Annotated in this window: 46 protein-coding genes, 1 tRNA gene and 1 riboswitch (1 of these 48 running past the window's edge); of the genes, 19 read left to right on the forward strand and 28 right to left on the reverse strand. The window is 60.7% G+C overall.

Annotated elements, in window-relative coordinates:
• Positions 1-51: 51 nt before the first annotated feature.
• From JMF86_RS03445 to JMF86_RS03460, 4 genes are all read right to left on the reverse strand, one after another.
• Positions 52-864: a mechanosensitive ion channel family protein gene (locus JMF86_RS03445; RefSeq protein WP_201316722.1), complete on the reverse strand. Its 813-nt coding sequence runs from the start codon at positions 862-864 to the stop codon at positions 52-54.
• A 199-nt stretch (positions 865-1,063) separates the two neighbouring features.
• A complete protein-coding gene (locus tag JMF86_RS03450) occupies positions 1,064-2,491 on the reverse strand; it encodes a mannose-1-phosphate guanylyltransferase/mannose-6-phosphate isomerase (RefSeq protein ID WP_201316723.1) in 1,428 nt (475 codons plus the stop codon).
• Between the two features lie 94 nt (positions 2,492-2,585).
• Positions 2,586-4,610, reverse strand: coding sequence for a capsular biosynthesis protein (locus JMF86_RS03455; RefSeq protein WP_201316724.1), 2,025 nt, complete (start codon positions 4,608-4,610; stop codon positions 2,586-2,588).
• 3 nt (positions 4,611-4,613) lie between these two features.
• The gene (locus JMF86_RS03460) at positions 4,614-5,765 is read right to left on the reverse strand and encodes a glycosyltransferase family 1 protein (RefSeq protein ID WP_201316725.1); all 1,152 of its coding nucleotides are present in this window, start codon (positions 5,763-5,765) and stop codon (positions 4,614-4,616) included.
• Positions 5,766-5,974: 209 nt separating this feature from the next.
• Between JMF86_RS03460 and JMF86_RS03465 the strand changes: the two genes are divergently transcribed.
• The 7 genes from JMF86_RS03465 (at position 5,975) to JMF86_RS03495 (ending at position 15,870) form a co-directional block, all read left to right on the forward strand.
• Positions 5,975-7,147 (forward strand): polysaccharide biosynthesis/export family protein, encoded by a 1,173-nt coding sequence (locus JMF86_RS03465; protein ID WP_374039633.1) that lies wholly within the window; start codon positions 5,975-5,977, stop codon positions 7,145-7,147.
• Positions 7,148-7,345: 198 nt separating this feature from the next.
• Positions 7,346-9,739, forward strand: a complete 2,394-nt coding sequence (locus tag JMF86_RS03470; RefSeq protein ID WP_201316727.1) for an FkbM family methyltransferase — start codon at positions 7,346-7,348, stop codon at positions 9,737-9,739.
• A complete protein-coding gene (locus JMF86_RS03475) occupies positions 9,736-10,974 on the forward strand; it encodes a glycosyltransferase family 1 protein (protein WP_201316728.1) in 1,239 nt (412 codons plus the stop codon). The genes JMF86_RS03470 and JMF86_RS03475 overlap by 4 nt, the downstream gene beginning before the upstream one ends.
• 81 nt (positions 10,975-11,055) lie before the next feature.
• Positions 11,056-12,735 (forward strand): glycosyltransferase family 1 protein, encoded by a 1,680-nt coding sequence (locus JMF86_RS03480; protein WP_201316729.1) that lies wholly within the window; start codon positions 11,056-11,058, stop codon positions 12,733-12,735.
• Between the two features lie 73 nt (positions 12,736-12,808).
• Positions 12,809-13,846 (forward strand): GDP-mannose 4,6-dehydratase, encoded by a 1,038-nt coding sequence (gene gmd / locus JMF86_RS03485; RefSeq protein WP_201316759.1) that lies wholly within the window; start codon positions 12,809-12,811, stop codon positions 13,844-13,846.
• 3 nt (positions 13,847-13,849) lie between these two features.
• Positions 13,850-14,746 carry a GDP-mannose 4,6-dehydratase gene (locus tag JMF86_RS03490; protein ID WP_201316730.1) on the forward strand — a complete coding sequence of 299 codons (897 nt, stop codon included), beginning with the start codon at positions 13,850-13,852 and terminating at the stop codon, positions 14,744-14,746.
• Positions 14,743-15,870 (forward strand): glycosyltransferase family 1 protein, encoded by a 1,128-nt coding sequence (locus JMF86_RS03495; protein WP_201316731.1) that lies wholly within the window; start codon positions 14,743-14,745, stop codon positions 15,868-15,870. The genes JMF86_RS03490 and JMF86_RS03495 overlap by 4 nt, the downstream gene beginning before the upstream one ends.
• A 1-nt stretch (position 15,871) precedes the next feature.
• Here the strand turns inward: JMF86_RS03495 and JMF86_RS03500 are convergent, their stop codons facing one another.
• From JMF86_RS03500 to JMF86_RS03515, 4 genes are read right to left on the reverse strand one after another with little or no spacing between them, the layout of a single operon-like run.
• Positions 15,872-17,131: a glycosyltransferase family 1 protein gene (locus tag JMF86_RS03500; RefSeq protein ID WP_201316732.1), complete on the reverse strand. Its 1,260-nt coding sequence runs from the start codon at positions 17,129-17,131 to the stop codon at positions 15,872-15,874.
• 26 nt (positions 17,132-17,157) lie between these two features.
• Positions 17,158-17,811 carry an ABC transporter ATP-binding protein gene (locus JMF86_RS03505; protein ID WP_201316733.1) on the reverse strand — a complete coding sequence of 218 codons (654 nt, stop codon included), beginning with the start codon at positions 17,809-17,811 and terminating at the stop codon, positions 17,158-17,160.
• Positions 17,808-18,602: an ABC transporter permease gene (locus tag JMF86_RS03510; protein WP_201316734.1), complete on the reverse strand. Its 795-nt coding sequence runs from the start codon at positions 18,600-18,602 to the stop codon at positions 17,808-17,810. The genes JMF86_RS03505 and JMF86_RS03510 overlap by 4 nt, the downstream gene beginning before the upstream one ends.
• 9 nt (positions 18,603-18,611) lie before the next feature.
• Positions 18,612-19,766 (reverse strand): hypothetical protein, encoded by a 1,155-nt coding sequence (locus JMF86_RS03515; RefSeq protein WP_201316735.1) that lies wholly within the window; start codon positions 19,764-19,766, stop codon positions 18,612-18,614.
• Positions 19,767-20,244: 478 nt separating this feature from the next.
• On the opposite strand from JMF86_RS03515, the gene JMF86_RS03520 reads away from it, so the two are divergent.
• The 7 genes from JMF86_RS03520 to JMF86_RS03550 all read left to right on the forward strand — a co-directional run bounded on the left by JMF86_RS03520 (position 20,245) and on the right by JMF86_RS03550 (position 34,409).
• Positions 20,245-21,450: a capsule biosynthesis protein gene (locus JMF86_RS03520; RefSeq protein WP_201316736.1), complete on the forward strand. Its 1,206-nt coding sequence runs from the start codon at positions 20,245-20,247 to the stop codon at positions 21,448-21,450.
• Entirely contained in the window at positions 21,443-22,234 is a 792-nt protein-coding gene (locus JMF86_RS03525; RefSeq protein WP_201316737.1) for an SDR family oxidoreductase, read from the forward strand. The genes JMF86_RS03520 and JMF86_RS03525 overlap by 8 nt, the downstream gene beginning before the upstream one ends.
• Complete coding sequence (locus JMF86_RS03530; RefSeq protein ID WP_201316738.1) at positions 22,231-23,763, forward strand: LTA synthase family protein; 1,533 nt, start codon at positions 22,231-22,233, stop codon at positions 23,761-23,763. The genes JMF86_RS03525 and JMF86_RS03530 overlap by 4 nt, the downstream gene beginning before the upstream one ends.
• 3 nt (positions 23,764-23,766) lie before the next feature.
• Positions 23,767-31,416, forward strand: coding sequence for a type I polyketide synthase (locus tag JMF86_RS03535; protein ID WP_201316739.1), 7,650 nt, complete (start codon positions 23,767-23,769; stop codon positions 31,414-31,416).
• A complete protein-coding gene (locus tag JMF86_RS03540) occupies positions 31,413-32,330 on the forward strand; it encodes a UDP-3-O-acyl N-acetylglycosamine deacetylase (protein ID WP_201316740.1) in 918 nt (305 codons plus the stop codon). Before JMF86_RS03535 ends, JMF86_RS03540 begins: the two co-directional genes overlap by 4 nt.
• Before the next feature lie 64 nt (positions 32,331-32,394).
• Positions 32,395-33,714 (forward strand): aminotransferase class I/II-fold pyridoxal phosphate-dependent enzyme, encoded by a 1,320-nt coding sequence (locus JMF86_RS03545; RefSeq protein WP_201316741.1) that lies wholly within the window; start codon positions 32,395-32,397, stop codon positions 33,712-33,714.
• Between the two features lie 20 nt (positions 33,715-33,734).
• Complete coding sequence (locus JMF86_RS03550; protein WP_201316742.1) at positions 33,735-34,409, forward strand: GNAT family N-acetyltransferase; 675 nt, start codon at positions 33,735-33,737, stop codon at positions 34,407-34,409.
• A 92-nt stretch (positions 34,410-34,501) separates the two neighbouring features.
• Here the strand turns inward: JMF86_RS03550 and JMF86_RS03555 are convergent, their stop codons facing one another.
• Positions 34,502-36,115 carry a hypothetical protein gene (locus JMF86_RS03555; protein WP_201316743.1) on the reverse strand — a complete coding sequence of 538 codons (1,614 nt, stop codon included), beginning with the start codon at positions 36,113-36,115 and terminating at the stop codon, positions 34,502-34,504.
• 329 nt (positions 36,116-36,444) lie between these two features.
• Between JMF86_RS03555 and JMF86_RS03560 the strand changes: the two genes are divergently transcribed.
• Positions 36,445-38,454 (forward strand): Wzt carbohydrate-binding domain-containing protein, encoded by a 2,010-nt coding sequence (locus JMF86_RS03560; RefSeq protein ID WP_201316744.1) that lies wholly within the window; start codon positions 36,445-36,447, stop codon positions 38,452-38,454.
• Positions 38,455-39,134: 680 nt separating this feature from the next.
• Here the strand turns inward: JMF86_RS03560 and JMF86_RS03565 are convergent.
• The 4 genes from JMF86_RS03565 to JMF86_RS03580 form a co-directional block, all read right to left on the reverse strand.
• Positions 39,135-40,085 carry an FkbM family methyltransferase gene (locus tag JMF86_RS03565; protein ID WP_201316745.1) on the reverse strand — a complete coding sequence of 317 codons (951 nt, stop codon included), beginning with the start codon at positions 40,083-40,085 and terminating at the stop codon, positions 39,135-39,137.
• Between the two features lie 1,433 nt (positions 40,086-41,518).
• The gene (gene cysC / locus JMF86_RS03570; protein WP_201316760.1) at positions 41,519-42,082 is read right to left on the reverse strand and encodes an adenylyl-sulfate kinase; all 564 of its coding nucleotides are present in this window, start codon (positions 42,080-42,082) and stop codon (positions 41,519-41,521) included.
• A 713-nt stretch (positions 42,083-42,795) separates the two neighbouring features.
• Positions 42,796-43,629 carry a class II glutamine amidotransferase gene (locus JMF86_RS03575; RefSeq protein ID WP_054927435.1) on the reverse strand — a complete coding sequence of 278 codons (834 nt, stop codon included), beginning with the start codon at positions 43,627-43,629 and terminating at the stop codon, positions 42,796-42,798.
• Positions 43,630-43,828: 199 nt separating this feature from the next.
• Positions 43,829-44,158, reverse strand: coding sequence for a carboxymuconolactone decarboxylase family protein (locus JMF86_RS03580; RefSeq protein WP_006484989.1), 330 nt, complete (start codon positions 44,156-44,158; stop codon positions 43,829-43,831).
• A 129-nt stretch (positions 44,159-44,287) separates the two neighbouring features.
• On the opposite strand from JMF86_RS03580, the gene JMF86_RS03585 reads away from it, so the two are divergent.
• Together JMF86_RS03585 and yiaA are read left to right on the forward strand one after the other, a co-directional pair.
• A complete protein-coding gene (locus JMF86_RS03585; protein WP_054927405.1) occupies positions 44,288-45,235 on the forward strand; it encodes an AraC family transcriptional regulator in 948 nt (315 codons plus the stop codon).
• A 103-nt stretch (positions 45,236-45,338) separates the two neighbouring features.
• Positions 45,339-45,782, forward strand: a complete 444-nt coding sequence (gene yiaA, locus JMF86_RS03590) for an inner membrane protein YiaA (protein WP_011544671.1) — start codon at positions 45,339-45,341, stop codon at positions 45,780-45,782.
• A 122-nt stretch (positions 45,783-45,904) separates the two neighbouring features.
• On the opposite strand, the gene JMF86_RS03595 is transcribed toward yiaA, so the two are convergent.
• The 6 genes from JMF86_RS03595 to JMF86_RS03620 all read right to left on the reverse strand — a co-directional run bounded on the left by JMF86_RS03595 (position 45,905) and on the right by JMF86_RS03620 (position 49,372).
• Positions 45,905-46,939, reverse strand: coding sequence for a relaxase/mobilization nuclease domain-containing protein (locus JMF86_RS03595; protein WP_077178414.1), 1,035 nt, complete (start codon positions 46,937-46,939; stop codon positions 45,905-45,907).
• Between the two features lies 1 nt (position 46,940).
• Positions 46,941-47,258, reverse strand: coding sequence for a hypothetical protein (locus tag JMF86_RS34965; protein ID WP_227745855.1), 318 nt, complete (start codon positions 47,256-47,258; stop codon positions 46,941-46,943).
• Positions 47,259-47,784: 526 nt separating this feature from the next.
• The gene (locus JMF86_RS03605; RefSeq protein ID WP_011544674.1) at positions 47,785-48,108 is read right to left on the reverse strand and encodes a type II toxin-antitoxin system PemK/MazF family toxin; all 324 of its coding nucleotides are present in this window, start codon (positions 48,106-48,108) and stop codon (positions 47,785-47,787) included.
• Positions 48,105-48,317: an antitoxin MazE family protein gene (locus JMF86_RS03610; RefSeq protein ID WP_011544675.1), complete on the reverse strand. Its 213-nt coding sequence runs from the start codon at positions 48,315-48,317 to the stop codon at positions 48,105-48,107. Before JMF86_RS03610 ends, JMF86_RS03605 begins: the two co-directional genes overlap by 4 nt.
• A 112-nt stretch (positions 48,318-48,429) precedes the next feature.
• A complete protein-coding gene (locus tag JMF86_RS03615) occupies positions 48,430-48,909 on the reverse strand; it encodes a hypothetical protein (RefSeq protein ID WP_201316746.1) in 480 nt (159 codons plus the stop codon).
• A 67-nt stretch (positions 48,910-48,976) separates the two neighbouring features.
• The gene (locus JMF86_RS03620; RefSeq protein ID WP_012327976.1) at positions 48,977-49,372 is read right to left on the reverse strand and encodes a hypothetical protein; all 396 of its coding nucleotides are present in this window, start codon (positions 49,370-49,372) and stop codon (positions 48,977-48,979) included.
• A gap of 140 nt (positions 49,373-49,512) precedes the next feature.
• On the opposite strand from JMF86_RS03620, the gene JMF86_RS03625 reads away from it, so the two are divergent.
• Positions 49,513-49,833 carry a helix-turn-helix domain-containing protein gene (locus tag JMF86_RS03625; protein WP_012327977.1) on the forward strand — a complete coding sequence of 107 codons (321 nt, stop codon included), beginning with the start codon at positions 49,513-49,515 and terminating at the stop codon, positions 49,831-49,833.
• A 242-nt stretch (positions 49,834-50,075) separates the two neighbouring features.
• On the opposite strand, the gene JMF86_RS03630 is transcribed toward JMF86_RS03625, so the two are convergent.
• The 9 genes from JMF86_RS03630 to JMF86_RS03670 all read right to left on the reverse strand — a co-directional run bounded on the left by JMF86_RS03630 (position 50,076) and on the right by JMF86_RS03670 (position 56,640).
• A tRNA-Lys gene (locus tag JMF86_RS03630) sits at positions 50,076-50,152 on the reverse strand.
• Positions 50,153-50,262: 110 nt separating this feature from the next.
• Positions 50,263-51,012, reverse strand: coding sequence for a tol-pal system protein YbgF (gene ybgF, locus JMF86_RS03635; RefSeq protein ID WP_006484965.1), 750 nt, complete (start codon positions 51,010-51,012; stop codon positions 50,263-50,265).
• Between the two features lie 19 nt (positions 51,013-51,031).
• Positions 51,032-51,544 (reverse strand): peptidoglycan-associated lipoprotein Pal, encoded by a 513-nt coding sequence (gene pal / locus JMF86_RS03640; protein WP_006484980.1) that lies wholly within the window; start codon positions 51,542-51,544, stop codon positions 51,032-51,034.
• Positions 51,545-51,561: 17 nt separating this feature from the next.
• Positions 51,562-52,857 carry a Tol-Pal system beta propeller repeat protein TolB gene (tolB, locus tag JMF86_RS03645; protein ID WP_059574261.1) on the reverse strand — a complete coding sequence of 432 codons (1,296 nt, stop codon included), beginning with the start codon at positions 52,855-52,857 and terminating at the stop codon, positions 51,562-51,564.
• 109 nt (positions 52,858-52,966) lie between these two features.
• Entirely contained in the window at positions 52,967-54,022 is a 1,056-nt protein-coding gene (gene tolA, locus JMF86_RS03650) for a cell envelope integrity protein TolA (RefSeq protein WP_201316747.1), read from the reverse strand.
• Positions 54,019-54,468, reverse strand: a complete 450-nt coding sequence (gene tolR / locus JMF86_RS03655; protein WP_006484943.1) for a protein TolR — start codon at positions 54,466-54,468, stop codon at positions 54,019-54,021. Before tolR ends, tolA begins: the two co-directional genes overlap by 4 nt.
• Before the next feature lie 10 nt (positions 54,469-54,478).
• Complete coding sequence (tolQ, locus tag JMF86_RS03660) at positions 54,479-55,156, reverse strand: protein TolQ (protein ID WP_006476795.1); 678 nt, start codon at positions 55,154-55,156, stop codon at positions 54,479-54,481.
• 144 nt (positions 55,157-55,300) lie between these two features.
• Positions 55,301-55,786: a tol-pal system-associated acyl-CoA thioesterase gene (gene ybgC / locus JMF86_RS03665; protein WP_053525121.1), complete on the reverse strand. Its 486-nt coding sequence runs from the start codon at positions 55,784-55,786 to the stop codon at positions 55,301-55,303.
• A gap of 107 nt (positions 55,787-55,893) precedes the next feature.
• On the reverse strand, positions 55,894-56,640 hold the full coding sequence (locus JMF86_RS03670; protein ID WP_011544683.1) for an SDR family NAD(P)-dependent oxidoreductase: 747 nt from the start codon (positions 56,638-56,640) through the stop codon (positions 55,894-55,896).
• 180 nt (positions 56,641-56,820) lie between these two features.
• Positions 56,821-56,921, forward strand: a riboswitch (ZMP/ZTP riboswitch).
• Between the two features lie 137 nt (positions 56,922-57,058).
• Here JMF86_RS03670 and glyA point away from each other — a divergent pair.
• Positions 57,059-57,671, forward strand: the start of a protein-coding gene (glyA, locus tag JMF86_RS03675; protein WP_011544684.1) for a serine hydroxymethyltransferase. It continues 635 nt past the right edge of the window; the window shows 613 of its 1,248 coding nt (coding positions 1-613); its start codon is at positions 57,059-57,061; its stop codon lies beyond the right edge, outside the window.

Here is a 57,671-nt window from a genome sequence, read left to right on the forward strand (position 1 = left end):
TGGCGGCTGCCACGCTTTTTTTTCGTCCATGCGGCCCGGCCGCCGCGTCCGTTACGCGTTGCGTTGCGAGACCGGGGTTTCCGGCGTCGGATAGCCGGCTTCGCGGAACGTCTCGAGGATCACGCGATTGGTGTCGCAGTACACCTGCCAGTAGTTTTCCGGCTGAGTCGACGGGCGCACGAACAGCAGCGGGCCTTCCGGCGTGAACTGCAGCACGCCGACGTCCGGCGCCGGCACTTTCAGCACGTTCGGCACCAGCTGGATCTGCGCCTTCAGGCGGTTGATCGCATCGGCCGCGTCGACGCTGTGCGCGATCTTCGCGGTCAGGTCGACGCGGCGATGTGGCGTCGCGCTGTAGTTCGCGATGTTGTCCGAGAAGATCTTGTTGTTGCCGACGATCGTCACGATGTTGTCGGCGGTGATGATCGTCGTGCCGAACAGCCCGAGCTCCTTCACCGTGCCCGTGACGCCGCCTGCGCTGATCACGTCGCCGATCTTGAACGGGCGCAGCACCTGCATGAACACGCCGGCGGCGAAATGCGCGAGCAGGCCGCCCCAGGCGGTGCCGATCGCGAGGCCGAGGCCGGCGAGCAGTGCGGCGAACGAGGTGGTCTGCACGCCGAAGATCTGCAGGATCGCGAGGATCAGCAGGATCGTCAGCAGCACGCCGACGACGGAAGTCAGGTAGTCGGTGAGCGTCGGGTCGACCTTGCCGCTGCGGCGAACGACCTTGCCGAGCAGGCGGGTACCGATGCGGATGGCCCAGCGGCCGACGAACCACAAGGCGATCGCGGCGAGGAGGTTGAGGCCGAAGTCGAGGCCGCGGGTCATCAGGAATTGCTGGGCGGTGGCGAGATCGATCATGCGTTCTCCGAAGTCAAGGGTAAAGGGGCGGCGCATGCACCGGAATGGGAGGCGCTTTTATAACCTGACCTGGGAGGGGCGGGCAACCGGGCTGACATTGGTTGACGTAGTGAAAAACGGGCAGGACGCCTGTGCGTGCTGCCCGTCTGGCGCATCGGATCGACGCCGGTTGCGGCGCGCGACCCCGAAGTTGCGGTGTTTACTTCGCTGCGCGTCCGTAGGTGTCCTCGAAGCGGACGATGTCGTCCTCGCCGAGATACGCGCCCGACTGGACCTCGATCAGTTCGAGCGGGATCTTGCCGGGGTTCGTCAAACGGTGGGTCGCGCCGAGCGGGATGTAGGTCGACTGGTTTTCGGTCAGCATGATCTCCTTGTCGCCGTTCGTGACCATCGCCGTGCCCTTCACGACGATCCAGTGTTCGGCGCGATGGTGGTGCATCTGCAGGCTCAGCTGTGCGCCCGGGTTCACGATGATGCGCTTGACCTGGAAGCGATCGCCCTGGTCGATGCCTTCGTACGAGCCCCATGGGCGCACGACACGGCGGTGCGTGACCGATTCGTGGCGGCCGGACGCGTTTAGCCATTCGACGATTTTCTTGACGTCCTGGGCTTTGTCGCGATGCGCGACGAGCACGGCGTCGGCGGTTTCCACGATCACGATGTTGTCGAGGCCGAGGGCGGCGACCATCCGGTGTTCGGCGCGGATGTACGAGTTCTTTACCGAGTCCGTGAAGATGTCGCCGATCAGCGCGTTGCCTTGTTCGTCCGCTTCTGCAATGTCAGCAAGCGCGCTCCACGATCCGATGTCGTTCCAGCCGAGGTCCGCCGCCGCGACGACGGCGGCGCGTTCGGTCTTCTCCATCACCGCGTAGTCGATCGAGACGTTCGGGCAGGCGGCGAACACGTCTGCGTCGAGGCGGACGAAGTCGTTGTCGCGCTTGGCGGATTCGAATGCGAGTTCTGCATGGCGGGCGATTTCCGGTGCATGGCGATGCAGTTCCTCCATGTACGTGGACGCCTTCAGCATGAACATGCCGCTGTTCCAGTAGTAGTTGCCGTCGCTGAGGAAGCGTTCGGCCGTCGGTGCGTCGGGTTTTTCGACGAATGCGTCGACTTTGTAGACCTGCTTGCCGTCCGCGATGGCTTGGCCGCGACGGATATAGCCGAAGCCGGTGTGCGCTTCCGTCGGCGTGATACCGAACGTGACCAGGTGCTGGTCTGTTGCGATGGCCGCTGCCTCAGTGGCTGCGGCGATGAATGCCGGTTCGTTCAGGATGACGTGGTCGGACGGCAATACGAGTAGTAGCGCGTCGGGCGATTCGTGCAAGGCAAGCAGCGCGGCGATCGCGATTGCGGGCGCGGTGTTGCGGCCGACTGGTTCGAGCACGATCGATGACGGCGTGATGTTGACCTGTCGGAGTTGTTCCGCGACGAGGAAGCGTTGGTCGTTGTTGGTGACGACGATGGGAGCTGCAGCATCGGGAATATGCTGAAGGCGGCCGGCCGTCTGCTGGACGAGCGTCTGGTCGCCTGTCAGCTTCAGGTATTGCTTCGGATAGCCGCCTCGCGACATGGGCCAAAGGCGGGTGCCGCTGCCGCCGCACAGGATTACCGGGTAGATGTTCATGCATTGCCTCAGATTGAAAAGCGCTTAGTGCCGGCGATTAGAGACGCGCGCCGACTGTTCTTGACTACCTAAAATAGGCCAATTCGTACAAGGTTTAGTCCGTAAAGTTGTCGTCATCCAAGTTATTTTTTTGTCTGCTTTGCCATGCTGCATAGCGGAGTGCATTGCATGTCCAACGCAGTGCTTTGAGCAGCGGGCGTGTACGACTGCCCTGGATCTTTTCGAGTGGTCGTGCAGCGTGGTGTGCCAGCTGACGGACGACTGCTTCCGGCGTAGTAAAGATGCCGAGCTTCCAGTCCCAATACACGGGGTACCGTAATAGGGCTCCCGCCACTAGCATATCGAGTGTCAGCTGGCGTTTGCGCCAGGGTTGCACCAGCATGTCATGCGTTAAGCCCCAGCCAGCGTAAAAGGGTAACCCGTAAGTGAAGACAGCCTTGTTTCGCAGTAGCGCATCGAATCCTGAAAGTGATGAAAGAGTGTGAATTTCATCCGCTGTTTCGATAAGTGACAGCAAGTCGGCGTCACTGTCAATCACGTCAGCTAGTCCCGACGCATCGATGACACCTGTGCGATTTCCGGACAGCACGTCTGGATGAGGCTTATAAACGATAAACGCGTGAGGCCGACGGGCGCGGACCTCGCGCAATAGCGCATCGGTCGTGCCAAGCGCCTGCGTGCCGAGTCGGATGGATGCATCGTCGGCAACCTGGCCTGGAACCAGCACAACTCGCCTGTTGGATGGTGCTTGCCACGTAGGGGCGCGGCGGCCCAGATTGTATTTGGTGATGCCGAATTGAACGAGTTGTTCCCGCAGTGCCGCCGCCCGCGCAAGTTCGGCGTCGCTGAATTCGGTCTCGTTGAGTAGTACGGTCAGATCGCTTGGCTGTCGGGCGTCGAAATATAGACCGCGTCGGTCAAGTACCTGACTATACGGTGCACTCATGTCGGAGCCGAGTCCAAGCGAATGAATGAATCCGTCCTCGATGCGTATACGCGGGACGTTTGGTGCGATGTCCTCAGCAGGCCGTGCGCCCCATAACGCTGCACATTCACCGGTTCGCACACTATCCAGCTCATGCGTCCATCGAAGCCTGCCGCCGCCTGCGGTGAGAAAGGGAGTTGCGAACGCGCGTTTCCAGCGCTGAAAGCGAATCGCGACGACTGATTGAAGATCAGTGAACCGCTGAGCAACTTCATGTTGCAGTTCAATGCTGTCTAATACGGATTCAAGTGGTCCGTGAGCGAGGGTCAATGGATCCAGATAATGGACAAAACGCAGAAAGACTACATCAAACAAGGCGGCGAGCGTCGGTTGCGCGCGTCGGCCCGGCAATACAGTATGGTCGTGCGTCAGGCCCCAGCCAGCGTAATACGGGGTTCCAAACACATGAGTTGGAACTTCGGCGAGCAATCCACAAATGCCTTCGGATGCTCCGATAACGAAAACGCTATCGACGTGGCGAAGTGCTTCAGCCAGCGAGTATGGTGGAATCAGTAGGCGGGTGTTGTCCGGCAACGAGGCGGATTCGGATAGCCATGGACCCGAGCCAGGATCGCCGCTGCGGATCAGCCAGAACTCCGCGTCAGGGTGAGCGGCGCGTGCCGCTTGGATCATTGACGCAAAGGCATCGATTCGCGCTGTCGCCGACGCGTGAATATTCGTCGCCGACGTGTGCCGTTCGTCAATGAGGAGTACGCGAGATGAGTAGTGCCGTGTTTCAAGCGAAACGGGAAGACGTTTGTTGCGACCACATAGATGAAGCGCGTCTGTGCTTAGCACGCGTGTCATTAATTGAATGATTCCAGGCTTTTTGCCGGCCGACGGATCGGCCAATAATGCCTGATCGAGTGCGGTGACGAGTGCGTGTGGTCCGCACGCATCAGATGGCAAGCTGAACCACGAACGTAGCGGAGTGCGGGGTATGGCAGGCGCTGCAATGGGGCCGGGCCACGCACATTGCGTTGCGATTCTTACTGTACTGGCGATGCGCAGCGCGACACGGCCGCTCCAGTGGTCGAGCCATACACAGTTCGAACGTTGCGAGAGTACACTCGCAAGGCGCGACCCTGGGGTTACACTGCGTACATCGAATGAACGCGCCGCGGTATGGTTCATGAATTACTGTAGCGAAACAATGAAGCGATCGACTGCGTCAAAATGTGAGGTCCATGTGGGGGCACGGAAGTGCGCGATGCGCTCAATCTGGGCGTTGCGTTTTGCGCTATTCGCTTGAGAGTACGCTTGAATGCGCTCAAGCCATGCAGGGCCGTTCAGCGGATCGAGATAATCCGGCACGTCTGCCGCGATTTCGCGAAATACATCGAGATCGCTTGCCAAAACGGGGATGCGCGACTCAAGGGCTTCGACGAGCGGCATACCGTAGCCTTCTACGAACGACGGGAAAAGCAGAGCGCGCGCGTGTTGTAGCCAGGCGTGTAACTCGTCGTCTGAACAGTTAGACCGTTCGATGACGACCCCCTTCAACGGGGCGCTACGCTCGAGCATGTCGACAACATTTTCGCACTCCCAGCCACGCCGACCGATAACAACGAGCTTCGGGGCTTGGCTGCCGAGCTGCTCGACAAGTCGACGCCACACGTGCAGCATGAACCAGTGATTCTTACGCGGCTCAATCGTGCCAAGCATGACGAAGTACGGGGTCGCGAGTGGCGCGGCGAGCGCCGGTTGCGGTTCGGTGCCGCTGGCGAGTGGTGCGACGACACTCGGCGGAAGAGGGATTCCAGCCTTTTGCGCCTCGATGGCGAGAGCGTCAAGTGTTCCCTGCGAGTTCGCAATAAGCCCGTCAGCGTGACGTAGTGCCGTATGGATTCGCTTGCGATGGGTGGTGTCGACACCTGGGCGACTATATTCCGCATGCGTCAGCGGAATTAGATCATGGACCATGAATATCGCGCGCCCGTTTCCTTTTTGCATTGTCCTGTAGTAGCGCGGAAACTCCATGCCGGTATGACTCGTATGCAGTAGCGTCGAATTCCCCTGGGGCGCACTACGCATCCCATTGAGCCAAGCGCGTGCCAGCAGGGCGATGATCGAACGCCGTTCTGGACGCTGCGACAGCAACATTGCAAACGTTTCCTGCGAGTCGCGTTCTGTTAGCGTTACAGAGAAGCCATGTTTGCTCAGGACACAGCGAGCTCGATCACCATATCGGCGAATATACGCAAGGCCAACGCGGTCGACACCCGTTGGCAGTAGGCCCTCATAGCATCTGCGTGTCAATCGTGTGACGTCTAGGAGGATTTGTGTCACGAAGAAGCAATCGGTCAATGAATGAGGGCGCGAACTGAATCCAGACACGGAGGAGCGGACAGCTGGATCATCAATTAAGAGCTGCGCGTGCGGCCTGTTTGATTTCAGGGTGGTTGGAGGCAAATAATACCGAAATATTCTATTGCATCTTCGGACGTGCGACAATTTCTGCCTTTGCCAAATTCTGGGCCCAACGATACATGTTACGTTTGCCTCGCAGCGCTTCTTGTACCGCGCTTTCCATTTGTACGGTTTTGCTTGTCGGCTGCTCCAGCATTCCCACGTCAGGCCCGAGCCGTTCCCAGATCGTTGCGGCCTCCGATCAAGCTCCCGATCCGGAGAATCCGCCTCGTGTTCAGGTCGTTGACGTGACAGACAAGGTCGCGCGTCAACTGTTTGCTGAACGCAAGCGCGGGGATTTTTCCTCTCTGCTCGGAAATGACTTGCGTTTCCGCCAGCAGCTCGGGGTGGGCGATACGATCGAGGTATCGATATGGGAAGCTCCACCCGCGACGCTGTTCGGCGTTGCGCAAACGGGGGATTCGAAAGCCGGCTCGACCAACGCGAGGGTGACAGTTCTGCCGGATCAGGTCATTGATGGGGATGGCACAATTAACATCCCATTTGCCGGCCAAATCAAAGCCGTCGGGCGAACGCCGGCGGAGCTGCAGCGCGCCATTGCGGCGCGTCTGAAAAATATCGCCCATGATCCGCAGGTGCTTGTCAAGCTCTCGCACAACGCGACGTCCTATGTAACGGTTGTAGGCGATGTAGTTAAGAACGATCGCATGCCATTGTCGGCCCGAGGTGAGCGAGTACTCGATGCTCTCGCCGCTGCAGGCGGTGTCCGCCAGCCTGTCGATAAGATTACTGTCCAGGTGACGCGTGGCGACCTCGTCGCTTCGCTGCCACTTGAGTCGGTGATTCGCGATCCGCGGCAAAATGTGCCTCTGCGCGCCGGGGATGTTGTGACAGCGTTGTTCCAACCATATAGTTTCACGGCATTGGGTGCGACCGGCAAGAACGAGGAGATAAACTTCGAGGCGCAAGGTATTACGCTGGCCCAGGCGTTGGCGCGAGCGGGCGGTTTGCAGGACACGCGTTCGGATGCGCAAGGTGTGTTCATCTTCCGTTTCGAGGATGCGAAGGCATTGCCATGGCCCAACTCGCCAGCTCAGACGACGGTAGAAGGTAAGGTGCCGGTTGTCTATCGAATGAACCTGCGAGATCCGAACGCATTCTTCGTTGCTCAGAACTTTATGATGGACAACAAGGACTTGCTATACGTGTCGAATTCTGCGGTTACTGAGTTACAAAAATTTCTGAATTTGGTGTTTTCTGTTGCCTATCCGGTCACAACTAGTATCCAGACCTATAGATAAGGCAAGATGTGTCCGGGCGGTACTTATCGTCCGGACCTCTGCCCCGTAGTTTGATCAGGTCTGAGGCCGACGCACAGTGCAGAGCTATCATGCCCACCTTCAGTTGAATCCATAGTATTACGGCGGTGCGACAATATTTTCGTCGTGCGCACTATCCACTCAGAGTGGGAAGCACACCGGCTTCGAGTTCACGGTCAGATGATTACTTCTTACGCACAAAATTTCGAAGACGTAATGTTGTGGCGCGCGCTGAAGCATATCGAGCGCGGCTTCTATATTGATATCGGGGCGCAAGATCCGCTTATAGATTCCGTCAGTCTTCTTTTCTATGAACAGGGCTGGCGCGGTATGCACGTCGAACCGACGCCATACTACGCGGAAGCGTTAAGGCGGGGGCGACCGGACGAAACGGTGCTGCAGGCTGCCGTCGGCAGGGAGTCCACAGCGTTGCGATTCTACGAGATTCCGGGGACGGGTATCTCTACTGCGGACGAGAAGATTGTTAAGCAACATAGGGCGCGCGGGTTTCAGGACCGGGAAATTGTGGTGCCGTGTGTGACGCTCGCATCGGTGTTTGAGATGACGGGTGACAAAGACATTCATTGGCTCAAGATTGATGTCGAAGGGTTCGAGCGGCAAGTGCTTGACAGTTGGGGGGAGAGCACGGCCCGTCCGTGGATCGTGGTGGTCGAGAGTACGCTGCCGCTCACGCAGATAGACTGTCACGACGAGTGGGAGTCCGTACTTGACAGGCGCGGGTACAGTGCCGTTTATTTCGACGGGCTGAATAGGTACTACGTCGCTGACGAGCATCAGGAGCTCAAGCAAGCATTCGCAGTGCCACCGAACGTTTTTGACGATTTCGCACTCGGAGGTGAAGCGAGTGCACCGTTTCATCGCCAAATTGTCGAGCGCGACAACGCGGAGCTTGAGGCGACTAGGAAAGAGTTACGCCAGCGGGACGAAGATAGTGAGGCCCGCATCCGTGATTTGCTACGCGAGGTCGAATCTCTTAATCAGCGTGATAGGGAAAGGCAACTAGCTGCGAGGGACGAGCTGCTGGCGCTAGAGCGGAAATTGCGCGAGCGAGAATGCCTGTGGGGCGAACGTAACCGGGAACAGGCAGACGAACTTTCCAAAATCCGGACAGAGTTTGCGACTACGCTCAAGCATTTGGCTGCCGTCGAGGAGGCAGCGCGTGGGCAAATGCTCGAATTGTTGATGCGGGTTGATGCGGCGCACGAATCCCAAGTCAAGTCGCAGGTCGAACGAGAGCAGGCGTGGCAGCGGACGCTCGACGAGCGGGAGCGTTATTGGGGTGGAATGTTGCAGGCTTCTCGCGACGAAGTTCGTGCGTTAACTGATACTGCTCTACAGCGAGAGCGTTACTGGACCGAAACATTGCAGAGTGCGCTGGCTGAAATCGGTGCATTGACCGAAGCAGGGCGACAGGAGGCGAAGCGGGCAGAAGAGGCTCTCGAGCGACAGGCCCGTTCGCTTCGGGAAGCGGCCGAGGTCGAACGTATTCGGTTAAGTGATGATTTCGCTACGGAACTGGCTCGGCTGCGCCGGTCTCATCAAGATGAACGGGACAGATGCCATGCGCGAGAAGCCGAACTGATTCGGCAATGTGAAGCGGTCGCGATATCTGCATCGGAGGAGCGTCAGAAATTAACCGAGCAGCATGCGATGGCGCTCGAGGAAAAGGGCAAAGAGTGGAGCCGCCAAGCCGAACGGGAAAACAACTCAATTGTGCAGCGGTACGAGGCTCTGATACGAGAGTCAGAAGTCCAGCGAGCGGCGTTCGAGCAGCGGGTGGCGGAAGATTTGGCATTTCTTCAGTCGCAACTCGAACAATGTAATAAGGAACGTGAAAAAATTCGGTCGGATTACTCAGCCGAGGTAGAAGTTCTCAACGAGCACGTATTTTTGATGGCCGAAAGAAGCGCTGCATATCTATGGGAAGGATATCGCCTCGGGCGAGCGGAGCGAGCGCGTGGTTGGTTCGCAAGGGCATTCTTGCTGGGAGCGCCGGGCGCGGAGGTTGACTTGCAGCGCTTTTCTCAGTCAGTAGGTTCTATGAGGGCTGTGGGGTTGGCGAAGCGGCGTATTAATCATATGAAAAAATTGAAAATTAATTTCCAGCCGGAATTTGTCGTTCGTAGTGATGGAAAATACGGTCTTGATGACTTTCTTTTGCTACACGACAGAAATTTCGTTCGTGCCGCCTATCTTGCAATTTTGAAGCGGGAGCCAGACGAATACGGTGAGCGGCACTATCTGAGTCGAGTGCGTGCAGGAGTGAGCAAGGCGATTATTTTGTCGGATATCCAGAACTCGAAAGAGGCGCGGCGACATAATGTCAAGATCGAACATCTGAAGGGAGCAATCCTGGCGAACAAGTTATTCGGCGTTCCTCTATTCGGTAATCTCATTCAGGGCGTTTGTTTTTTCTTTAGCGTCAATCGTCATCTAAGGGATCTTCGTGCGCTCGAGAATCACTTGGTTAGAATGGGGGAGGAGATGCAGAAGAATTGCCAAGATCAGATGGAAGTGTCGGAAGAACCTCAAGCAACGAGTAACCGCAAATGAAGATATTGACGCTAAGCACATACCCGATTGGAACGCCGGCGCATGGCGGCCAGCATCGGGTGGCGAATATTGTCCGGGTATTGCGTGCTGCTGGACATCAGGTGCAATCCGCAGGCGTGCTGGGAAGCGATCAATACGCACCAGAAGAGTATTTCTGCGAGTATCCGGAGCATGAGCCGTTACGGAGATACATCCAGAATCCATTGTTGATGGAAGATTGGGCGATCGGTCGCCTTTATGCGGAGGATGACGATGCCTATCGATCACTCGCCAGCAAGATTGATCCAACTCCGGATTTGATCCTGGTCGAAAATCCCTGGTTGTTTGATTTCGCAAAGCGATTTGTAACAGAAAGAAAACTGAGTGAAACGGTGCTGATATACGGCTCCGAAAATATCGAAAATCAGTTGCGTTACGACATCGTAGCTCAGTATCTGTCGATCGAAGAAGCCCAGCGCGCGCGCGCCTTGATCAGTGAAACTGAACTCAAGGCCCTGCGTAATGCACATGGCGTGTGCGCGGTATCGCGGGAGGATCTCGAGTGGATGCAGTCGCGCACCAAGGCTAAGTGCATTCTTGCGCAGAACGGCGTCGCGCGTCGAACGGTGACAATTGATGGTCTCGAGCAAGCGAATCGAGTTGCCCAGCACAGGAAAATTGCAGTGCTCTGCGGCTCGGCGCATCCGCCTAACATTACGGGATTCTTCGATATGTTTGGCGGCGGCGTAGGATGCATTGCGCCCGACGAGTCGATCGTTCTGGTCGGTGGCGTTGGTGCTTCGATTGTGAGCGATGCCCGTTTTCATCGAGTGGCGGGATTGAATCGGGCAACCATTTCCGCTGGGGTCGTTTCGGAAGAGTGTCTCCAGGGGCTGCTGACAATCGCACATGCGATCATTCTGCCTATCACGCACGGCGGCGGTACCAATCTTAAGACGGCTGAAGCACTTTGGTCGGGCAAACATGTTGTCGCGACATCGGTTGCGATGCGCGGGTTCGATAAATTTGTCAATGCGAGAGGCGTGTCGCTCGCCGACGACAGCCGCACATTCGTGGCTGCATTGCGGAAGACGATGGCAGCTACACCGTTGCGGCTTACGCCTCAGGAAATGTCAGAGCGACAGTCGGTGCTTTGGGACGAGACACTGAGCGGATTTGTGGACTTTGTGGCGGGTTTTGGTGCGAAGCGATCGTCTGCCGCGGAATTCAAGCAGCGTCCGCAATATCAGGTCTGAGCGAAAGAAGAATCAACACACGCGGCCGCGATATTTCCTGGATGTCCGAGGAGATCGCGAGTTGCGAAGAAAGGATGATGCATGTCGCAAAATAATGCACCGCTGATTTGGATGAACGTCACGACCAGTGCAAACTGGAACCGTCCCCCCGTCGGTATCGTTCGTGTTGAGCAGGCACTCTGCACCGAACTCGAGGCGTTATACGGTAGGCAACGCTTCCGGAAATGTATTTGGCGAGAGGGCCAGTTTATTGAGTGGGCGGAGCCCATCGGTGAGCGACCGTCTGAAATTGACGATGCCATCGATATGATGCTCCCTAAGACGGAGTCTTTCGATCTGTCGCGACGTTTCATGTATCGGGCAATGGAGTTATTCGGTAAGAAATCAACTTCGCGAAACGGGTCGCATGGCTTGCGGATCGATGTGCCGACCAATGATCCACAGTATCGTCTGTCACCTGTTGCAGGAGATATTGTCGTGTCGATCGGATTGGATTGGGATCAATCCTATTCTTCCGAATTTTATAATTTGCAGAAGAAGAAGGGTATTCATGTAATAACGTGCTGCTATGATCTGATTCCGGTTCTATTTCCGCAGTATTGCGTAGGTGATGTATCGAGTCGATTCAAGGAATATTTCAATTCTCTTGCGTGGGGCTCGACTGCCGTCCTGTGCATTTCGGAGCAAACCCGGAAAGACTATCTTGATCTCTGCAACAGGATTGGGTCCCCAATTCGCCCATCTCATGTGATTCCCTTGGGTGACAATGTTCCGACCGGGGAGGGCGAACTCGGACCGGAAGTACAGGCAGTGATCAGAAAGCCGTTCATTCTCTTCGTGTCGACAATTGAACGGCGGAAGAATCATGAAGTCCTGTACCGTGCATATCATCGTCTCTGTCGCGACGGGTACGGTGACGCGCTACCGAAGCTTGTATTCGTCGGGATGCCGGGTTGGGGAGTCGGCGATTTGCTGAAGGATATCGAGCTTGATCCACTGACCCAAGGCAAGATTGAGCAACTGAATCATGTCACCGATTATGAATTGATGCAGCTGTATAATCACGCGCTATTCTGCGCGTACCCGTCTCTGTATGAGGGGTGGGGATTGCCGGTCGGCGAAGCGTTGGCTATGGGCAAGGCGGTCCTGAGTTCCGATCAAGGTTCGCTGCCGGAAGTCGGCCGCGATCTGGTTCGGTATTTACCGGCTTGGGATGTTAACGCGTGGGCGGATGCAATTCTTGAATGGTGCATGACGCCAGCCAAGGTGGAGGAAATCGAGCTCCGCGTGAAGAAGGAATATCGGGTGCGCAAGTGGTCGGATACAGCGAACGTTGTAAAAGACGTTATCGATGGTATTCTCGCTGACAAGTCGAATGTCGAGATGGCAATTTATCCCGGTCACGATTGCAGTACGCAGATCGGTGTTCATATCGGATCGGGGCTGCAGGGTACAGGAAAGGACGGATTTTTGATGTATGGTCCACATCGTTCGATTGAGGCGGGAAGCTACGCGGTGAAGGTATTTGGTGTCGCAGATGTTGAAAAGGACGCCAATTTGTTGTTCGATTTCGTTGCGAACGAGGGGCGTCAATGCCTTTGGCGAGGTGATGTACGGTTTCCCCAGGCACTATCGGTGAAAGAATCGCTGGTGGTGGAGTTTAATATCGACGTCGAGCGAACACTGGACGATTTCGAGGTGCGCTGTATCGATCGAGGAGCACAAGCGCAGCTTACGCGACTGGAAATCTCGAGGCGGTAAGGTGAGTTTGGCGGATCGAAATGTGAAGAAATCGATTCGAAAATCAAGTTAAATGGAAGTGAGTGAGTTGAAAATGAATGCGACCGCAATAATTACAGGTATTACCGGGCAAGATGGCGCTTATCTTGCTGAGCTCTTGCTTGAGAAAGGCTATGTCGTCTACGGCACCTATCGCCGTACGAGTTCCGTGAACTTTTGGCGAATCGAGGAGCTCGGAATTGCTGCGCATCCGAATTTGCACTTGGTCGAATACGATTTGACTGATCTGAGCTCTAGTATTCGCCTGCTGCAGCAGACTGGAGCAACGGAAGTTTACAATCTCGCGGCGCAAAGCTTCGTCGGTGTATCGTTTGATCAACCCGTGACGACGGCAGAAATCACCGGTATTGGTCCATTGAATTTGCTCGAAGCGATACGCATCGTCAATCCTGCGATCCGTTTCTATCAGGCAAGCACGTCGGAAATGTTCGGAAAGGTTCAGGCGATTCCGCAAACTGAGCAAACGCCGTTCTATCCGCGTAGCCCCTATGGCGTCGCCAAGCTTTACGCGCACTGGATCACGGTCAATTACCGTGAGAGTTATAACATTTTCGGATGCAGCGGGATCTTGTTCAACCACGAGTCGCCGTTGCGCGGGCGTGAATTTGTCACTCGTAAGATTACGGACAGTGTCGCGAAGCTCCGTCTCGGCAAGCTTGACATTCTCGAACTGGGCAACCTTGATGCAAAGCGCGATTGGGGTTTCGCAAAGGAATACGTAGAGGGTATGTGGCGTATGCTGCAGGCCGACCAGCCGGATACCTATGTGTTGGCAACCAACCGTACGGAAACGGTACGCGATTTTGTCAGCATGGCGGCGCAGGCCGCTGGATTCAAGCTTGCTTGGGAAGGGCGAAACGAGCAAGAGATCGGTGTCGATCAACTGTCGGGTAAGACGATCGTGCGCATCAATCCGAAATTTTATCGACCGGCCGAAGTGGAGTTGCTGATCGGCGATCCGCAAAAAGCGCATGATGTGCTCGGATGGAAGCCAACCACCACTCTCGAACAACTTTGCCAGATGATGGTCGAGGCAGATATTCGTCGCAACGAGATTGGATTCTCCTTCTGATCTATGGCGAAAGTCCTAATCACTGGGATCGGCGGCTTTACAGGCGGCTATCTCGCACGCCAGTTGGCGGCGAGCGGTCATGACGTGTGCGGGCTCGCCCACCGGGCTGGTGTGAGCTCTGAGTGGCGTACGCACGTCGTGGACTTGCTTGACCGTCGACGGCTCGCTGATATTATCGAACTCGAAAAGCCGCAAGTGGTTGCGCATCTTGCTGCAATTGCGTTCGTTGCGCACGATGATGTCGGTTCCATTTACGAGACCAACATCGTTGGTACACGGAACCTGCTCGAAGCGCTGGCATTGTCTTCGCGTCGGCCGGACGCCGTGCTTGTTGCAAGCAGTGCGAACATCTATGGCAACGCCGATTGCGAAGTGATTGATGAATCTGTGGCGCCGTCGCCTGCAAACGACTATGCGGTCAGCAAGCTATCGATGGAGTATGTCGCCAAGCTCTGGAGCAAGCAGTTACCTATCGTGGTTGTGCGGCCGTTCAACTATACGGGCGTTGGTCAGGCCGAAAACTTTCTTCTGCCGAAAATTGTTTCTCGTTTCCGCGCTCGTGCCCCGGTACTTGAACTTGGAAACCTCGACGTCATCCGCGACTTCTCCGATGTTCGGATGGTTGTGGCGGCCTATGAACGGCTATTGAACGGCGCATTTGCAGGCGAGACGTTTAATGTCTGTTCCGGGGCCGGGTATTCGCTTCAGGAAGTGCTGACAGTCATGGAAAAACTGGCGGGCTATCGGCCTGAAGTTCGAGTCAATCCGAACTTCGTGCGTGCGAATGAAGTTCGCAAACTGGTCGGCGATAACAGTAAATTGCGTCGGGCCATTGGTGCAGAGCCAGGACAGATTCCGTTGCACGACACCCTCAAATGGATGCTGGAGAGCGCGGATTGAAGTTGATTCTTGCGGTCGATGCGATCGTTCCGCCGCTGACCGGCATCGGTCGATATGCGTGGGAGTTGGCGAGGTATTATCGAACGGCACCCACCGGCGATCTTGATGCCGTTCTTTATTACTTCGCGGGCGAATGGGTTAGCGATCCCGCACAACTACTGGATGGCCGTCCGTGGCGGAGCGCAGACGCGCACTCAAAAGGAAAATTCTGGTCGCGTGCATCTGTTGCTGTGAGAAGCTGGCGCCGCCAGCGCGCACTCCGAACACATGTCTTTCATTCTCCGAACTATTTTTTGCCAGAATACGTGGAAGGCGGGGTGATAACGGTTCACGACCTGTCCGTCTTCAAGTACCCGGAAACTCACCCGATAGAGCGCATTCGCCATTTTGAGCGGAGCTTTGCGTCGACGTTGCGCCGTACCGCACATATCATCACGGATTCTGAGGCCATAAGGCGAGAGGTGTCGGAGTATTTTGGTTGGCCGTTGGACAATATCACCACGGTGCCGCTCGGGGTTCCGCCGGAATTCAGGTCCTATGACCATGGAGATCTCGTCGTTTCGCTAAATCAGTTTCGCCTGTCTCCCGGGGGCTATACGCTTTGTGTATCGACGCTAGAGCCGAGAAAGCGAGTCGACGCGTTGCTTGCAGCGTATTCTGTGCTGCCCGCTGATCTGCGAGCTCGCTACCCGCTCGTGCTTGCAGGCAGTTCGGGCTGGCTGAACGATGAGTTGGGCCGGAGAATCGCGAGAGGTGAGGCAGAGGGGTGGCTCCGGTATCTGGGTTTTGTCCCGGAGCCGCTGTTGCCGCTGCTCTATGCAGGGGCGCATGCGTTTTTCTTTCCGTCGCTCTATGAAGGCTTTGGCCTACCGGTATTAGAGGCGCTCGCGAGCGGTGTGCCGACGCTTACGTCACGTTCCTCTTCGTTGCCCGAGGTGGCAGGGGGGGCTGCATGGCTTGTTGAACCAGACGATGACGCAACGTTGCGTGACGGTATTGAGCATGTAATTTGCGATACCGCGTGGCGCACATCGGCGGTCGCTCGAGGACTGCAAGTTGCCGGTGAAGCAACTTGGACAAAATGTGCGAAGCGTACGCTTGAAGTGTGTCGGGAGCTAGCCTGAGTTATTTCGTAGCCAGTTCGGTTACAAACATAGCTAGTTGCCTGGCGCTCGCGGCCCAACTAATCGGCTTGATCGAGCCACTACGCGGCGCAGTACCGGTCGCAAGTTGTGCAAGCCATTCTGACATCTGGCTCGCCATCGCGTGCCTGTCCGAGGCCGAGAAATAGGTCGCATGTTCGCCCGCGACTTCTCGAAATACGGACAGATCACGCAGAAAAAGTGGCTTGTCGTGACGCGCTGCCTCGATGATCGGGAGCCCGAAGCCTTCGGCCTCAGATGCTAGGATAAGGCCGTCTGCCAGGTTGTAGAGCATTTCCAGTTGCGCGTCGTCGGCCTCGTTGAGCCAAAATAGCAACCTGCCGTTTTGTGGGTGAAGAGCCAGGCGTTCAGCGAGCGCATCTACACGCCATCCCTTCTTGCCGACAATCACCAGCGTCGGCTGCTCACCGTTGCCCCATAGCAAGTCGAATGCATCGAGGACCTGTGCATGCGCTTTACGGGGCTCTATCGTTCCGACCATGAGTAATATCGGGCGAGCAAATCGTGTATATCCGGGCACTGACACGGATTCGCCGACGTGCGCACGATCAAGTTTGTCCGCGCCAAGCTCGAACCAACGTACCGGAATTTCCGCGCGAGCGAGACCGAAGCGCTGCTGCATCAATAAGTCTACTTCGCTCGCGACGGTGCGCGATATGCACCAAAGTTCATCGGCATGAACCGCTATTGTGGATAGCCAATGTCGGAATGAGCGATGCGCGCGCGGAGTAAACCAACTACGGTTTTGTAGTGGAAGCAGATCGTAGACAATGAATGCGCAGCGCACGCCTTGTCGTCGCCACGCTAGCAGATCACGCTGCCGTCTCGGCAGAATGCGACTCGTAAGATCGAGACCCAGGAAAACATCGCCGTTCGCAACGTGGACGGGTGCACCATTCGGCCTCGTGTCATGCGGTGCGTGCCCGAGGAGATGATCTGCGTAGTGGAACGGTTTTGCGCGGGTTGCCCAGACTGGGCGCACGTCGAATCCGGCGGGCGGCGAGGCCAGGAGTTGCAATAACAGCGAACGGACAACTCGTTGAATACCAGTTCCGGCATCGTGAACCGCGATGATGGAAACATCGACGAGCAACTGGTGGCGCCCCGTTGGTGCTCGATGTGCCGGGTTCAATGCGCGTGCGGCATTTCTGGCAGCCGGCGCGCGGCGCGCAGATAACCATATTGCCGTGAACTGGAGGGCGGCGGCTTTGAATTGGTCCAAGCTACCAACGTTGGTTGTACGGGTTGTCAGGCGGCGTTCTCCTGATAAAACGCATAGGCATCTTCGATTACGTCGAATGCATGCAACTTGCCAGCAATCAGTACTGCTGCACGATCGCAATGTTCCCGGATGTAGCTTGCATCGTGACTCACAATGATCAGTGCGCGGTCTTTGCGTCGTTCGAACAGCTCGTGATGGCATTTTGCATGGAACCGGCTATCACCGACTGCCACAATTTCGTCGATCAGGAAACAATCGAATTCGATGGCCATTGAAATGGCGAACGCCAGACGAGCACGCATCCCGGCAGAGTAACTTTTTACCGGTTCGCGCAAATAGTAGCCGAGCTCCGAGAATTCCTGGACGAATGGTTCAGCGGCCTTTGCGTCGGCGCCATAGACGCGACAGATGAATCGCAGATTGTCCATGCCGGTCAGGCTGCCTTGGAACGCCCCTCCGAATGCGAGCGGCCAGGACACTTGCATGCTCCGGCGAATTCGGCCGGCAGTTGGCAGTTCTGCTCCGCTTATCATCCGGATCAGCGTCGATTTGCCGGCTCCGTTGCGACCCAGGATACCGACTTTCTCGCCTTGCCGAACCTGCAAATTGATCTTGTTCAGTACGCGTCGGGTGCCTTGCCGCGTGTGATAGTCCTTGCAGACGCCTTCGAGCTCGATCATTCGGGTTCCACTCTCATGCTGGCATCCCGAACGAAATAGAGACCGACCAGCAAAAGGATCATGTCACTGAAGATCATGTAGGGGATGCTGTAATGTGGTTTGACGAGCGATCCGAAATAGCCGCCCCGAAGCATTTCCGTGCCATGCACCATCGGCAGTAGTAGAACCGCTTTCTGAAACTTCTCTGGTAGCCACGACACCATGAAAATCGAACCGGACAGCGGAAACATAAGATAGGCAATGGTGTGCCAGATGCGGTCTACCGCTTCGCTGCGCTCGGACAGTGCACCGATGATGAGCGCGAGCCCGGTGCCAAAAGCGGCCAAGTGAAACCATGCGCCGATGATCATCGTCAGATCTTCGGGCGGCTTCATCATGCCTGCGGCGATGAAGAGAACGGAGAGGAATGTAAACGACATCGTTGCGCCCGATATTTCCAGCAGGAGGCGAGCAAAGAAGAAGTCGATGACGCGCACGTTCCGGTGATAGAGCAGAGCTTGGTTCGGAAGAATTGCCAGCGCACAGCGATTCGCGCAATTGCGCCACAGCAGAACAGGGGAGTATCCGGTGATCGCGAATGCCGTTATCGGCAGTGTCGAGCCATGGGTTGCCTTGGTGAGCGTCCACAGTGCAAGCACCCCCACCGTAAACATCATCGGTTCGAAAAAGATCCACAGAAAGCCGATGTTGTGCCGACCGAATCGCGTGAGGATTTCTCGCATCAGCAGAGCGCTCACGACGCGCGTCTGGATCGCGAGTGAGCGAGATAGCGAGGTATCGTGATGTGCCATTGCCACTCGTTAGTCGTGGTGCTCACGCACGCCCGCGAGCAGGAGGCTGAGGATACCCCAGGCGATCATTCCGAGCGCGAAAACCTCGAAGATCGACTTCAGCCGTTTCGGCTCGATCGCGACGTCTGGCGTATTGGGTTGAACGAGGCGTTCCAAGTAGAGTTGCTGGCGCTGTGCTTCGGCGCGCGCAGTCTCCATGGCTGCCATTGCGGATGCAAGCTGCTTGTCGGCAAACTGAGCATCGAGTTGCAGGCGTGTATAGCTTGCTGTCTTGTTCGACAGAGAGTTCCTGCTGCCTGCAACGCCACCTGTCGCTTCTTTGATCTGCTGTTCGGTCTCGCTGATGCTATTTTTTAGGACGGCCACCTGCGGATTTTGGGGGGCGATCGATTGTAGCTGCCGCAACTGGGTCTGAGCGGAAAACAGCTGAGTCTGTAGGCTCGTAACCTGCTGCAACTGAAGCGCAGATTGCTTTTCGGGATCGAACACCGAGTTCGAGTTTCTGTACGCGGCGAGTGCGATCGCAGCATCCTTCGCCTTGGAGGCGGCAACGTCGACCTGACGCTGTGCAAATTGCACGGTATCCGTAGTCGCGCGTTCATTCATTCTGTTGACGAGTCGCTCGCTTAGTCTCAGCAGCTGCGAACTGATTCGGTGCGCATCTTCGGCCGTGTAAGCGCGTACTTGCAGAGTCGTAATTGACGAGGCGGAGTCGAGATTGACTGAGACGATGTGCTTGCCGTAGTACTTCCACAGCGACTCGAAGCTGCCGTCGAGCGTTGCGTTGAAGCGACTGAAAAAGTCGCCTTGCCTCGAGTATGCATCGACGATGTAGTTGTGCTGGTTGAGCTCTGCGAGCGCGTCCCGTGATTGAATGTAATCGATAACGGGATATGCTTCATCCTGTCCACGTCCGAAGCCAGTGCCCTCCAGCAGGGCGCCAACCATGCTGGTTTGCGCGGCCCGCTGTGCGCTGCGGACCACGAAGCGCGTCTCCGACACATAGATGTCAGAAGCGATGAGGCCGTAATAAAGGGTCGCGATCAGCGTGGGTGCGGCCACTGTCGCAACGAAAAGGAGGTTGAGCTTTTTCAGGCGTCCAAACAGGTTCGCTTTCGGTGTTCCGGACGTAGAGATTGAGGTGCTGCCAGATACGTTTTCCAACTTCCTTCCATCCAGGCTGATTGGCTCTTCGCATGCCGTCGAAAGGAATATTCTCGCCTTTCAACTAGAGAGCAGATTCAATTTAATGACACGGTCACGAAGCGATGGTAAGGAGGCTGTAGCCGCCCCTTTCGATCACCTGTCGCACCGTCTGGGCGCGGTCGGGAGGCGTCCGGCATGTTGTTGCATTTCTGCCGGAGGACGAAGCGCGCCGGCCCAGAGCGGGGGCGGCTGATTATAGCGAGCGAGTGGGGATTGTGCTATCTCCTTCCCGGTAGCGTTACATTTGCGCAAATGCGCCCGACCGATTCGATCGGTCCAATTTTTCTTTTCAGAAGAGAGGTGTTATATTCACCGGCTACTAGAAAGACGAGCCGGCAAGCCGCCAGCTGGAAATTTAATAGTCAAAAAAGACTCGCTTCAAGGGGGCCGAAGCAGACTTGCTTCGGTCGGGTCAATTCGCTGGTTGGTATTTCTGATGCCTCGCTCATTTCTTGTGCTGCAAGGCACGGCTTCGCTATTTTTTAGTCGGCTCGCAGACGTGCTGGTTGAGCGGGGCCACGCGATACATCGCGTTAATTTCTGTGGCGGCGATTGGTTCTACGGCAAGACTCGCAATGCGCTCAACTATGCTGGGCTGGTGTCCGAGCTTTCCACATGGTATGCCGACTTCATCCGCCGAGAAAGCATCACTGACGTTCTGATGTTCGGCGATTGCCGCGAAGTTCACCGGCACATGCATCCTGTCGCAGAGCAATTCGGTGTGCGTGTGCACGTGTTTGAAGAGGGCTACGTGCGCCCGCACTGGATCACGCTAGAAAGCCACGGCGTGAACGGTCGCTCGCGAATGCCGGTGGATCCGCAGGAATACACGAAGCTGCGCGATGTCATCCCGGCGGCGCAGCCCGGGGTGCCAACCGGTTACAACCTGTATGAGCGCGTCTTTCACGACATCACATACCGGGTCGCCAATGCGCTGCTCGCGTGGCGCTTTCCTCGCTATCGCAGTCACCGCCCGCGCAATGGAATCGTCGAATACGCAGGACTTGCGTTTCGCGCGCTTTTGCAGGGGCGACATCGCCGTCAGGCCGACGCGGTCACGCGCGAATTGCTCGACTCCGGCCGGCCTTATTACCTGTTCCCGCTGCAACTCAACTCCGATGCGCAGATCGTCGTGCATTCGCCATTCGAAGGGGTGCGCGATGCGATTGACTACGTCCTGCGCTCGTTCGCCCGACACGCGCCGCACGACGCGACTCTGCTGATCAAGAACCACCCGCTCGATACCGGCATGATCGAATACTACCGCTTCGCGATGTCGATTGCGCGCGAGGCCGGTATCGGAGATCGGGTCCGTTTCATCAACTCGGGTCACTTGCCGACGCTGCTTGAGCATGCGCGTGGCGTGGTCGTAGTGAACAGCACGGTCGGGCTGTCGGCTTTGCACCACGAGCGCCCGCTAGTGGCGCTCGGGACCGCCATTTATAATATGCCCGGCTTGACTTGGCAGGGGAAACTCGACGATTTCTGGCATGGCGGCGAGCTGCCGGACATGCATCTCTATCACGCCTTTCTGGACTACGTGATGCATCACACGCAAATCAACGGCGATTTCTACACCCGAACCGGCATCGAGATGGCGGTCGCGGGGGCGGTCGAGCGCCTGGATCGCGCGGATGCCTGATCAACTGCCGCGAAACATCGTCATCACCGGCGCGAGTGCCGGTCTCGGTCGCGCGCTTGCGCTTGCCTATGCACAGCCCGGCACGACGCTGGGGATCGTCGGCCGCAATTTCTCGGAGGTCGAGAAAACGGCGGCGACTTGCCGCGCGCACGGCGCCATGGTCGAAACGGGTGTCATAGACGTGCGCGATGCCGCGTCGACTGCCGCCTGGCTAACCGACTTCGACACCCGCCACCCGATCGACCTGCTGATCGCGAACGCCGGGGTGGCCAGCACGATCGCCCATGCGGACGACTGGGAAGACCTGGCGCGCACGGCTCGCGTCATCGACACGAATCTCTACGGCGCATTGCATACGGTCCTGCCGGTCATCGACCGGATGCGCGAGCGCAGGCGCGGCCGTATCGCGATGGTCAGTTCGATCGCCGCGCTGCGTGGCATGGCGATCTCGCCGGCCTATTGCGCGAGCAAAGCTGCGATCAAGGCCTATGGCGATTCGGTGCGCCCGCTGCTGGCGCGCGACGGCGTGGGCGTTACGATCATCCTACCAGGCTTTGTGAAGACGGCGATGAGCGACGTGTTCCCCGGCGACAAGCCGTTCCTCTGGAGTGCCGAGCGTTCGGCCGAGTACATCCGCCGGCGGCTCGACGCAGGCCGAAGCGAGATCGCGTTCCCCGGGTTGCTCGCATTCGGCATGCGCCTCCTGCCGCTGCTGCCCGCGACGCTGGCCGACGCGATCCTCGACCGCCTGTCCTATCTTCCGTCGAAGGACCGGGTCAATTGAGCGCGCGTCTTGCCGTGACGCTGACGGGCACCATTGCGCTGTCGTTTGCGGTCGATGCGATCGCCGTCCCGCGCGCGCCGCTGCGGCGCCCGCTGCTGTCGTCAGTGCTTCATATTGTTGCCGTACTCTTCGTATTCGACCTCGTGTTCGCCGCCACCTGCCGGCCGCTGTTTTCGGCCTGCGCGTCGCTTGCGCTCGTCGGTCTCGTCGCCGCAGTCAGCAACGCGAAGTACGAGTCGTTGCGGGAGCCGTTCGTATTTACCGATCTGAGCCTGTTCAGCCAGTTGTTTTCGCATCCCCGTCTTTACTTGCCGTTCCTGAGTGTCGGCAAGGTCGTCGCGATCGGTACCGGCATCCTGCTTGTGATCGCGGGCTTCGTCGTCGAGCGACCGGTGCAGCGGGGTTCCGTCGCGATGGCGTGGCTCGCGGCGGCGTTGCCGTTCGCGCTCGCGGTGCCTATCGCGGCGCGCTTGCCGCTGACGCTCGATCCCGATGCCGACCAGCGGCGCCACGGTTTTTTTGCCGTGTTCGTTGCCTATCTGCTCAACGGGCTGCGTCCTGCGACGTTCCGGAGGTTCCGCGAGATCGCGGCGGCCGGGCTCTTCGCAACAGGCAAGCCGAACCGGCGCCCCGACGTGGTCCTGATCCAGAGCGAATCGTTCTTCGATGCACGCCGCCTCGGTGACGCGGTCGAGCCAGAGCTTTTCGCGCGCTTCGACGAGGCGCGTCGCGAGGCCGTCTCGTATGGCGAGATGATGGTGCCGGCGTGGGGCGCCAACACCATGCGAACGGAATTCGCGGTGCTGACCGGCATGGAATCTTTTTCGCTTGGATATGCGCGCTTTTATCCTTACGCATTTGTAAGAAATAAAATCGCGTCGCTTGCCTCTTGGTTTGACCGTTGCGGCTACGATACAGTCGCGATTCATCCGTATTACGCCGATTTCTTCGGGCGGGACCGGGTATTTCCGCTGCTGGGTTTTACGCGCTTTCTTGATATCCGCGATTTTGCATCGGCGTCCCGTGCCGGTCCGTATGTGGCAGACGCCGCAGTATCCGAGTCGATCATCGAGGAACTCCGGACCGCGGGCGACGACCATCCGCGCTTCGTCTTCGCGATGACGATGGAAAACCATGGCCCGCTGCATCTGGAGCAGGTTTTGCCTGGAGAATCGTCTTCGAGGCATACTCTTGGCGAAGACCCGTCCTGGCGCGACCTGACAGCCTACCTGCGGCACATTGAAAATGCAGACGCAATGATGGGGCGCCTGCTCGACCATTTGCGCACCAGCGATCGTGAAACAGTCGTTTGTTTTTACGGCGACCACGTTCCCGCTCTGCCTCACGTATTCGATAAGCTGGGCGTTTCTCCGCAAACCAGCGACTACTTCATTTGGCGAAATTACGGCACAGACACTCCCGAATGCCGGAATCTGGCGGCCGAAGAGCTCGGTTCGGTACTTTTGCATGTGGTACAAGATGACGGACATCGCGCGGAAGAACCGCACGCATCCGAGAAAGCGACATAAAAGATGAACAGTAAGATTGCAATAATTGGGGTGGCTTGTCGGTTTCCCGGGAGCGCGAACAATCTTGGCGACTTCTGGCAACTGCTGCGCGACGAACGCGACGCAGTAACCGAAATCCCCGCCGACCGCTTCGGTACCGATTTCTACCAGCACCCGTCCAAACGCGAACCGGGCAAGAGCTACACGTTCGCGGCCGGCGTGCTCGACAACGTCGCCGGCTTCGACGCCGCGTTCTTCGGCATTTCGCCGCGCGAAGCGGCCCAGATGGACCCTCAGCAACGCCTGCTGCTCGAACTCGCGTGGGAAGCATTCGAAGACGCCGGCGTGCGCCCGGCCGACATGCGCGGCAGCAATTGCGGCGTCTTCGTCGGCGCGGCCAGCATGGATTACGGCAACCGCAACATGGACGATCTGAACGTGATCGATCCGTATTCGGCGACCGGCAATACGCTGAGCATCGCGTCGAACCGCGTGTCCTACCTGTTCGACCTGCACGGCCCGAGCATGACGGTCGACACCGCCTGTTCGTCGTCGCTCGTCGCTCTCCATCAGGCCGTCAAGGCACTGCAGTCCGGCGAGGCCGACGTGGCGCTCGCGGGCGGCGTCAACCTGCTGCTGCACCCGTTCGGCTTCGTCAGCTTCTCGAAGGCGTCGATGCTGTCGCCGCGCGGCCGTTGCCGTGCATTCGACGCGACCGGCGACGGCTACGTGCGCTCGGAAGGCGGCGCGTTCGTGCTGCTCAAGCCGCTCGATCGCGCGCTGGCCGACGGCGACACGATCCACGCCGTGATCGCGGGCTCCGGCGTGAACTCGGTCGGCCACTCGCCGGGCGGGATCAGCGTGCCGGGCGCGGCCGCGCAGGCGTCGCTGCTGCGCAGCGTGTATGCGCGCGCCGGCATCGATCCGCGGTCGCTCGCCTATCTCGAGGCGCACGGCACCGGCACGGCGGTCGGCGATCCGATCGAGGCGCGTGCGCTGATCGATGTCGTGTCGGGCGAACGCCCGGCCGATCGTCCGCTGCTGATCGGTTCGGTGAAGACCAACATCGGCCACCTCGAAACGGCATCCGGCATGGCCGGCCTGCTGAAGGCCGTGCTGTGCCTCAAGCATCGCGCGGTGCCGCGCTCGCTGCACTTCGTCACGCCCAATCCCGGGATCGATTTCGACGGCGGGCGTTTGCGCGTCGTCGATCGCTACATGCCGCTCGACGCGGGCGACGCGCCGCTGACGGTCGGCGTCAACTCGTTCGGCTTCGGCGGAACGAACGCCCACGTCGTGCTGACCGAGGCGCCGGTCGCAAGCGACGTGTCGACGGCAGCGCCCGAGCCGACTCGAGCGCAACCGTCCCCGCTCGCGCTGACCGCGCGCAGTGCGAACGCGCTTGGGGCGCTCGCGGGCCGCTATCTGGCCATGCTCGATAACGGCGGCGACTGGCAGGCGCTTGCCGCGGCCGCCGCGCGTCGGCGCCAGTGGCTCGAGCATCGCGCGATCGTCGCGCCGGCCGACGTGGCCGAAGGCCGTGCGGCGCTTGCGGCACTGGCCCAGCCGGCACAGGAAGGGCTGCCGGCCTGCGTGGCGACCGGCCAGGCGCCCGCCGACGCATTGCGTACCGCGCTCGTGTTCTCGGGCAACGGTTGCCAGTGGGTCGGAATGGGCAACGAACTCTATGCGGAGAACGCGGTTTTCCGGGCGGCGCTCGACGAAGTCGACGCGCTGTGGTGCGCGGACGGCAGCCCGTCGCTGGTCGACGTGATGCGCGGCGGCCCGGGCGCGACATGGCTGGCCGGCGCGGGCGCCGAATGGCTCGCCGCGACGGAGAACGCGCAGCCGCTGCTGTTCGCGATCCAGGTCGGCATGATTCGCGTGATCGACGCGCGAGGCATGCGTTACGACGCGGCGATCGGCCACAGCGTCGGTGAAATCGCCGCGGCGTGGGTGACGGGTGCGCTGTCGCTCGCCGACGCGGTGCGCGTGATCAAGATCCGCAGCCGCGCCCAGGCGATGACGCGCGGCAGCGGCCGGATGGCGGCCGTCGGCATCGGCGAGGCAGCCGCGCGCGAGTTGATCGCGCGCCATGGGCTTGCGCGTCGGGTCGAGGTGGCCGGCATCAACAGCCCCGACGCAGTGACGCTCGCCGGCGAGTTGCAGGGCTTGCAGGCGCTGGAGGCGGCGCTGCGCGGCAGCGGCAAGTTCTTCCAGATGCTCGATCTCGACTATGCGTTCCACAGCAGCCACATGGACCGCATCGAGCCGGTCGTGCTGGCCGAGCTGGCCAGCCTGCGGCCCCAGCCGGGCAACGGCAGGTTCGTGTCGACGGTCACCGGCGGCGCGCTCGCTGGCAACGCACTCGATGCGCGCTACTGGTGGCGCAATATCCGCGAACCGGTGCGCTTCGGCGATGGCATCGCGTATCTGATCGAGCAGGGCGTCCGGCTGTTCATCGAAGTCTCGCCGCATTCGATCCTGCGCACGTACGTGAAGCAGGCGTTGACGGCCGCCGGCGTGACCGGCGCGGTGCTGCCGACGCTCAAGCGCGATCACGGCAGCGCGGCGACGCTGCGGCAAGCGATTCTCGCGGCGATCGCGCATGGCGCGAGCGTCGATCCCGACCGCTTCGCGCCGGGCGCAACGCGTGCGGCATTGCCGTCGTATCCGTGGCAGCGCGACCGTTTCTGGCTCACGCCGACCGTCGAAGGCTACGGTCTCGTCAATCGCCGCCGCGAGCATCCGCTGCTCGGCTATCGGCTGCACGAACATGCATTCGGCTGGGAAAACCAGCTCGATCCGGCGAAGCTGCCGATGCTGGCCGATCACGTCGTCGACGGCGGCGTGGCGTTCCCGGGGGCCGGCTACGTGGAAATGGCGCTCGCCGCGGCGCGCACCTTCTTCGATACGCCGGATGCGGCGCTCGAAAACGTCGAGATCCGCACGCCGGTCGTGTTCCAGCCGCAGCAGGCGAAGCTGTTCCGGCTCGTGATCGAGCCGCGCACCGCGACGTTTACGATCGAGACGCGCGACCGGATGTCCGACGGCGCATGGACGCTGAACGTGACAGGGCGGATGCTGGAAAGCGGCAACGCGCTCGGCGCCGCGAGCATCGTGCCGGCCGCGACGCTCGAACGCCTGTTCGCGCTGCCGGCCGCCGACGGCGACACGCTGTATGCGAACACGGCAGCCATCGGCCTCCACTACGGGCCGGCGTTCCGCTGGGTTCGCACCGTGCGGGTCGCCGCGGCCGAGGATGCCGCGCTGGCCGACGTCGCCGCGCCGGCCGCGTGCGGCGATGCGCGGGCGCTATCCGCGTATCTGCTGCATCCGGCGCTGATGGACAGCGGGTTTCATCCGCTGTTCGCGCTGCTGGCGGCGCAGGCGCGTGATGGCGAGCATCCGGCCTACGTGCCGGTGCAGATCGGCCGGGTCGACTATTTGCGCGGCGACGCGGTCGCCCGCGTGCTCGCACGGGTCGACCGGCGCAGCCCGCATTCGATCGTCGCGCATTTCGAATTCCTCGACGCGCAGGGCGCGATCGTCGCGCGGCTCGGCGGCTGCCGGTTCCGGCGCGTGGACCTCGTCGGCCGCCGGCAGAATCTGCCTTCGCGTTTCGTCTACCGCCTCGAAGAGATGCCGTTGCCGAATGACGTGGAGGCGACCGCTTTGCCGGCACCCTACGCGCTGCTCGCGCAAGCGGTCGCGCGCGTCGACGCCGCGGAGCTCGACGGCCGTCGGACGCAGCATTTGACCGAGATTCTGCCGCTGCTCGACGTGCTGGCAAGCTTGTACGTGCTGCGCGCGTTCGATGCGCTCGGCGTATTCGCCGGCACGTGGCAGCCCGCACCGGAGCGGGCTGCGCTCGCTACACGCCTGGCCGACATGCTCGTCGAGGACGGGCTGGCCGCGCGTGACGGCGCGCGTCTCGTCCGCGACGACGCGGCGTGCGCGGCGCTGCCGCCGCTCGACGATCTGTGGCGCGGGCTGCTGGCCGAATCGCCGGGGCACGTGGCCGAACTGACGCTGCTCGCGCATTGCGGCGCGGCGCTGCCCGACGTGCTGAGCGGCGCGAAGGACGGCGCACGCTGGCTGTCGCCGACCGGGCACAGCCTGGTCGAGCAGTTGCTTGCCGCATCGCCGACCTGGCAGCACGTGCATGCGCTGCTGGCGGCCGGCGTCGAGCAGGCGGTCGACGCGTGGCAGCCGGCGCGCCGGCTGCGCGTGCTCGAACTGGGCGCGACGGACGGTGACGTGCTGCAAACGCTCGGCATGCATCTCGCCGCCGCGCGCTGTGATCACACGATCGCCGCAACGGCCGGCCAGTTGGCCGGGTTCGATACGGATGCGGAAGCCGCGGTGCGCACGGTCGCGTTGCAGCCGGGCGAACGGTTGTTGCTATCCGCCGACGAAGCCGGGCCGTACGACCTGATCGTCGCGAACCGCGCGCTGAGCGGCCGTCCCGATGCGGCCGATGCACTGAACGCGATGCGATCGTGGCTCGCGCCGGGCGGCTTGCTGCTGCTGGCCGAGCCGCGTCGCGGCCGCTTCTCCGACATCGTGTTCGGCGCGCAGCCTGCGTCGATGGGCGTCGACCTGCCCGCGCCGCTGGCGCCGGCGGATCTCGAGGCGGCGCTGGCGCGCGTGGGCTACGTCGACGTCGTGCGGCATGTCGAGCAGTCGCTCGATCTGGACGGCACGCCGAAGTTCGTCATCGCACGCAATCCGGCGAGCGCCGCGGCCGCGCAACGCGGCAGCGACGCGAGCGATCTCGATACGCTCGCCCGCAGCGAACAATGGCTCGTGATGCACGCACCGGACGCGGCCGGCGGTTTCGGCGGGCAACTGGCCGACGCGCTCGCGCACGCGGGCTACCCGGCCGATATCGTCGATCTCGCGCATGCGGCCGATGCCATTGCGTCGTTGCCGGCCGGGCAACCGGCGCATGTCGTGTTCTGCGCGCCGGAAACGCCGCTTGCCGACACGACGACGGGAGACGACCTGATGGCCGCGCTGCGTCACGGCGTGATCGCGCTGGCGGCGCTCGTGCGCGCGCTCGTGCGCGCGCTCGGCGCGCAACCGAACGCACGCACGCGGCTGACCGTCGTCACGCGCGGCGGCGCGCCGTTCGCCGGAGCTACGCATGCGCATCCGGAACAGGCGACGCTGTGGGGCCTCGGTCGCGTGCTGGCGAACGAGCATCCCGAACTCGCATGCCGTTTGATCGACGTCGATCGCACGGCGGACGGGATTCCAGATGCGCTGATTCGCGAGCTGACCGGCGCGGCGGTCGAGGAAGAAGTCGTGCTGAGCGCGCACGGGCGACGGGTACCGCGCATGCTGACGGCCGCACAGGCCGCGGCGCGCAGCGACGGCGCGCTTGCACGCGCGTCGGTGCTGGCGTTCGACGCACCGGGCTCGTTGCGCAATCTCGAATGGTTTGCGTTGCCGGAAAGCACGCTGGGCGACGACGAGGTGGAAATCGAGCCGGTTGCCACCGGCCTGAATTTCCGCGACGTGATGTATGCGATGGGGCTCCTGTCCGATGAAGCGGTGGAGACCGGCTTCGCGGGCGCGACGATCGGCATGGAGCTGTCCGGCCGCGTCGTCCGGGTAGGCCGCGCGGTGACGGCATTCGCAGCGGGCGATGCGGTGCTCGGTTTCGCGCCGGCGTCGTTCGCGACGCGCGTCAGGACACGCGCGCAGGCCATCGCGCAGAAACCCGAGCGCCTGTCGTTCGAGGAAGCGGCGACCGTGCCGACCACGTTCTTCACCGCGTACTACGCGCTCGTCGAACTCGCGCGGCTGCGCCGCGGCGAGCGCGTGCTGGTGCACGGCGGCGCGGGCGGCGTCGGGATCGCCGCGATCCAGCTCGCGCGCCACTTCGGCGCGGAAGTGTTCGCGACGGCCGGCAGCGACGAGAAGCGCGAATTCGTGCGCCTGCTCGGCGCCGATCACGTGCTCGATTCGCGCAGCCTGGCGTTCGCGGACGAGATTCGCGCGATGACGGGCGGCGAGGGCATCGACATCGTGCTGAATTCGCTCGCCGGCGAGGCGATGGTGCGCAGCATCGATACGCTGCGTCCGTTCGGCCGTTTCCTCGAACTCGGCAAGCGCGATTTCTACGAAAACAGTCATATCGGGCTGCGGCCGTTCCGCAACAACATCAGTTATTTCGGCATCGACGCCGACCAGTTGATGGGTGCGTTGCCGGAACTGACCGCACGGCTGTTCGGCGAAGTGATGGCGCTGTTCGCGGCAGGCGTGCTGCATCCGCTGCCGTACCGCGCGTTCCCGGCCGAGCGGGCCGAGGATGCGTTCCGCTACATGCAGCAGGCGCGCCAGATCGGCAAGGTGCTCGTGACCTATCCGTCCGGCACGCCCGCGCCGACGCGCGGCGTCGCGCGCGCGGAGTCGCTCGCGCTCGATCCGCACGGCGCTTACCTGGTGGTCGGCGGCACGGGCGGCTTGGGCTTCGCGAGCGCGCGCTGGATGGTCGAGCACGGCGCACGTCGGCTGACGCTGGCGAGCCGTTCCGGCGAACTCGCCGCCGCGGCGCGCGAGGAGGTCGCGCGCTGGCGCGACACGCTCGGCGTCACCGTCGACGTCGTGTCGTGCGATGTGACCGATGCCGCGGCGGTCGACGCGATGATGGCCGCGCTCGTCCGGCGCGACGTTCCGCTGAAGGGCGTGCTGCATTCCGCGATGTCGATCGACGACGGCCTCGTGCGCAATCTCGACGATGCGCGGATGGCCGCGGTGCTCGCGCCGAAGGTTGCCGGCGCGTGGAACCTGCATCGCGCGACGCGCGGGCTGCCGCTCGACCTGTTCGTCGTCTATTCGTCGGCGACCACCTATTTCGGCAATCCGGGGCAATCGAACTACGTCGCGGCCAACGCCTTCCTCGAGGCGCTGGTCGAACATCGCCGCGCGGCAGGCTTGCCCGGCACGTTCATGGCCTGGGGGCCGCTCGAGGATGTCGGCTTCCTCGCACGCAACGCCGATACGCGCGAAGCGTTGCAGTCGCGGATCGGCGGTGCGTCGATCACGTCCGACGAAGCGATGGCCGCGCTCGAGCGCGTGCTGGTCGCGGGTGCGGCCGGCGAAGCGGTGGTGCGGCTCGACTGGCATGCGGTGGCACGCGGGATGCCGGCTGCGAAGGCGCGCCGGTATGTGCTGCTGCAATCGCAGGCGAAGGGCGGCGATGCGCGCGACGGCGGCACGCAACTGCGTGAAGAAGTGCTGGCCCTGCCGCGCGACGAAGCCATCGCGCTGGTGGCGCGGACGCTGCAGGCGCAGATCGCGCGGATTCTGCACATGACGCCCGATCGCATCGCGCTCGACAAGTCGGTGCTCGACATGGGCATGGATTCGCTGATGGGGATGGAGCTCGGCCTTGCGGTCGAGGAAGCGTTCGAGGTCAAGCTGTCGGTGATGGCGATCGCCGAAGGGGCGTCGGTGACGACGCTGGCCGGCCGCATCGTCGATTCGATCGGCGCGTCGGCGGATGCCGGCTGCGATGCCGCGTCGGCGGCCGATGCCGCGCAGGAGGCCGTCGCGGCACTCGCCGCGAAGCATGCGATCGACGGCGAAGCGCGCGCGATGCTCGATGCGCAGCCGGCGCCGGTTGCCGAGCAGGTAACGCCGTCGCTGGAGGTGGCGCGGTGAGCGCGCCGACCGGCTGGGCGACGCAGCAGGGCACGCTGGCGCGCCCGCTGACGATCGACGGGCACGGTTTGCATACGGGGCGCCGGGTCGGCGTACGGATTCTGCCTGCGCGTCCGGAAGACGGCGTGACGGGCATCGTGTTCCGTCGGGTCGAGCACGGACGCACGCTCGCGACACTGCCCGTCGACCCAGCGCTGCGCCGCGCGCAGCCGCTCTGCACGATGCTGCGCAATGCCGACGGCATCGGCGTACGCACGATCGAGCACCTGCTCGCGTCGCTGCTCGCGTGCGAGATCGATCACGCGATCGTCGAGCTCGACGCGGAAGAGGTGCCGATCCTCGACGGCAGCGCCACGCCGTGGGTGGACGCGATCCGCGCATGCGGCCGCGTCGCGCTCGATGCGCCGAAACGCTTCATTCGCGTGCTGCGACCGATCGTCGTCACGGACGGCGACGGCGACCAGCGGCGCGAGATGCGGATCGAGCCGGCGCCGCGTTACGAACTGAGCGTGCGCAACGACCTGCGCGGCTTCGGCGACATGCACTGGGACGGCGCGCTGACGCCGGCCGCATTCGCGACCGACATCGCGCCGTCGCGCTCGTACGGGCGCGTGAAGTGGGCCGTGCCCGCGATCGTCGCCGGCTATCTTCGTGGTGTGCCGATCCTGCGCGGCGCGCGGCCATCGTGCACCGCGTCGATCGTCGGCAATCGCGTGCTGGGCGGAATGCGGCTGCCGGAGGAATTCGTCCGGCACCGCGTGCTCGACCTGGTCGGCGATCTCGCGCTGGCCGGCGCGCCGCTGCTCGCGCGCGTGAGCGCGCTGCGGCCGAGCCACGAGATGAATTTCCGGCTGGTCGATGCGTTGCTGGCCGCGCCCGATGCATGGCAGTGGGCCGAGTTTTCCGACGCGTGACACCACGCTTTTTAAAAATACGCGGCGTAACATAGCGGCTTTTCGAGATAAAGCGAAGGAAGCAATGGCACTGGGAGAGCATCTTCGCCAGCAACTGGCGGCAAAAGCGCTGAAACGGCAACTGGAGCGCGCGACCGACGCCGCGGCCGCGCCCGGCGTGCCCGGTACGCCGGTTGCGCAGACCGCGTCGGCACGCAGCCGCTTCGAGTCGATGCCGCAGTATCAGCAGGTCCGCATCATGCGCGAGATGGGCGAGAAGCTGCGGGTCGAGTCGCCGTTTTTCCGCGTGCACGACGGCGTCGCCGGCGCGACCACGCAGATCGGCGGCCGCGAATACCTGAACTTCGCCAACTACAACTATCTGGGTCTGGCCGGCGATCCGGCGGTGTCCGCGCGCGCGAAAGCCGCGATCGACCGCTACGGCACCTCGGCTTCGGCGAGCCGGATGGTCGCGGGCGAGCGTCCGGTGCAGCGCGCGCTCGAGCGCGCGCTGGCCGCGTTCTACGAGACCGACGACTGCGTCGCGTTCGTGAGCGGCCATGCGACCAACGTGACCGTGATCGGCGCGCTGTTCGGCCCTGGCGATCTGGTGGTCCACGACGCGCTCGCGCACAACAGCATCGTCCAGGGCGCGCAGTTGAGCGGCGCGAAGCGGCTGAGCTTCCCGCACAACGACTGGCAGGCGCTCGACGAGCTGCTGTCGCGTGTGCGCCGCGAATACCGGCACGTGCTGATCGCGATCGAAGGGCTGTACAGCATGGACGGCGATTTCCCCGACCTGCAGCGCTTCGTCGACGTAAAGACGCGTCACGGGGCATTCCTGCTGGTCGACGAGGCCCATTCGCTCGGCGTGCTCGGCGCGACCGGCAAGGGCATTCGCGAGCATGCCGGCGTCGCGCCCGACCAGGTCGACATGTGGATGGGCACGATGAGCAAGACGCTGGCCGGCTGCGGCGGTTTCATCGCCGGCTGCCAGCCGCTCGTCGACATGCTGCGCCATCTGGCGCCGGGCTTCCTGTACAGCGTCGGGCTCGCGCCGACGCTCGCCGAAGCGTCGCTGGCCGCGCTCGAACGTCTGCAGGCCGAGCCGGAGCGCGTCGCGCAACTGCAGGCGCGCGGGCGGCAGTTCCTGACCGAGGCGCGTGCGGCCGGGCTGAATACCGGCACGAGCGCCGGCTATGCGGTCGTGCCGGTGATCACGGGCAGTTCGCTGAAGGCCGCGCAGTGGGCGAATGCGATGTTCGACGAAGGGATCAACGTGCAGCCGATCTTCTATCCGGCCGTCGAGGAAAAGGCCGCGCGCCTGCGCTTCTTCGTCTGCTCGACGCATGAGCCGGAGCAGATCAGTCGGGCGGTTGTGATACTTGCTCGTCTTGCACGTTGACTACATCGAAGCCAGCTCGAATGTGCGACAAACCTGAACGGGTGAGAAATGGACTGGTATCTGACGTGTTGGACTACCGCGCAGCCGACGCGACCGATGCTCATACATGCGCGCCGCTTGTGCTCGCATCGGGAGCTCGTGAGTTTGCGTTCTTCCTCGGTGAGTCGTCTAGCCAATGCATCGCCTTCCTTGCATTCGCGTTTGCATCAAGATATGGGCGTTTCTCTTGGCGACGCCATCGTGTGGCGGTTTCCGAGGACGGCATCGTGCGCGCGGTCCTTGCCGTGCATGATGGAAGGAGTGTGATGTGGGACGACATGCACGTTGCCTGGATGTTGATCCGTTTTTTCGGCTTCGTACGTGCCGTCCGGATGTTGTTGCGTGGGTTGGTGCTAGAAAGTGAGCTGCCTTCTCCGACGCGCAAACAAATATTGATTGCGCACTGTGCCGTAGAGGAGGCGTGGCGTGGACGGGGCGTCTTCAGCGCGCTGTTTGACGACGCAATGCAAGCGGACCCGTTACGTAACAGGCCGGGGCGAGAAATCGTACTCGATGTGCTCGTGAGCAACGTACGCGCCCGCGCGCTGTACGAGCGCCTCGGATTTGCCGAGACGCGGAAGTATCGGCGCCGATCGGCTCGTCTTCCCCTGGAACTGGTATCGACACGGATGCGATTCGACGCCAAGGAGCGCTAGAAATTCTCTAGTCGTTCTTGCATTGAGTCGGCATGCAGCGACCCGTAACCAGTTGGTAGATATGCGGTGGAATTCAACCTGAGGAGCGACGGCTATTTCAGGTTCCAGCAAGCTCCGTTGAAGTATGCGTCCACTGGCACGTTTGTCTGCGTAGCGACCGAGTTGCAAAGGTTGCCACCCGTCGCGAAGCTGATAGGACCATGAGACGGAATAAGCTTCAGCGTGCGGCCATTCCACATTGGCTGGATATTGCTGATAGTCGTTTGCCCCGTCAGCAGCGCGACGGATGCAGTACGTACATCGATCGTTGCTGCGCTTTCGACAGTAGTAGGAGAGGTGTCGATGCCGAGATTCGACGCCACGATACTGTTCCCAGACGGTGCGCCCGAGATCGGGGCTTTCGAACCACTAAAGTCATTGCCGCTGATAACGGCACTTGCATTGTTGCCTGCGAGTAACAAGCCATACTCGGGGACTGTAGTGAAGAGTCCACCGCATGCTCCGCCCAGCTCCGAGTTTCTCACCGCGAAGGCACCGACATTGGGTCCATATACGATATTGGCCGCAGGGCGACCGCTCCGACCATTACCGCAGAAGCGACTCGCGTCGAACGTCACAAACGTTCCTGCACGAATGTTCGCGCCGTTTGATGCGCCGTTATAGTTGCGCAGCCCGTTGAAATGAATCTCCGATACGAGGCCTTTTGCCGTGTTGTCGACGACTATGTTGTCTGATTGAGCGGAGGCGGTCCAGCAGGCGGTGCATTCGAGTCCTTCAACACGTGCCGTTGTGGCAGCCGTATCGATTGCTAGCGCATGAATCGCGTTGCTGTCCCCGACGTACGTATTGCTGAAGCTTGCCCACGCAACCGATTGTAGATGTCCTGGAATGATCTGAGTACCGATTCTGGCGAACAGCATGTCGGACTCGGAAACAAGCAGTCCTCCTGCATCAAGGACTTGCATCGCTACGTCACCTGGATCGGTGCGATCGGCAATGACGGTTGTATGCGTGATGCGAGCGTCTACGGTGTTGCCATGAGTTGTTTGTGCACCAATTCGAATGCCAATGCTGCCCGCTCCCTTGGTCCCATTGACGATGGTTTGATCGACGAGTGCTTGGTTGCCATTTAGGTCGATACCGATGAATGGCCCCTGGATATAGACGCCGGCGATCACCGGGGCGACGACGTTTTTGACTGCGATCGCGACACCTTTCGTATTGGGCCCGGCCGCCGCTGCATTAATATAGAGATCGCGTACCGTGGACCCATTGCCGTCAAGCGAGATCAGAGGATTCAGATTTGGTGCGCCTGCGGCGAGACTGGCACGCTGCCCACGCGATCCGGCAAGCGTTACGTTGCTCGGGACGCTAACAGTACCGGAGATCATGCAGCGTGCGCTCGATAACGGTAGATTGACGACCGACGGCGCAACGGTTGCAGCATACGCGAGGGCGTGATTGAGAGCATTGGTATCGTCGACCGTTCCGTTGCATAGCATCCCGAAATCCGCACCGTTGATGGTGTCAGCCAGCTTGACCGAGAGCGCACGCGGTATGCTTCCTCTACCTTTCTGCTGGAACTGGAGCGTTTCGCCAAGTTCACGCTGCATCGGAGGAGGGGCGTTGGATGGCCTGGGCTGCGCTGTTGCGTTGGCGAGCGGAAGAGCGACAGACACCAGAATGGCTAAAACGGTTTGCCTCATATAAATCTCCTGTGGCACTGACTTCCTCCCATGTGTCACCAAGCACTGGATTCCAAAGTTCGCATGATAGGACAGTATTTCAGTGCTTGGTCGTCTGAGGGGGGGAGGGCAATTCAATTACGGGCGAGTGCCAATGCGGGTGTCGATGGGGGGTATCCGTGTGCCGAAAATGTAGCGTGATCTGCACGGCTGCTGAATTTCTTATATCAGGACGTGCGTGGGGCGTGTTATCGCGCGAAAAAACTGGACGGAGTGTCGAACTCTGTCAAAATTTCGGCTGATCGAGAATGAATGCTCGTGGCGATATAACAAGAGATGGGAGTTGCGCAATGCAGTATCAACGACAAGTTTTTTCCGGTCGCGTCATTTTTGATCATTTACCTAAGACTGCTGGGCAGGCAGTGAATGTATGGCTCAAAGAGAATTTGGGTGCTGGCTGCGTTACCCCGAACCTGATCGGACGCCATCGCGATTTGATTCGCCGATACGGGGGCGAGTATTCCGTGATCTCCGCACATGTCGATTTTCAGGGAAGTGATCTCGATCCGCGCTACCACTACATGACCTGTTTGCGCGAGCCGATCGATCGAGCGATTTCTTGGCTGTTTTTTCTTGTGAAGAATCACGATTCGGCTGAGTTGCCGGGGTTATGGGAGCAAGCTGAGCGCTTCGTCGCTTTGGCGGGCGCTCCTGGCCCCGATCTCCTGAATGTTGTGGAAGAATCCTTCGATCAGGACTTTCTCAAGAATATTCGTAACCCATACGTGGAGCACTTCGCTGGCATATTGCCTGGAGCGGAGCGATCGGACCGGCAGAAGATCGACGCGGCGCTTGCCGGCATTACTCGGTATGATGTGTGGGGCTTGTACGAATCGCTGCCGGATTTTCTGTCGGACGTCGCGGCGTTGATTGAAATTCCTGTCCCGGCGCATCTACAGCGAGTAAATACGACACGTACGAGGCCGCAAGTCGGCGAGATCTCGTCATCGTTGCGTACATGCCTTGAAGCATTGAACAGACTCGACTTGGAGTTTTATCACCTGCTGCGCGAGCGGTGGGCAAGCGAACGTGCCGCGCGCACGGTCACCTCCGTTTTGGTGACTCCCCGCTGGCAGCCATACGAACCCGTTGCATACCGTACACATTCTGCGCCGGAGTTCTCATTGATCTCCGCAGCCGTTGACGGTGATGGCACATGTAGCTATGGGCAATTTCTGCGTTTCAATATTGTCTTTTCGATCAATACTGCCGTTGATCAGTTGGGTGTCGGTGTTCATCTGTCGGACGAGGACGGACGTTGGGCGTTTGGTACGAGCAACGCGCTATTGGATCGCCCTCTCGTGGAAATCGCCCCAGGTATGTATAGCTTGCGGTATTACTTGGTGGCGAATTTGCCAGAAGGACAATATGCTGCTGGATTCGAATTTTCTTGCAGCCGGGACAACCGGATTGATGAACTCGCGTGCTACGAAAGACTCGTGCCGTTTCGTGTCGTGGTGCAGCGCGACACGCCAAGCGTAGGCTACATGAGTATTCCCGCAGATTTCTCTTGTGAGCGAATAGGCGATGCAGTGTCTGCCAATCTTGAAGATACGCGTGGTCATCTTGCGACCGACGCTGTATTAGGATGCTTGGTTGCCGGCGAATCATTTGAGCTTCCAGTAACACTGGAGAACGCGTCGTCGCAAACCTGGGCGAGTACGACCTTTCATCCAATCTGTCTTTCGTATCGCTGGCTGGACTCGAGCGGGGGCGTGATTGCAACTAGCGCGGAGAATATTCCGTTGCCTATTAACTTCGTCGCACCGAGGCAAGTTCTGCCGCTTTCCATGCATGTCGTTGCACCCAGTGTTAGCGGACGGTTCAAGCTTGTTCTGACGCTGTCCAGAGATGGCGAAAAATGGCCAGAGGAGCAGGGATTCCAGCCACTGACACTCATGCTCGAAGTCGAGGATCCTGACGGACCGAGGTTGTATCGCGGCGCAGATATCCGTTTGTGCACGCACGCTGGGCGGCGCGGTCGCGGTGTGATGTCGAGTGTCGGCCAGGAGGGGTATCTGCTATTTGGTCCGTATGCGTCGTTGTCCCAGGGGCGATATGTCGTCAGTCTCGAAGGTTGCTACGCACTTATTGATAGCGCTTGGATAGATGTGAGCTGGGGGCGTGGAGGATACGTGCTAATGCGGCACGAAGTTATCCCGGGTGAGAGGGACGGAGAGATCGCGGCGTTCGGGTTCGAGCTTGTAACGCCAATCACTGATCTTGAGATCCGCGTATGGGTACCATCGAGTGCCGACATGCGTGTAGACACCCTTCGAATTGTGCCAATCAGCGCTTGATATGCCGGACGGCCGTTGTGCAGGTCTTGTTGTTTATTTATCGCTTGGCACGGTGCGCTAGCGCATATATGCTGCGTGGAGTTACCCCTGTAGCCTAGGACATTTGGACGCCGTTAGATAGATGACGCTGCTGTGTGCCTGAGCTTGCGAGGCGAGCGGTATTCCATGGCTTTGCCTGGACAAACGCAGTGACCGGACGCGAGAGCGCCGTTGGCGCGTCCGGCCTGTCCATATAAGTGACGCAGGTTCGGGGAATTTCGACGGGTTCCACGTAATGACTAAGCTTACTGATAGGCACAAGACTATCCGCTATTTTAAGGGAGTCCCTTACCTGTCCTCAGATACATGGGGCCGCTCCACTGCGTAAGAGAGCGGCTATGCCGATGCGATGTGTCATTGAGGTGATATCAGTCGCTCTCAGCTATCTGCCGAAATGCTCAGTTTCGAAACGTACTGGCTAAGGCGGTGCGCGCTGCTTTCGACTGAAAATCAGCACTGAATCAGTTTGCTCTCCTGTTCGGAGAGCGATTTATGCTGGCGTGCGGATAATCCGCTGTTTAACCGCCCTCGCCCACCAAAATGCAGGCAGGTTCATTTTTGGTCGAGATCATTGGCTAACATCCGTCGAGACGAACGAAAAATCAGGCAATGATCCCGTATAAGGATCAAGCTTGAGGTGTCTAATTAAACCTGCTATTCACCCAATATTGACCGCCATCGATTGTTGTCATTCCGACAATTGATGTTAGATCAGCTCGATAAGACATTGTGACAGGGCGTTCCCGGAGCAAATGCCAGCCATGTTTGTGATAGCATTCCATCAGATCGCCTTCTATTTTTCGGCTATGCGTTCCAATGAACATGCGCTTAACTTTTTGACTGATTTGTGATGCGCCGTGGATTAAAACGTCGCCTTCTGATCCTTGAATATCGCAGTGAATAAAGTCGATTATTTCAAGTCCGTCGAATATCTCATCGAGGGTTCTGACTGGTACCTCCTCATGTGGAACAGACCGCCCGACGTAATCGACATCGGGCGCCGCATAGGCGGCTTGCCCACCATTTTCAAAAGCGCTTCTGACGATCGGAAAAAAGACAGTTCCTTTTCTGATGCCTACTGCTCCATGGATGGCCATACTCTCGACTTTCGGAATGGAAAGGTTGTCGGTGAGGCCGTTTGCCGAGAGATTTTTTGAAATGAGAGCGTGGAAATAAGCGCTGGCCTCCACTGCTCTGATGGCGACGTTCTTGCCCTGGCGCTTCGCAAGTACTCCAGCTATTGCAGCCCATGGTGCATAGCTTGATCCAAGTTCAACCATGGAAAAGCTGTCATCCCTAGTATTCTCAAGACTGTCGAGTAGCGCATAATACTCGATGGCCTCGGCTCGTACCCCGTCATTCGGAATGGGCGGACTATCGAAGGTGTCGCCATCGCGTGCTGCGGCCCACGGAACGCAATCGGTAGGTGTTTTCGTCCCGAAGTAATCGGTTACATACCCGGGTGTTCCTTGAGAAATTTTTCGGTATTTGGCAAATAAGTCAAGGTCGGATGCCTCCCAGCCACCAAAAAAATCTGCCCCAAGAGCCTGCCTTGCCGAAATAGATCGTTGAATTTGCTCAGAAAAATCCATTCTTTTCCTCAAACATCGTTATCGATATTGTTGAACAGAAAAATAGGATGCAGGAGTCGCTTTCGTCCGCTGGGTGCCAGCCTGGCCAATCCGGCACGTCGATTGTCAGTGATCGTCTTCCGCCCCTGACGACGGCTATTCTACGAGAGCAAGAAGGTCAATGCTTAGAAATGTTGCTCCGCGGTCCATGGCCGTGATCGTCGTGACGGTGTTGAGCATCGCTTCAAACGTTAGCGAATTATATCGATCGGCGCCGAGGGGACCTCGAGCGGCGTGCTTTCGTCTGTGGTGATGTGTGCCTCTCTGAGTGCCGGCGTATCTCTGTAATGCGGCCCACGACTAGTCAATCTAGACGTGAGGGCGTTACAAAACATTCGAATGAACTTGCTTCAACGCCTGGGCGCCTCGCCGATCTCGCAGTTGTCGTCAGCAAATCGTCCCGCTACTGAGGCCTGATCGTTACGGCAAACCTTCCGAAGAAATTCCCGTATGTAGAACAAAGCGGAATGCCATCCAACCTGGTCCTATAGTCAATTATTTACCGGGAGAGCTCAGACCGGGGGAACAACACATGAAATAATGGCTCAAACAGTGGCTAAGGTTCGTCGTTCACGTTTCCAGTGTGCCGAGTCTCGATCTGCAACATCATCTGCCTGGTTATGTTATCGACGTTGATCCGGATGCACAGTCCACGCGGTGGAGTCGTCGTAATATCGATTCGGCGCTTGCCGTCGAGGCGTACGCGTCTTGCTTGAATGTTCTCGGCGTGTCAGGACGATGGGTCGACCGCCCGTGCTTATTTGCGCTGCCACCGAAGCGGCTGCTGCGGCACATCGGCGCCGTACGCGACGATCGCGATCTCGGCCGGTACTTTCTTCCGACGCGCCGTGCAAGTCGATTAGCGGTTTGGGTGCGACCATGAACACGTTATCGTTGGCTTCTGCGATGCGTGGATTAGGTGGATTAAAGTCGTGTGCCGCCTGAACGACGTGCCATGGAACAGTATGCGCGATGGTCGTTGGCTTGAATAGCACGCCGAGATGATCCGGTTACCGGGCCGCGCAGATTGTCATGTTGATCGGACCGGCAACGCGATGACGCGCGGCGGTTTCCTCGACCGCGCTGGCCATCCTTGAGCGTCGGGAGCGATGCCTGCTCGAGGCTGTATGTTAGTGTGAGATGGAACAGCAGTTCCGAGTAGATTGAACTTTCGGCCGTCGGGAAACCCTCGTCGAGCATTGCGAGGCGGATGAGCGCCAGTGCGGAACGGGTGTCTTCAGCGCGCTGTTTCGCGATGTGCTGATCGTCGCGCCCAACCAAGACAGTGGACCGATGTGACGTAAGGCGGACAGTTCAACCGTCGGTCGCCGCAATAGCGCGCCGAAAAAGAAGAAGGGAGCGGGGGCGCTGGCGAGCCGATGGCCGCGCCAGAATCAGCCGTTCAACGGCAATTTCTGCATGATCGCGTGCACGCATTCCAGCGGACTTGCTTCGCCGGTGCGCACATGCACGTCGGGCAATACCGGTTTTTCATAGGTCGATTCGATGCCGGTGAACTGCCGAATGGCCCCTTGCCTTGCCAGCGCATACAGCCCCTTGGGGTCGCGCGCTTCCGCTACATCCAGCGCAACGTCGACAAAGACTTCGAAAAACATGCCCTGTGGAAAACGCGCGCGCGCTTTGGCGCGAGCCTCCTGAAACGGCGAGATCAGCGCAACGATGACGACGAGCCCGGCCTCCACCATCAGGCGCGCGACCTCGGCCGTCCGGCGAATGTTCTCGTGACGGTCTGCGTCGCTGAATCCCAGGTCCTGATTCAATCCTTCGCGAAGCAGGTCGCCGTCCAGCAGAAAAGTCCGAAGACCGCGTGCCTCGAGTTGTTCCTTCAGCAGATTCGACAGCGTCGATTTACCGGCACCGGAGACACCGGTGAGCCATACCACGAAGGCATGGTCCTGCTTCATGCTGGAAAGCACGGATTGATTACCCGTCAGCATGACAGGGAGGGAATTTTGGAGATCTTGAGTCATCTCGGAGTCGATGTGCCGGTAACTGCGTCGTACTTTTTATGATGCGGATTCATCCGTCGGCGAATTGTAACGTGCCTTTTCTAAATTTGTAACTTGAATATTTTAATCAGGAATAAGCGATGGCCTTCGTGTGGCACGACGTTGTTCGGGCGCCCTCTGCTCGGTAACGATTGCCGATTCGTCGTAATAATTGGAAATGAACACGTGTCGCCGGTACGGTAAAAGGCAGGTAAAATCACGGCCCCATTTCATTGCCCCACTGAGTTTGCGGTACGTCCCGACCGGCCCGGTGCCATGAGGGAGGCGGGAGCGAGCAGCTTGCGGCGGAATCGTCGGAAGCAGGGCAACGGTGCCCGTCGACGTGTTGCGGAATTCCTCGACACATATGTCTTCGGCCGTGTTTCGATTATCGCCCCCGTTCCTGGTGGGTATGAAATCGCAAGAGTATTAATTTTTTATTCGGCGAAAACCACAGAGGAGTGCGCGTGGCGTCCGCCTTCGTGATGCGACTCTGTCGCTCATTATCGAATTGGGGATTATTCGACGTGTGGGTCGATTATCTTTGTCGGGTGACGATTGGCATCCCTTCCGATTACTTCGGCAGCACCACGCGCCGGCCCTTAAAAGCCGGATCGTCACAATCGTCTTATCACGCTCGCTTTCGTCAGGACTGCCGGATGTCACTTGTGCCGCGGCCCGAACGGTCGCTGCTGCACATCGGCGCCATGCGCGACGATCGCCATGCCCTCCGGCACTTCCTCCCACGCGCCGCGTAGGTCGACGAGCGGCTCCGACACGACCATGAACGCATCATCGCCGGCTTCGGCGATACGCGGGTTATGCGGATACAGCTCGTGCAGATGCTTGAACGACGTACTGTGAAACAGCGAGCGCGATTGCCGTTCGCTCGAGTAACGCACCGCGACGATCCGTTCGCCATCGGTCGCGCAGATCGTCATGTTGAGCGGATCGGCGACGCGATGCCGCGTGGCGGTTTCCTCGACCACGCCGACCATCCGTTCGAGCGCCGGCAGCGGCGCCTGCTCGAGACCGTACGTCAGCGCGAGGCGGAACATCAGCTCGGAATCGGTCGAGCCTTCGAGCGTCGGGAATAGCGCCGGGTCGACCTTCATCGTCAGGTCGCGGCGCAGCTTGTGGAAGTCGCGGATCAGCCCGTTGTGCGCGAATAGCCAGCGGCCGTGGCGGAACGGGTGGCAGTTGGTTTCCTGCACGGGCGTGTCGGTCGCTGCGCGGATGTGTGCGATGAACATCCGGGAGCGGATCGCACGCGCGGCTTCGCGCAGGTTGCGGTCGTTCCATGCGGGATGTACGGAGCGATAGCGGAACGGGAGTTCGTCGGGATGCCCGTACCAGCCGATGCCGAAGCCGTCGCCGTTGGTGGTCGTGGCGCCCAGCTCCGAATGCAGGCTCTGGTCGATCAGCGAATGCTTCGCGCGGAACAGCACGGTTTCCAGATGGATCGGATTGCCCGTATAGGCGAGCCAGCGGCACATGGAGCGCTCCTTCACGATGTATCGTTCGCGCATGGTAGCCGACTCCGCGACGTCGCCGCGTCCGGGCGGCTCAGCCACAATCGTCATACGTGGCGGCCGCCTCCGCGCGATACGCGACCGCGCGACCATGTGGCTCGGCGCCATGCAATGCAGCAGTTCGGTGCGGTGCGGCACGTGGGCCGTGCCGCACCGTGCCGGCTCAGTCGCCGAGCGCGTCCATCACACGCGCCGAATAGACGAGCGCCGCGCCCGCATTCAACGCGATCGCGACGCCGAGCGCCTCCGCCACTTCTTCCTTGGTCGCGCCATGCTTGGCCGCTTCGGCCGTATGCACGGCGATACAGCCGTCGCAGCGCGTCGTGACGGCCACCGCGAGCGCGATCAGCTCACGGGTTTTCGCGTCGAGATGGCCGGTCTTGGCGCCCGCGCCGGATAGCGCCTTGTAGCCGGCCAGCGTATCGGGCGACAGCTTGGCGATGTCCCCGATACGGGTCGAGAGTTCCTTCCGGTATTCGTTCCAGTTCAGCATGATGCGTCCTTGTCGAGAAGAGTGAGGAGGGCGGCGGGTGCCGCGATCTCGGGCGATGCAAGCCTATTCTGATCGCTCGCGCTGAGGGTTTCGATACGCTAGAGTGTCAATTTTTAGCGCAATCGTCTCATGGATGCATTGAGCCAACTGCTGTCGCTGGGCCGCAGCCATGTCGAACTCGACGTGCGCTGCCTGCTCGACGGCCCGTTCGCGATGCCGCACGACCCGCTGCCGCCCGGCGAGGCGGCGTTCCATCTGGTGCTGGCCGGCGCCTGCCGGCTGCGTGCCGCCGACGGGCGCACGCTGCAACTCGCCGAGGGCGATTTCGTGCTGCTGTCCGCAGGCGGTGCGCACGACCTGCTCGACGCAGCGGGCGGCCGCTCGAAGCCACTCGTGCCGCTGCGCGATTCGCGCGTCGGCGACGGCGCGGTGCTGCCGGTCAAGTCGAATCTCGATCCGGTCGAACCGGGCGGCGCGAGCGTGGATCTGCTCTGCGGACGGTTCGTCTATGCGCGCGGCGCGGGCGAACTGCTGATGCGTACACTGCCGCAGGTGTTGCACGTGGGGTTGCGCGACACTTCGGGGGCGGCGCCGCTGCAATTGCTGACGAGTGTGCTGCGTACCGAGGCGTCGAACGTGCAGCCGGGTGCCGGCGCGATCGTGAATGCGCTCGGGCAGGCGCTGCTGGCGTATGCGCTGCGCGCGTACGGTCGCGGTGCGCGCGTACCGTCCGGCTGGCTCGCGCTTGCGGCCGATGCGCGGCTGGGCCCGTCGGTCCAGGCCGTGCTGCAGGCGCCGGCGCAACCGTGGACGGTCGAATCGCTCGGCGCCGAGGCAGCGATGTCGCGCGCGACCTACGCGCGACATTTCCGCGAGAAGGCCGGCATGAGTGTCGGCGCGTTCGTCGCGCAGATCCGGATGATGCACGCGTGCGCGCTGCTCCAGGACACGCAGCGCGGACAGGCGGAAATCGGCCAGGCGGTCGGCTACCAGTCCGAGGCCGCGTTCGGCAAGGCGTTTCGCGCGGTGCTCGGCACGACGCCGGGGCGCTGGCGGCGCGCGCGGCGCGAAACGTGAGCATGCAATCGTGCCCGTCGTGACGCGCGCCAAAGCTGCTACCATGCGCAAAACGCAGTTCAATGACAACGACTTCGAACAACAAGAAAGAGAGGGCAAAGCAATGAACCAGACCACCATCCAGCAACCGTCGTTCGCGTTCGTGGCCGCATCGTGGGCCGCGCTGCTCGCCGGTTTCGCGGCCTTCCTCATCGGGCTCTGGAACGCCGGTATGCAGCTCAACGAGAAGGGCTACTACTTCACCGTGCTGGTGTTCGGCCTCTATGCGGCGATCTCGCTGCAGAAGAGCGTGCGCGACCGCGCGGAAGGCATTCCCGTCACCGGCATCTACTACGGCCTCAGCTGGATCGCGCTGCTGCTGTCGATCGCGCTGCTGATCGTCGGCCTCTTCAACGCGACGCTGCAGTTGAGCGAGAAGGGCTTTTATGCGATGTCGTTCGTGCTCGCGCTGTTCGGCTCGGTGGCTGTGCAGAAGAACACGCGCGACTTGCAGAACGCGAAGCCGCGTTATATCGACGCCGATTCCGCGCAGTCAATTCAAGAGTGACGACTTGCGGGGCGTGCGCCGCCGAAGCCGCCTGCTGAGCGATGATGTCCGCGCTGGCAGCATTCGTCGGTGTGCCGCGGGTTCACTGTCCTTTGTTCATGTGCCCGTGTGGCGGTCAGTCATCAGCGCTCAACATCTAATGATGGCAGGCGACTTCTGTCCAGTTGCAGGTCTGGTACCGCTGGTGAACGCCCTCGCTCCGTCGACTGGGTCGGCCATGGCAGTGAGCCCGGGACTTGCGGCCTGTTCGTCGGGCCCAATGAACAAATGGGCATTTGCCGTACGAACTCTACGACGCCTATCGCCATTGCCCGATCTTTGGGGGCATTGGAGTTAGCCAATGTGCGTGCAATTTGGTGCCAGGCGCTCAAGGTTTCGATATGTGCTTTCCACAAGTCATGGCGCGTCCTGTCGTCGATTACGGGAGAGCGTATTGGGGTCTCTTGTAGCGTCCCCCAAATAGCTGCCTGCTTCGAAAGACGCCGCGTTTGGCCGCGTACCATTCTGGGCGTTGCATTTGCGTCGACGCCGCGTGCGCGAAGTTGTTGGGCGAAGGCTTCTCGCCATTGATGCAAATCTCGTTTGCGTGGATTGAGCCGCCGGCCGTCCGGACCACGGGTGTGAACGCTCATATGTACGTGGGGATGTGCCTCGTCATCGTGTTTCGCGAAGACATACGGACGTCCGTCACCAAAAGTTTCGTGTGCAAATGCCCGTGCCGCGTCCCATACTGCCTGGCGGTCGGTACCCGGGGGCATCGATAGCAAGACGTTGAGAGTCTCTCGACGTTTGCTTTCTTGAGGGATGCCCCATCCGCCTACATGCCATTGTTCGATCAGAGCATCCAATGCCTGCTTTCCGGCAATCAGGCATTCGTCCTGGTCCTCCAGTTCGACACAACCGTCGCGCGAAATGTACTTCAAGTGACGACGGACGACGCTCATTCCCTGCGGACCGGATGCCCTATTGCTGATCTTGACCATCACTTCGGAGGCGCCTCGAAGTGTCATCATCAGCTTCTCGCGCAGATGCATTGCGTCTCGGTGGAACGCCCACTCCGAAAGGCGCGGCGGCTGAACATGCCGTAGGGGATCGTGAAACAGGCGATCTCCCCAGTTGAGCAAAAGTTCGTCGACATAGACTCTCGGAAAAGACATATCACCGGCTCCAGCGATCGAGGTTTCTGCGCAGCAGCTTCGCCACGGTACGTAGATGGGCGTCGATCGTGGCACGGATTTGCTCTCCATCGAGCCCGTCTATACACCCGGTTGCGTTGACGTGTCCTGCAAGCTCGCCCAGCTGCCTCCGAATTACCGCGAGCTGTTGGTTTGATTCGGCGAGAAGCGTCAATTCTCGGTTACCCAGCTGCGGTTCGTCCGTCAGGTATGCGCGGATCAGTGCCACAATCCATCGATTTGCCGTGAAGCCGTCAAGATAGGCCGCACTTTTTACGCGTGCGAGCTCGGCGTGGGTCAACGCGATCCCAATTTGTTTGCATGGGCCTTGTCGTGGCGGTAGGGGCTGATGTGGCTGCGGTCGATTTGTAGCGTTTGCAATGACCTTCGCAACGAACTGCCGCAAACCCTCGCTGGGTGTCAGGCCGCGCTGTGCACAATATGCGTCCCACTCCCGCTTTAGCGGGCCGAGTTCAACGCTTAGTCTGGCTCGGGCTTGTTTGCTCATGTTCGGCGCATGTTGGAAGCGGTGTGGTGCGCGGATAGCGACGACGGTAACGACGCATTGCAAGCGCGTCGCTTACCCGACCTTGCAAGGCACGCTGATGGATCGCTGCACTGGTTCGAATCTACGGAGGGAGTACCAGCGTGGCAACTGGGTAGGTTTGGCGTTGACAGGCGTACGCACGGCGACCATAGTGCGCAGTTGTCTCCGGCAAACAAAAAGGTCGCGATCAAGGGCGGTAAGTGCCGACTGTCACTGATGCAGTGATCGGAGAGGGGGCCTTGTCTTGTGCTGAAATCCGCCCGCTGTTTTTGCGGCTCGGTTACGCTAGCCCAAGAAAAACGAGTAGCGAACGATTGACGGCAACCATCAGTTCATCTTCGAGGTGGCCGATGGGGCGACCGATTTTCTCGCGGCGCACGGTGAACATTTTGTCTACGGCAATCTGGGACGGCATGCGCAAGCCGTTCTGCTCGGATGGGACAACAGTAATGCGTATCAAGGGCGCATCGACCATTGAGCTCGACATTAGCAGCAACGTTACACTGGGATGTTCGGCAAACAGGTCCGACTGCACCACGAGCGCCGGCCGAGCCTTGCCGAAATCACCTTGGAGCGCGACTGTGACAATGCTCCCTCGATTCATTGTGAGTGTCCGAGGTCCGTAGCCTGTTCAATGAAATCGAGCAGATCGTTCTCGTCGATGCTCTGGTGGACCATGCGCGATTGCCGAGCGCATTCATCGGCGAAACCCGGCCGGCGGACGTCGGGCACCCATATCTGAATTGGGCGTAGCCCGGCCGCACGAAGATTCTCGCGGTGAATTCGAACACGCTCCGAAGTGGTAGCTGCCATTGTAGCCTCCTGTTACATGTAACGAAGCATACAGCGTTACATGTAACGGTTCAATGAAAGATGGTCTTTTTTGACCAGTCCGTTGAAAGGGGCGCGACGCCTGGAGACTGAGTTAGGGGGCGAACCTATCCGTCGAACATCGATCGTTTTGTGCTTCGATCGCGACACGGACGAGCGGACTACCGTTGACAGGGGAGCTTGGGGGTTCGATACGCAGCAAAAAGTCGAAGTACTGTTCCGTGAGCTTCCCGAGCTGTTCCTGTGCAGCGCCGAGCCTGAGCAGACATTGTGCATCCCAGTTCATACCGACAACGAGCTCGCTCGTCACACCATTCCATTCGCTAATGAGAATCGCGGCGACGCGGGCGTTTTCCTCGGCAAACCGCTCCACGCGTTGCTCGATATAGCGCACGTCGTCACGCACCAGCGTGCCCGAGATCCGCAGTGCGACAGTGTGGGCAATCTTGTCGTGCTTCGCATACACCATGGCGATACCTCCTAGATGGCGGGATACGCGATCGAGTTGCTCGTCTTCCAAATCGTCCTGCACGGCCAGAGCGCCGGTCAGGACATAAGGCGCTACCTCTTTCATGCTGAACCTCCGTTGGTTTGATTCCATACCGCTGCAGTTGGCGCTCCAATGTTGGTGGGCCCGTACGCTAGCTCGCAGTAGGCCGAAACTTTTCGAGAATCCGTGCCTGACGCTGTAGAAGGGCTTCCAGTTGAGTCTGTTCATCAATGAGCTTCTGGAGCAGTTCAGCGTGCAAAGCGAATCCAACCGGCACGAACGACACCTCGCCGTAGCGCACTCGCCTGAAGATTGCGCCGGTCTGCGCCCATTTCTGGGAGAATTGTTCCAATGCACCGTCCACCGATTTCGTTTCGTCGTCTGTCAGTGCGCCACGAATGCGAATTACGAGAGATCGCGTGACGGCATCGGTTGCGAAGTAGATGTCTGCGGGCTCGGCAATGCTCCGAGCGAATTGCTGCGCATGGTAGTGCCGGAAGTTGTCGAGGACGGGTAAGGCGCCGCAGATTGCATAAGTGATCGTCATGATGCTCCCGGTAAATGGACATTCGATAACCGGTCGGAGATCGGGCTCAATGTCATGCGCCGCTCAACTGACTCAGTTGGGCATGCTTAGGATCAAATATAGGATCAATTGATCCATTGTCAAGAGGAAAATTGGCTCGAATGGACGTATTTGGGGAGCGACTGAAGTGCGAACGGGTGCGGCTGGGTTTGAACCAGACGGAGTTTGCAGCCTTAGGCGCGGTCAAGCAGCGCGCGCAGTATCAATATGAAAAGGGCTTGAGGCGCCCGAACTCCGACTACTTGCGCGCGATTGCACTTGCTGGCGTTGATGTCTGGTACGTGCTTACCGGCGAAGAGAGCGCCCGGCTCGAGAACCTCGACGAGCGGCGGATCGTCTCTGGATTTCGAGCGCTCGACGCGCGGAAACGCGAGGTGATTTTGGCCCTGATAGAGGCAATTGCTGAACGGTCGTCGCAATAGTTGCTCATCCCGCTTTTTGGCAGTGGGCGTCGTGTTGGAGCGGCGGTATTGGATCGGCGACCTGATCGTCGCGATGTCAGGTGCCGACCAGGAGAAGCCGGACTAACCGTGGTAGCGAAGCGATCAAGGCGAGGGGGCGACGGGCGTTTAGCCGGGAAGTGGAAATGAGCAGCATACGCTGCCCGGCGACAGACGCAAAAAAGCCTCCGCGAGGGAGGCTTTTTTGCACTATCGAAGATAGTTGGTAGGGTGGGAGGGACTCGAACCCTCGACTCTCTGATTAAAAGTCAGATACTCTAACCAACTGAGTTACCACCCCACGTTCTTGAAACTTGTTTTGGTTCGTTGCTTCAACAACTTGGGTAACGACCCAAAGAGCAAAAGATTATAGCGACGGATTGCAGGTCTGTCAACAACCCGTCACGATAATTATTTGATCGTTTCCAGCTTGCCCTGCGCCGTCTGCGCCGCATTCGAGCCGGCGTACTGCGACACGACCTGCTCGAAGGTCTTCTTCGCGGCTGCCTTCTGGCCTTGCTCGAGCTGGTTCGTGCCGATCGCCACGAGGGCGTCCGCCGCGCGCGGGTGTTGCGGGAACTTGCTGACGATCCCTTGCCACGTCGCCGTCGAGCCGCGGTAGTCGCGCAGCGCGTATTGCGCGTTGCCGTACCAGTACTGCGCGGTCGGCTGATAGGGACTCTGCGGATACTTCGCGATGAACGCACGGAACGAAGCCGCCGCCGCCTTGAAGTTGCCGTTGCGGAACTGCTGCTGCGCCGCGCTGAGCGCATCCGTTTCACCCGGCTGCACGGTGCCTTCGACACCATCGATCGTCGCCTGCTGCGGCTCGAACTTCTTGAGCCGCGTGTCGAGATCCTGGTAGTACTCCTTCTGCTGCCGCTCGAGCGTCGTCAGCCGGTTCGTCAGATCCTCGTTCTCGCCGCGCAGCGTCGCGACCTGCTGGTTCAGCTGGTCGATACGGCCGGATTGATCGAGGATCGTACGCTGGGCGGCCGACAACTGGCTCGACAGGTTGTCGCTCTTGCTGCGCAGATCGAGCACGGCACGGCGCGCTTCGTTGTCGTCGAACATGCCGGCGTGCGCCGGCGCGGCCGACCACGCCGCGCCCGCGACGCAGAATGCTGCGGCAACGCGCAGCCAGGTTGAACGGTGCGTCATACGGCGATTCTTCCGTTACTTACTGTTGGTAGACGAGGTCGGCGCGGCGGTTCTGCGCCCACGATGCTTCGTCGTGACCCGTTGCCTGCGGCTTTTCCTTGCCGAGGCTCACGGCTTCCATTTGCGAATCGTTCACGCCGAGCAGTGCCATCGCGCGGCGGACGGCTTCCGCACGCTTCTGGCCCAGCGCGAGGTTGTACTCGCTCGTGCCGCGTTCGTCGGTGTTGCCCTGGATCAGCACGTGGCGCTGCGGGTGGCTCTTCAGGTACTGCGCGTGCTGCTGCATCAGCGGCTGGTACTCGTCCTTCACCGAATAGCTGTCGAAGTCGAAGTAGATGCTGCGCTTCGCGAGCGGGCTGTTCGGGTCGTTCAACGGATCGACGTTCACTTGCGCGACGTTGTCGGCGCTCGGTTGCGTGCTGACTGCGCCCGCGTTGTTTGCCTTGTCGTCGAGCTTCACGCCCGACTTACACGCTGCGAGCGCGCTGATCATCATCACGGCCAGGGCCAGACGAGCTTTATTCGACATCATGGTTACTCTCCTTGTGGTCATTGCATGAAGGGCCCCCACGACGGCTCGCGAACGGAGCCGCCCTGGACGGACAGGATCTGCGGCGGCGCGCTGCCGTCGGAGGGCACTGCAGCCAGAACGTTGCGACCACCCGACTGGGTAGCGTACAGAAGGTACTGGCCGTTTGCCGCGAAGCTCGGCGATTCGTCGCGATTGGTATTCGTGATGGCGTTCGCCGCGCCAGTCTGCAGATCCTGAACGTACAGCTTGAAGCCCCCACCCGTGCGGGAGATGTAAGCGAGCAGCTTGCCGTCCGGGCTCACGCGCGGGCTCGTGTTGTAGCTGCCGGTGAAGGTCACGCGCTGCGCGGCGCCGGCGCTTTCACCCTGCGCGGGCATCCGGTAGATTTGCGGCGCACCGCCACGATCGCTCGTGAAGTAGATCCAGCGGCCGTCCGGCGAGTAGAACGGTTCGGTGTCGATCGAGCTGCTCTGCGTGAGACGGCGCAGGCCGCCGCCGTTCGCGTTGACCGTATAGATTTGCGTATTGCCCGTCAGCGACAGCGCGACGGCCAGCGTGTTGCTGTCCGGCGACCACGCCGGTGCGCTGTTGTTGCCCTTCTGGTCGGAGACCATGTAGCGGCGGCCGGTCGGCAGGTCATGGATGTAGACGATCGGCTTCTTGCGCTCGAACGACACGTACGCGACCTTCGTGCCGCTCGGCGACCAGGCCGGCGAGATGATCGGTTCGGTGCTCGACAGCGCGATGCGCGCGTTCTGGCCATCCGAATCGGAAATCTGCAGCTGGTAGCGGTTGCCGGTCTTGATCACGTACGACAGGCGCGTGGCGAACACGCCACGCACGCCGAGCAGCTTCTGATAGATGTAGTCGGCGATCTTGTGGCCGGCCGTGCGCAGCGTGGTGTCGGTGGCCGTCAGCGACAGGCCGCCGAGGCTTTGCTGCTTCACGGTGTCGTACAGGATGAAGTTGACCTTGTACTGACCGTTCGCGTCGCGGTTCACGCTGCCGGCGACGAACGCATTCGCGCCCTTGGCCTTCCATGCGCCGAGATCGACCGAGGCGGTCTCGGGCACGGGCGTGCTGCCCGCGTCGATGTTGGTGAATTTGCCGCTGCGGGCGAGGTCGGCGCGCACGATCGACGTGACCTGCTGCGGCAGATTCGCCTCGTTCGTGAAGTTTGCGGTGGCAATGGGGAACTGGGTCGACCCGACACCGGTGATCAGCACGTTGACCTGGGCGTTAGCGGCGCTGCCCGCCGTGATCAGACACGAGGCCACGAGTGCCCTGAAACCTAGCTTTGTCATCAAACTCATGCTTCTTGCTTCCCGTATGGCTTGGATCGCTGCGCAACGGCAGAGACAGTAAAAATACCCGATTCGTTCCCATCTGACAGCGACGCCCGGAGTGTAAGCGCATTTCGTTTCACTCCGCCGCCTTGAAGGTAATCGTAATGTCAGACGGGGTACGACCGTTAGAATCGGGCGGCAACGGGACCGATGCGTGGATCGCACTGACCACGGCTTGATCCCACCCCGAATTCCCGCTCGAGCGGGAGACCGATGCGCTCAATACGTCACCGGACGGCGTGCACCGAATCTTGACGACGGTGGTCAGGCCCGCCCGCTCGCCGCCCCAAACGATGTTCGGCTTGACGCGGCGGCGCACCTTGTCGGCATAGCCGGGCGTGGCGGCATTGCCGCCGGAGCCCGTACCGGTGCCGCTTTTCGCGAGACCTTCGCCGCCGCCTTCACCGGCGCCGGACAGGCCCTGCATCTGCGCGAGGCGCGCGCTGCGTTCGCGGTCGAGCTTCGCGTTCGCCGCCGCACTGGCCTTCGCGCGCGCCGCGGCCTCGGCCTTCGCCTTGGCCTGGGCTTCCGCCTTGGCCTTGGCGGCCGCGTCGGCCTTCGCCTTCGCCGCCTGCTGCGCTTCGAGCTGCGCCTGCTTTTGCTGCTGGAGTTTCTGCTGTTCGAGCTTCTGCTGTTCGGCGAGCTGCTGTTGCTTGAGCTTGTCGGCCTGCTTCTGTCTGTCGCGTTCCGCGGCCTTCAGTGCGGCCAGCGCGGCGGCTTGTTGCGCGGCGAGCTGCGCGCGCCGGGCTTCCTCTTCCTGCTGGGCCTTCAGTTGCTGCGCACGGCGCTGCTGCTCGAGCTGCGCTTCGCGCGCGGCCGCTTCCTGCTGCCGTTTCTTCTGCTGCAGCGCGATGTCGGCCTGCTCGTCGCGCACCGGGGCAGGGGGCGGCGCGACCTTCACGGGCGGCGCGGGCGTGACGACGGGCCGCGGCGCGGGGACGTCGGGCACTTCGGTCCATAGCTCGGCTTCGGCGCCGGCCGGCGTGCTGTTCTGCCACTGCACGCCGTGATAGAGGAACAGCGCGAGCAGCACGTGCATCAGCGCGGCGAGCGCGAACGCGCGCCACGTCCCGCGCTCGCGGGGAGGCTGGAGCGGGTAGGCGGATCTGCGCGTGGATTGCTGCCGGTTCATTGCGATTTGACGAGGAGGCCGACGCGCTTGACGCCACGCGCCTTCAGATCGGACATCACGGTCATGACGGCATCGTACTGCACGGTCTTGTCGGCTGCGATCACGACCGGCTGGTCAGGGTGATCGGCCTGCCGGGCCGAGATGAAGCTGTCGAGCTCGGCCTTCGTCATCGTGTCTTCCTGGGTCGCGCCCGAGTCGCCCTTGTACTTGACGCTCATCGTGCGGTCGGCCTTGATGTTGACGACGACGGGCGGCGTCTGCTCCTGCGGCGCGGCGTTGCCGACGGTCGGCAGGTTGATGATCGACGGTGCGACGAGCGGTGCGGTGACCATGAAGATCACGAGCAGCACCAGCATCACGTCGATGTACGGCACGACATTGATGTCGGCCATTGCGCGGCGCGAGCGGCCGCCGCGCATGCTGGATCGGATGGGGCTTCCTGCCATGGCGCGCTCCTTACTGGGCCTGACGCTGCAGGATGTTCGAGAACTCTTCGATGAAGGTCTCGAAACGGATCGCGAGGCGGTCGATGTCGTGCGCGTAGCGGTTGTACGCGACCACCGCCGGAATCGCGGCGAACAGGCCGATCGCGGTGGCGACGAGCGCCTCGGCGATGCCCGGCGCGACGTTCGCGAGCGTGGCTTGCTGCACGTTCGCGAGGCCGCGGAACGAGTTCATGATCCCCCAGACCGTGCCGAACAGACCGATGTACGGGCTGACCGAGCCGACCGACGCGAGGAATGCGAGGTTGGCTTCGAGCACGTCCATTTCACGCTGGAACGACGCGCGCATCGCGCGGCGGGCGCCATCGAGCACGAGGCCCGGATCGCTGAGGCGCTTTTCCTTCGCCTTCAGGAATTCGCGCATCCCCGATTCGAAGATCCGCTCGAGTGCGCCGATCGTGTGGCGGTTGTTGGCGGCGCTCTGGTACAGCGCCTGCAGGTCGCCGCCCGACCAGAAATCCTTCTCGAAGCGTTCGGTCTGGGCACGCGCGCGGCGGATCGCGAACCACTTGCGGAAGATGAAGGTCCACGACATCAGCGACAGCAGCAGCAGCAGTCCCATCACCGCCTGGGCCAGCACGCTCGCGTTGAGGACGAGGGAAATGATCGACAGGTCTTGAACAGTATTCATAGAGGTTTGAGTAACGTCCCTTCGGGGGTGCCCGGCAAGGGCGTCCGGCGTGCGTGCGGCGCGGCGCGCCGGCCATGCCTGACGCCGAACCTTGCTTAGTATCGAATCAGAACGGCAAGTTCATAGGCTTTGTCTAAACGGCGCTCATGCGCGCTTCGTTGACAAACCCGTCTGCCCGGCGTCGATGACGGGACCGCGTTGCAACGCGTCGAGCACGACCGGCGGGATGGCCGCGGGCCGGATGCCGTGACGGTCGACGCAGCCGAGGCGGATATGCCCGGCCACGAGCAGCGTGTCGCCACACCAGGCTTCCTGCGTGAATTCCACCGAGGCACGGCCGATGCGTCCGGGCCGGCTCGTGATCGTCAGCGTGTCGTCGAGTCGCGCCGGCGCGCGGTAGTCGAGCGACGTGCTGCGCACGATGAAGATCGCACCGGTGTCGTCCGCGAGCCGACGCTGGTCGACGCCGCATGCACGGAGCCACTCGGTGCGGGCGCGCTCGAAGAACTTCAGGTAGTTGGCATAGAAGACGATGCCGCCTGCATCGGTATCCTCGTAGTACACGCGCACCGGCCAGGTAAAGCCGGACGGCGCTTCCGGGGAGCGGGTAGGCTGAGTCATGGCGCGCATTCTACCGGAAGGCAAAGGCCCGATTCGTAACCGATTCGTAACGGAATGTAGTGCGTCGTAGCACACCGCGGGCCGCCCGGAGGCGGGCCCGCGGCTGCGGGGACGGGTCAGCCGCGATGGATCGTGAGGCCGGCCGGGGCTTGCGCGACCGGCATCATTTCGATCGTATTGATGTTGACGTGCGCGGGGCGCGTGGCGATCCAGTAGATCGTATCGGCGATGTCCTCGGCCGTGAGCGGCTGGACGTTCTGGTAGACGTTCGCCGCCTTTGCATCGTCGCCGCGGAAGCGGACGTTCGAGAATTCCGTGCCGCCGCACAGGCCCGGTTCGATGTCGGTGACGCGCAACGGCGTGCCGATCAGGTCGGTGCGCAGGTTCAGGCTGAATTGTCTGACGAAAGCCTTGGTCGCGCCGTAGACGTTCCCGCCCGGATACGGATAGGTGCCGGCCACCGAGCCCAGATTGAAGATATGGCCGCGACCGCGCGCGATCATGCCCGGCAGCAACGCGTGCGTGACGGTCACGAGGCCCGAGCAGTTCGTGTCGATCATGGTCTGCCACTCGTCGAGGCTCGCCTTCTGGGCCGGCTCGACGCCGAGCGCGAGGCCGGCGTTGTTGACGAGCACGTCGAGCGCCGCGAATTCGGCGGGAAGGGCGGCCGGCACGGCTTCGACGGCCGCGCGGTCGCGCACGTCGAGCTCGAACGGCAGCAGCGCGTCGCCGAGTTCGGCCGCGAGCGCATCGAGGCGATCCTTGCGGCGTGCGGTGGCGACGACGCGATGGCCGCCCTTGACGAAGGCACGGGAGATGGCGGCGCCGAAGCCGGCGGACGCACCTGTGACGAACACGATCATTGCTGCTCCTGGTCGGTAACGGAATAGCGGGTGGAATCCTGCAAGCCTACTGAGAATGCCGCACCGCGGCAAGACGGCGAAGCGTGTCGGCACGGGCGCGTAGAGTCTGGCCCTTATTGTTTGGAGCGCCCTGCCGTGCGGTTGCCTATTCATGACGCATCCAATACACTAATGCGCTCATCACCCCTGCGTGACTGGCGATAGAACCCTCAGGGTTCAAGGTGGAGCATCCCACCGTGAAGCGCGGGGCGCCGTTTTTGCCGTTCGCCTGGGCAGCCGTTGTGCGCCGTCGCGTGCATCGCCGGTGGCTGTCCTGCCTCGCGTCATACGGATTCTTCCGCCACGTCGAGCTGGTCTCGCCAGCAGCGCACCGTACTCGGCCACTCCGGTCAACCTGTACACACTTAACGGAAACCGTATGTTTGACAGAGCCCAAAGCACCATCGCGAACGTCGATCCCGAAATCTTTGCAGCGATCGAGCAGGAAAACCGCCGCCAGGAAGATCACATCGAGCTGATCGCATCGGAAAACTACACGAGCCCGGCCGTGATGGCCGCGCAGGGCTCGCAGCTCACGAACAAGTACGCGGAAGGGTATCCGGGCAAGCGCTACTACGGCGGTTGCGAGTACGTCGACGTGGTTGAGCAACTGGCGATCGACCGTGTGAAGCAGCTGTTCGGTGCGGAAGCGGCGAACGTGCAGCCGAACTCGGGTTCGCAGGCGAACCAGGGCGTGTTCTTCGCGATGCTCAAGCCGGGCGACACGATCATGGGCATGAGCCTCGCGCACGGCGGCCACCTGACGCACGGCTCGCCGGTGAACATGTCGGGCAAGTGGTTCAACGTGGTGAGCTACGGCCTGAACGAAAACGAAGACATCGACTACGAAGCGGCCGAGAAGCTCGCGCAGGAACACAAGCCGAAGCTGATCGTCGCGGGCGCGTCGGCGTTTGCGCTGAAGATCGATTTCGAGCGTCTGGCGAAGATCGCGAAGTCGGTGGGCGCGTACCTGATGGTCGACATGGCGCACT

This window comes from Burkholderia sp. E168m15 (assembly GCF_016586105.1).
In the GTDB taxonomy this organism is placed as follows: domain Bacteria; phylum Pseudomonadota; class Gammaproteobacteria; order Burkholderiales; family Burkholderiaceae; genus Burkholderia; species Burkholderia orbicola.

Bases quoted from the DNA above. Each gene is read 5' to 3' on its own strand.
- JMF86_RS03510 (WP_201316734.1), bottom strand. From the start codon at position 18,602: ATGGCACATCACGATACCTCGCTATCTCGCTCACTCGCGATCCAGACG.
- JMF86_RS03620 (WP_012327976.1), bottom strand. From the start codon at position 49,372: ATGACGATCACTTATGCAATCTGCGGCGCCTTACCCGTCCTCGACAAC.
- tolB (WP_059574261.1), bottom strand. From the start codon at position 52,857: ATGAGTTTGATGACAAAGCTAGGTTTCAGGGCACTCGTGGCCTCGTGT.
- JMF86_RS03470 (WP_201316727.1), top strand. From the start codon at position 7,346: ATGATTACTTCTTACGCACAAAATTTCGAAGACGTAATGTTGTGGCGC.
- JMF86_RS03555 (WP_201316743.1), bottom strand. From the start codon at position 36,115: ATGAGGCAAACCGTTTTAGCCATTCTGGTGTCTGTCGCTCTTCCGCTC.
- ybgC (WP_053525121.1), bottom strand. From the start codon at position 55,786: ATGCGCGCCATGACTCAGCCTACCCGCTCCCCGGAAGCGCCGTCCGGC.
- JMF86_RS03445 (WP_201316722.1), bottom strand. From the start codon at position 864: ATGATCGATCTCGCCACCGCCCAGCAATTCCTGATGACCCGCGGCCTC.
- JMF86_RS03670 (WP_011544683.1), bottom strand. From the start codon at position 56,640: ATGATCGTGTTCGTCACAGGTGCGTCCGCCGGCTTCGGCGCCGCCATC.
- JMF86_RS03615 (WP_201316746.1), bottom strand. From the start codon at position 48,909: ATGAAAGAGGTAGCGCCTTATGTCCTGACCGGCGCTCTGGCCGTGCAG.
- pal (WP_006484980.1), bottom strand. From the start codon at position 51,544: ATGATGTCGAATAAAGCTCGTCTGGCCCTGGCCGTGATGATGATCAGC.
- JMF86_RS03475 (WP_201316728.1), top strand. From the start codon at position 9,736: ATGAAGATATTGACGCTAAGCACATACCCGATTGGAACGCCGGCGCAT.
- JMF86_RS03550 (WP_201316742.1), top strand. From the start codon at position 33,735: ATGTGCGACAAACCTGAACGGGTGAGAAATGGACTGGTATCTGACGTG.
- JMF86_RS03545 (WP_201316741.1), top strand. From the start codon at position 32,395: ATGGCACTGGGAGAGCATCTTCGCCAGCAACTGGCGGCAAAAGCGCTG.
- JMF86_RS03565 (WP_201316745.1), bottom strand. From the start codon at position 40,085: ATGGATTTTTCTGAGCAAATTCAACGATCTATTTCGGCAAGGCAGGCT.
- JMF86_RS03525 (WP_201316737.1), top strand. From the start codon at position 21,443: ATGCCTGATCAACTGCCGCGAAACATCGTCATCACCGGCGCGAGTGCC.
- JMF86_RS03625 (WP_012327977.1), top strand. From the start codon at position 49,513: ATGGACGTATTTGGGGAGCGACTGAAGTGCGAACGGGTGCGGCTGGGT.
- JMF86_RS03605 (WP_011544674.1), bottom strand. From the start codon at position 48,108: ATGAATCGAGGGAGCATTGTCACAGTCGCGCTCCAAGGTGATTTCGGC.
- JMF86_RS03490 (WP_201316730.1), top strand. From the start codon at position 13,850: ATGGCGAAAGTCCTAATCACTGGGATCGGCGGCTTTACAGGCGGCTAT.
- tolR (WP_006484943.1), bottom strand. From the start codon at position 54,468: ATGGCAGGAAGCCCCATCCGATCCAGCATGCGCGGCGGCCGCTCGCGC.
- cysC (WP_201316760.1), bottom strand. From the start codon at position 42,082: ATGCTGACGGGTAATCAATCCGTGCTTTCCAGCATGAAGCAGGACCAT.
- JMF86_RS03450 (WP_201316723.1), bottom strand. From the start codon at position 2,491: ATGAACATCTACCCGGTAATCCTGTGCGGCGGCAGCGGCACCCGCCTT.
- tolA (WP_201316747.1), bottom strand. From the start codon at position 54,022: ATGAACCGGCAGCAATCCACGCGCAGATCCGCCTACCCGCTCCAGCCT.
- JMF86_RS03520 (WP_201316736.1), top strand. From the start codon at position 20,245: ATGCCTCGCTCATTTCTTGTGCTGCAAGGCACGGCTTCGCTATTTTTT.
- JMF86_RS03505 (WP_201316733.1), bottom strand. From the start codon at position 17,811: ATGATCGAGCTCGAAGGCGTCTGCAAGGACTATCACACGCGGCAAGGC.
- JMF86_RS03580 (WP_006484989.1), bottom strand. From the start codon at position 44,158: ATGCTGAACTGGAACGAATACCGGAAGGAACTCTCGACCCGTATCGGG.
- JMF86_RS03585 (WP_054927405.1), top strand. From the start codon at position 44,288: ATGGATGCATTGAGCCAACTGCTGTCGCTGGGCCGCAGCCATGTCGAA.
- JMF86_RS03560 (WP_201316744.1), top strand. From the start codon at position 36,445: ATGCAGTATCAACGACAAGTTTTTTCCGGTCGCGTCATTTTTGATCAT.
- JMF86_RS03575 (WP_054927435.1), bottom strand. From the start codon at position 43,629: ATGTGCCGCTGGCTCGCCTATACGGGCAATCCGATCCATCTGGAAACC.
- JMF86_RS03455 (WP_201316724.1), bottom strand. From the start codon at position 4,610: ATGAACCATACCGCGGCGCGTTCATTCGATGTACGCAGTGTAACCCCA.
- yiaA (WP_011544671.1), top strand. From the start codon at position 45,339: ATGAACCAGACCACCATCCAGCAACCGTCGTTCGCGTTCGTGGCCGCA.
- JMF86_RS03595 (WP_077178414.1), bottom strand. From the start codon at position 46,939: ATGTCTTTTCCGAGAGTCTATGTCGACGAACTTTTGCTCAACTGGGGA.
- gmd (WP_201316759.1), top strand. From the start codon at position 12,809: ATGAATGCGACCGCAATAATTACAGGTATTACCGGGCAAGATGGCGCT.
- JMF86_RS03535 (WP_201316739.1), top strand. From the start codon at position 23,767: ATGAACAGTAAGATTGCAATAATTGGGGTGGCTTGTCGGTTTCCCGGG.
- JMF86_RS03480 (WP_201316729.1), top strand. From the start codon at position 11,056: ATGTCGCAAAATAATGCACCGCTGATTTGGATGAACGTCACGACCAGT.
- ybgF (WP_006484965.1), bottom strand. From the start codon at position 51,012: ATGACGCACCGTTCAACCTGGCTGCGCGTTGCCGCAGCATTCTGCGTC.
- tolQ (WP_006476795.1), bottom strand. From the start codon at position 55,156: ATGAATACTGTTCAAGACCTGTCGATCATTTCCCTCGTCCTCAACGCG.
- JMF86_RS03610 (WP_011544675.1), bottom strand. From the start codon at position 48,317: ATGGCAGCTACCACTTCGGAGCGTGTTCGAATTCACCGCGAGAATCTT.